Raw genomic sequence first — 57671 nt, forward strand, 5'->3', positions numbered from 1 at the left:
GCAACCCTGGCGTGCCGACTAATGGCACATAAGTTAAGTTTCCCCCTCATATTGGCGATCGCATGGCATTCATGGCTCAAGATAATGCAGAGATTGAAGTTGAAGGTTTAGGGATCGAGAACGACTAAGGCGACAGTTATTGAAGCATCTTTGCTGCGGGTGGATGGTCAGCCACTTGATTTGTTGAGCGAACGACCAAAAAAACCTATTTAATCATGCTTTCAACGTCATTTTTTGGTCATCTTTAATTGAAACACTAATAGTGTAAAAATTATGGCAAAGATCAAATGACTTCTACCCAGTTAAAATACGGTGTTGGTATTCTTCCCGATCGCCAAAAGCTGATAAAAGCCTGTCAAGAATTGCGTCAATATAATTTTTCTTTTAAAAATGTGGCTGCCATATCTGCAACAGAAGGTGCGCTCAAAGGTGCAGCAGCGGGTGGAACTACAGGAGGCTTGTTAGCATTTATTATCGGTTTGGGTGCGATCTTAATTCCTGGGATTGGCTTACCTCTGGCAGCCGAATCTTTATTCACAGTGTTGTTGGGAACTGGAGCTAGTTCTACTGTAGGCGGTTTTGTTGGCGGGATGCGAGGCTGGTTTTTGCCCGAAGAAGCTGCACGCATATATCGCGATCGCCTATTACAAGGTGATTATTTAGTTATTGTCAAAGGTAATGAAGCCGAACTAGCTCACGCTCGATTGCTACTTACTCATTGGGGAATTAAAGAGTGGCGCGTCTACGATGAATCTGAGCGTATGCTTAAAGCTTGATTTTCTGTTTCCAATTTAAGCAAAAGATTGCTATTTTCGGTAAAATTTATCATTTTTTGGTCATGTTTATTGCCGATACTAAACCAGAGACATAGCAATTTTTATATTTAGGCAAGAACCATGAATCTAGGTCGATATATTGGCTTGTTGGCTTTAATTTTTTCCCTATATATTCTTTGGCAAATTCGACAATTATTGCTCTTAGTTTTTACTGCTATAGTGTTGGCGACTGCTTTAAATCAATTAGTCAAACTATTACACAGATGGAAGCTAAAGCGTTCTTTAGCTATTTGGTTGAGCATCGGTACTTTACTCATAGTTTTGTCAGTTTTTTTGGTATTAATCGTACCGCCATTTATTCAACAGTTTGAAAGGCTACTAGAATTATTGCCGAGCAGCATAGTAGAAATTGAAGAACTTTTATTAAGAATCAGCGGATTCTTACCAGAACAGCCTTGGTTAGATTTTACAGAAATTGATAACTTATTTCAACAAATTCAACCTTTAATCGATCGCTTTTTAGGCGAATCTTTAAAAATATTTTTTACTTCGATTAATACTATTTTGCAAGTAATCTTAGTATTAGTTTTAACTTTAATGTTGTTAAGCAATCCTGCTCCTTATAAATACTTATTTGTCCGCTTATTTCCCTCATTTTATCGTCAGCGAGTCAGCGAAATTCTGGTACGTTGTGAAACAGCTTTAAGCAGTTGGACGACAGGAATTTTAATTGAAATGCTATTTATTACCGCTTTGAGTGGAATTGGTCTGTGGATCTTGCAAGTTCCTTTGGCATTGGCTCATGCGATTATTGCTGGATTACTTAATTTTATTCCCAATGTTGGACCAACACTAAGCGTATTTTTACCTATGGCGATCGCTCTAATCGATGCTCCGTGGAAAGCAGGAGCAGTTCTTATTTTATATGTAATTATCCAGCAAATTGAGAGCTACTGGTTAACGCCGACAATTATGGCCAAACAAGTATCGCTGTTGCCAGCAATCACCCTAACCACTCAATTAATTTTTGCCAGTTTATTTGGCGCATTAGGGCTGTTAATCGCGTTACCTCTGACGATTGTAGTTGGGACTTGGATCGAAGAAGTATTGTTTAAAGATATTTTAGATAAATGGAAAAAAAGTCTCCAAACCAGAATTTAACCTCAATTCATCCCTGTCACATTTTAATCACATTAAAATTTTAAACTCAAAAGCATTAATGACTAGCAGTAAAATACTTCTGGGTTAACAATGGCGATCGGTAAATCTCAGCAAAACGTAAGCAAAATAACAGCAGCTAAATATCAAGTCTATTCAATCGCTTTTAAGTTTTTAATAATTACGCCGTCGACAATTTGACAATTTTAGGATGAATATCTTTGGAGATTAGTTAAATGATAGCAAGGGAAACAATAGAGTCTGAACAATGGCATAGTCACTCCGTGCAGGAGCTTAGCCGCTATTTAAAAACTAATTTAGCAACTGGCTTAACTTCAACCGAAGTCAGACAAAGACAAGAGCAATATGGTGCTAACAAACTTAAAAGCAAACCAAAAAAAAGTCCGATAATTAAATTTCTTCAACAATTTAATCAGCCGTTGCTTTATATATTGCTGATTGCGGGTACAGTAAAAGCTTTTTTGGGGGAATGGGTCAATGCTTGGGTAATTTGGGCTGTAACTTTAATTAATGCCATTATTGGTTTTGTGCAAGAAGCCAAAGCCGAAAATGCGATCGCTGCTTTAGCTTCTGCCGTTCAAACCGAAACGACAATCCGTCGTAATGATAAAAAGGTGCGGGTTGATTCAACCGAATTAGTTCCAGGAGATCTAGTGTTACTGGTTTCTGGGGATAAAGTCCCTGCCGATCTACGCTTGATTGAGGCTAAAAGTTTACAGATCAACGAGTCTGCATTGACTGGAGAATCGGTTGCCGTTGAGAAAAATATCCAGTCCCTTGAATCAAATACACCGTTAGCAGAACGCAACAATATGGCGTATGCAGGTAGCTTTGTTACCTTTGGACAGGGAACGGGAGTTGTGGTTGGGATTGGCGAAGCTACAGAAACGGGGCGAATTTCCCAGCTAATGCAACAACAAACCAATCTTACTACCCCCTTAACCCGCAAGTTTGACAAATTCAGTCGCACTTTACTTTACGTAATTTTGACAGTGGCTGCCTTTACCTTCGCTGTCGGTTTAGGCTATGGCAATTCCTGGGTTTCCATGTTCGAGGCAGCAGTTGCTCTCACCGTCAGCGCGATTCCGGAAGGTTTGCCTGCTGTGGTTACGGTAACATTAGCTATTGGTGTTTCGCGAATGGCGCGCCGTCATGCCATTATTCGCAAACTACCTGCTGTAGAAACTTTGGGCAGTGCGACAGTTATTTGTTCCGACAAAACTGGCACGCTGACTGAAAACCAAATGACAGTCCAGGCTATCTATGCAGGAGGGGAGAGATATACCGTTAGTGGCACGGGTTATGCTCCTGAAGGCGAAATTGTAGTTGCAAAAACAGCAGAATCTTCAACTAAAGGTTCTGGTTTGAGTAACAAACATCTCAAACACAAGGTTGTTCTCTTGGAATGTCTCAGGGCGGGACTACTGTGTAGTGACTCTCATATAGAAGTGAAACAAGGAGAATGGGTTGTGTTGGGCGATCCGACTGAAGGAGCATTGATTGCTGCTGCTAATAAAGTGGGATTTACTCAAGCCGATTTAGCAGAAGCAATGCCCAGACTAGATGTAATTCCTTTTGAGTCCGAGTATCAATATATGGCAACTTTGCACGAGGCAGAAAATGACAGAGACTCTTCATCAAGAATAATTTACGTCAAAGGTTCGGTTGAGGCAATTCTTTCTCGCTCCAAGCAAATATTAGACCTTGAAGGTAATCTCGAACCTATACAGTCACAAATAATCTCTAATGAAGCCGATCGCATGGCCGCCAAAGGATTGCGAGTCTTAGCCTTCGCCCAAAAATCCGTACCAGAAACACATGGTTCACTCCAGCACCAAGATATTGAAACAGAACTGGTATTTTTAGGATTACAGGGAGCGATTGACCCTCCCCGAAAAGAAGCGATTGAAGCGATAAGAGCCTGTCAATCGGCAGGAATTGAGGTCAAGATGATCACGGGCGATCATGCCGTTACTGCTAGTGCGATCGCTTCGAGCATGGGATTGCAGCATCAAGGCGGAGTTTTGGCATTTACAGGGCGAGAACTCACTCAGATGAACGAACTTGAACTAACTAATGCCGTAACCGACGGAGTTGTGTTTGCTCGGGTTGCTCCCGAACAGAAGCTGCGCCTAGTCGAAACTCTGCAAGCTACAGGAAAAGTAGTAGCCATGACGGGGGATGGAGTTAATGATGCTCCCGCTCTCAAACAGGCAGACATTGGTATTGCTATGGGTCAAGCGGGAACGGAAGTAGCTAAAGAGGCAGCCGACATGATTCTCACCAATGATAATTTTGCCTCAATTGAAGCCGCAGTCGAAGAAGGGCGTACAGTCTATCGCAATTTACTCAAGGCGATCGCTTTTATCTTACCCGTCAACGGTGGCGAATCGATGACCATTGTAATTAGTGTCTTGCTAGCAAGGGCTTTACCAATTTTATCCTTACAGGTCCTTTGGCTTAATATGATTAATTCCCTGGCTATGACCGTTCCTTTAGCCTTTGAGCCCAGATCGGCAAAAACAATGGATCGACCCCCCCTCCCTGCCAACGAACCACTACTCGATCGCAAATTGTTGATGCGTATCTTGGTTATTTCTTTATTTAATTGGCTATTAATTTTTGGCGTATTTGAATGGATTAATAGTACTACAGGTAATATCGACTTAGCTCGGACAATGGCAATTCAAGCTTTAGTAGCAGGAAGAATTTTTTATCTTTTAAGTATTAGTCAATTAGGAGCGGCTCTAGTTTCAATCATTCGAGGCAGGGTAGCAAAAATCACCGATACTCCTGCTATTGTTATCGGTATCGTCGGCACGATAGTTTTGCAGGTCATCTTCAGTCAATGGAGTTTGATGAATAGTTGGTTCTTGACTGCGCCACTTGAGGTAAATCAATGGCTAATTTGTTTTTTGCTTGGTTTGCCCATAATTCCGATAGCAATATTGGTCAATCGTTTCGATCCTCTTGATTAATTTTTAGTAAGACAGTAAGACAGTCAATAGCCCAAAAATTGCTAAGTACCAAATTAATTTCAGTGATTCCTTCAATAGCGATCGCCACTTAAAGAGAATACGATGAAAAATAAAACTATAGCTATCTCACCATAAATGTTGCTCAATAAAAAGCCATCAGAGAAGATGAATAAATATTTAACAACCGCCATTTCTCTCGTTGGCATGACCACTGGAATCTGGTTAACTTCAGAAAACGTGGCAAGAGCAGATCACTCATTAGCAAGTGCCATGTCCGATTCTGAAACGATCGCGCAAGTAGTAACTCAGATTCAGTCCTCTAACGGTGTTGTTTGTGACACGGATAACTCGAATCAAATCTATTACTATCCGTCTGAGCAAGGGGAATCAGGAAGTGCCTGGAAACAGATTGCCCTGTGCTTTCAAAACCAAGATTCTCTGGTGAAAGCACGAGAGTATTTCGTGAATGGCGGTTCTTTAGGTTTCTACGGTGCATCTGGTATTGTAGGCGTGCTGGTCGTTTCTTATACTTGGGATGATTATCGAGCGGGAAACCTAATTTCTATTGAATATAAATGATGCGGGTAAAGTAGTACCACGTCTAGGCTAAAATGCTGGGCTGATTCCCCCAAGGCGAGCGACCCACAGAGCCTATCAGCCCCGTTCGCCGAAAGGCGTTTATCCTCATTGCGGTGGGTGCAAGGGCAAGAGTGCGGCTTGAGCGTGAATGCGCGAGAAAGGGGTTAGGGGCTGAAAATAATTTTAATACTTAATAATATTAGCCTAGACGCGCTCTTTTGGTTGGGTTTCACTATCGTTCTAACGCCACTTGCAGAAGACGGAGGATACCTCCACGACGCGAAGCTAGTCCTAAAGGATAAGCTTCGCAAATGCTAAAGCATACCGCTTCGAGACCGAAGGGAATCCTTTAGGGCAAATCATGCACGGGCAACCCAGTGGCTCCCCAACCTACCAAGTCTCTTATTACTTTTGAGAGATGGTATAATTTTAGACTGATATTTTATCTAAGTGCTGTAATTCCTCTAATACTCCCGACACAGATGCTCTTAACGCCTGATGCACTGCTTCCATTTTGGCTAAGTCTGGCTGGTGAGTCCATTCATTCATGAAAAACTTTTTGACTTCAATAGCTAATACGCAGGCAGAACGAGGAAAATTCGTGTGAATCCACTTACTAAAATGTCCTCCTTTAAACTTAACGTTTTCTCGAATATCTAACTGTCTACCTAGAAAATCAAAGCGTCTCATATCGTGGATAAATCGCTCGAGCACAGGTTGCCAATATTCTCGGTCAAGAGTTCCCGTTCCTAAATTGATCTCTGGATTGTGTAATTCCTCAGCAGGAGAAGCGTGCATTCCCTGACGATAGTGGTTGTAGGTATGCAAATCGTAAACAACAAAGCGTCCGTAGCGTTGTTCCAATGTCCGACAAATTTGACCAACTTTAGTATAGAAAGCATCATACTCCGCTAAAGTTCGTTCGATTAAATCCTGGGGCGGTTGTTCGTGCCAAACTTTGAAGCCCCAAGAATCTTCGGGGTTGAGATAAATAGCTCGATCGCGGGGACGATTGAGATCGAGTTCAAAACGCGATCGCAAAACCACCAGCCTCGTTTGGGCAATGTTTGTCCAGGCAGCCGTAAAAGGATCTTCTTCCCGCTTGCGCTCGTCTGAGCTAATAGCCATCAGCTGTTTTACTTCCGAGCGTACATAATGACCGTCGTGAAGAGCTACGGCAACCATTGGTTGGTGTCCCTCTGTTGATATCCAAAGCTGTGACATATCTTTCTCAATCTTTTTGTTGGTATGAATTTGTAGACAAACTAGTACTTTGTTATTAAATTACCCAGATAGTTAAAAAACATCTGTTAAATATAAACATTGACAGACTAAAAAATTTGTTAGACAGCAGACACAAAGCCATATTTAATTAACGTGATTGTTCAACGAGAAGTATTGACTCTTGAGACTCAATACTCGGTGCAACTGGGTTAGACTACGACAAGCAGATATAACAGATATTTCTCGCTCTCCCGAAGGGAGAGGGAACAGGTAATAGGTAATAGGCAAAAGTTTGGTTGTTGCCTCTTGTCTTGAATTACTTATGGCTAATTTGGGCAACAGTAGTTTTTAGTGCGTTGAACAGTATTGAGATCATAAGCGATCGCTCTGTGGTCATACCAGCGCAAACAAGCAGTTTAATCGAAAACCCTATATTACCAAATAGATAACCATGCAAATTACTACAGCCGAGAGAACTAAACAAATCCCAGAAATTCTCAGTCAACGTCTGCCTCTGAGAGCAAAAATTGCTACTGCTGAATCAAATTTGCGCTCGCTGGCTCATTCATTAGAAAATTTAGCTGCAAATCGCGATCGCTTAATTATTCAACAGCGGAGTGGAACATGGTCGGGTTTCCCGACCGTTTCCTCCGCTCAAGTTAGTGAACCAGAAGCCCAAAATCTACAGCAACTAAATTTCCACCGCCTGCAAACTCAAATTCAATCTCAGTTAACAGGATTAAATTTGCTCAAAAGTCGCTTTAATCGCGACACGATCAATTATTGGGGTTATTGGTCGTGCGGGACAGGGAAAAAGCCGTTTATTACAGAGTTTGACAGGACTATCTAATAACGAAATACCTACAGGCGATCGCGGACACTGTACGGGAGTTCGCAGTACAATTCAACATCAACCTGGAATAGATACCTACGGCGAGATTACTTTTCATTCCGAGCATTCTTTTCTACAAGAAGTCATCGCTCTCTACTACCAAGATTTAGATTTGGGTCAAGTACCCTACAGTTTAGCTGAGTTTGCTAATAATCCTTTGCCGTCTTGTCCCACTCATCTAGCTAATACGGCAGTAGCGGCAGGGAAATACGAGTATCTTGAAAGATATCACCAGCATCTCCCTCAATATCGTCATCTATTGTCAAAATCAACCCCAATTAAGCTTATTAAACAGCAAATTAGAGAATATGTGGCTCAAGATAACCTTGCAGGGGAACGAGTCTATTACAACTATCTTGCAGTCAAAGCAGCCAAAATATTTTGTCCTTTTCCCCATCCCGATATCGGACAAATTGCTTTGATTGATATGCCAGGATTGGGAGATACAGGAGTAGGAGACGAAAGTAGACTAATTGAAATTTTGGCGCAGGATGTCGATCTAGTATTGTTTGTTAGAATGCCTCGACCAATGAGAGATTTTTGGGCAGATGTAGATGTCAAGCTTTACGATGCAGCCAATTCTGCTTTAACCGCTTTACCTTTTAAACAATGGTCATTTCTAGTTCTCAATCAAACTAGAAAAGATTCTCCCATCGGCGATAATTCTATTCTCTGTCAAGATTTAGCAAGCGATCGCGAAAATAAAGGACTGTATTTTGCTGACTGTATTACGGCTAATTGTGCAGATGTATCTGCAACTAATCAAGATCTTCTTGACCCTGTATTGAATTATTTAGTTGACAATATTACCAAACTCGATCGCCAGTACACATCTTCTTGTCAGGATGGATTGCTCCAGCTGCAACAGCAGGTAGCAGTAGAATTAGAGCGAGCAACTAAGGTATTAAAGGGTTTTGCATCAAATAATTATTTTCCCAAATTTGTCGAACTGTTTGAGGAGCTTTGGGTAGAATTAGCTAGTGGTTTGGAAGGATTGCTGCAAGATTTACAAGCCGAGAGAGATTTAGAAAACTGGAAATTCAAGCAGCAGGTAGAAGCTGCTGTGGCTGCTTGTCGTGAGGACAATGGTATTCCCACAGAGGATGAGATTGAAAAGCTGCGCCATAGCAAGGGAGGATATCCTAATGCTTATTACGAGTATCTCAACGAAATTCGCGCTCATCTATCCCAACATTTTCTACTTCTAGATGATGTTCTCAAACAGGAAATAAATAAAGTCAAAGCTCAAGTTGCTCAGATACTAATAGAACAAGGTAAATTAGGCAATATAACCGCAGCTAGGGAGTCAGAATTTATTGATGCGATCGCCGAAATAATTCCTGACCATTTAAACCGCCTCAAGTTAGGTTTTCAAACCTTAGCTCAATTCGATCTTTCCTATCGAGGTTTAATTCAGCACCGTATTCGCCAACATCTTGACGATCTCATTCCTGATGAAACCTCCTTGCAACTTTCTCCTTCTCCTTCTGCTGCTGAAGTATTAAGCTGTTTAAATTCCCTCCACGCTGAAGCTATCTATAAATGCGAAACCGCTTTAGACGATCTGTTAGCCGAACCCAATCAAGCTGCATTTGCAATTGTCGAAGAGTTTTTAGACCGTATTTTAAGAGCCAAAAAAGTTAGACAAGAATGGTTGAAATTCTTACAAGAAATCTACGATCGATTTTGGCTAGAGGAATTTGCCGAGTTTGCTCATAATAATAAAATAAGCCAGCAGTGGATTGTAGGAGTCGAAAGCGCGATCGCAGCCAATCAAAAAGACAATTTTCAGCCATTTGGGTATTGATCCCGCTTTTGGGACAAGCAACTTTGAAGCTTAATCTTAGGAAATTTTAATGCAAGAATTAAAAATCACTATGCTGGGTGCAAGTGGAGTAGGTAAGACTACTCTCTTGACAGCAATGTACGAACAATTTGAAAGCAACATTGGTAACACCAATCTGCAACTGACTCCCGATGATGAAAGTGCTGCCATCCTTCAAGATCGTTTAATCGAGTTGAAAAGTTTACTCGATGTCTTTGAAGCTAGAGGCAGAGTAGGAATCGAAGGCACAGAGGCAATGGCTGGGCCTGAGTCTTTACGCTCCTTTACTTTTGGCTTAGGTAAAAAAGGCGAAACGCCATCTCTTAATTTACGCTTTTATGATTACCCAGGAGGATATCATGCAACTCAAGCTACCAAAGAAGAAAAAGAATTTGTCACCAAAATCTTACGCGAATCAACAGCCGTTTTGATTCCTATTGATGCTCCTTCTTTAATGGAAAAAGACGGTAAATTTCACGAAAAAATTAATCGCCCTCAGCAAATTAAAGCTTTATTCAATGCAGCATATCAAAATTTAGACTCTCCTCGCTTAGTAATCTTTGCTCCTATAAAATGCGAGAAATACTTAAAAAATAACCAAACTGCTAAAGAGTTATTAGAGAAAGTTAAACAAGGATATGCACCATTGCTAGATCACTTTAATTCTGCAAGCTTAAATCCTTGGATTGCTAATGTAATTACTCCCGTACAAACAGTTGGTAGCGTTATTTTTTCCCGCCTGGAAGTAGACAGCGAGAATAATCCTCGTTTTTATTTCCGCAAAACCCGACATGATGCTCAATATTCTCCAAGCGATAGCGAACAGCCTTTACGTTATCTGTTACGTTTTCTATTGAAACTTCATCTTGATTCGAGACAATGGAAATTTTTTAATTTTCTCCGCAGTTGGTTGGAGTTAGATAATTATCTCAAAAAAGCAGTTAACGAATTTGCTCGTGGTTGTAAAACTAACGGCAGTTTTGCTGTAGTCAAAGGCGAAAAATGGCTAAATATTTAAAAGACAACAAAAAATGGCAATTTATCTTCAAAGTCGTGGCAAAAACCAAGACCAAGATTATCGTTGGTTAAGAATAAAATCAAATGAATCTTATCCCGAAAATCCTGATTTTTTAAGTCAGAGATTACTCCGCCGTACAACGACGGAGCCTGCTCTGACCGTTGATCAATCAATCGACAATTTGACATTAAAACCAGTAGATTTAATTGAAAGTCAAAAGTTTTCAGTTATTTTAGTTGCTCGTAGAAATGATTATTGCTTATTGATTACTGGCTTAAAAGCAAGAGAAGAACGAACCGATTTTACAGGTCGAGCAGTCCGCAATTCCCTTCTGTGGATTGGTCAAAAAGATCCTGAGAACATAATAATCCGTTCTTTATTAATTCGGGCTTTACGCGGTGAATTAGAGCGAGAAATAGATCGAACTATTAATATTGCTGGACAATATGGTTTTGAAGTAGATTACCAACTTCTCAAAGATTTATTAAATTCAACCTTGGCAATAGCCAATAATCAAAATACAGATTTAAACGGCAAAATTGGCAAAAATTCTGAATTATTAAGGCAAGAGTTAGCTTTAGAATTAGAAACTAATATTCTTCCACCTCAAGAAGGGTTGCTAGTTTTAATTACGAGTATTAAATCAGCTTCTGCTCTAAAAGCAACTAACGTATGGCGTGGCTTATCTAACAGAGTTGAGTTTGAATTTCAAAAATATTCTTGTTTAACAAATCAAAATCAACAGAGTCAAAAAAAAACCATATTCCTGGGTATAGCGATCGCGCTAATCTTGATAATCGCGATCGCGCTTTTGATGCTCAAATTCACAACCCCACAGAAACCGCAGCCCGAAATTATCCCGACCCCTTCGACAATCCCGAAGAATTCGCCGACTACATCAAAAGCAGAATTGAATCCCTCAGTCAATCTAATCAAAACCAGATCGAGATCTTTACCTATATTCAACGAAGATTATGGGATATAAATAAGATTCAAAATTTCAATCTTTGGGAATTTCCCAACATCAAACAAGTAATTTTGAATGAGATAGATTGTTTGTTTCAAGAACTTGATGAAATGAAATAGCTATGGTTTAAGTCTGTTCAATAATTGACAATTAAATTACTTTGCGTTTAGCGATTAGCTAAAGATAGAAACCACGAAGCTAGTAAGATTAACCAAGTTGATTAATTGAATAACAAAAGCGATCGCCGCGAGAAATTGATTCTCCATGCACTACGGGACGATTATCTGTATAGGCAGTATGGCGATAAACTAACAAAGGATGACCCAAAGGTACATCTAAATATCTACTAAGTTCTAAACTGGCGTTAGTACATTCAATAATTGCTTCGACCCGCTTAATTTTCCAGTTATTATGTTCTAAAGTCGGAAAGGTCATGTTTTGCTTTAACTGTGATTCGAGCTTCTGTCCTATCTCTGGAAGAATATAGGTAATATCTACACATCCTGGTTCTCGATCTGCTAACAAAAGTTTTTTTTGCAGATAAGCAGTCGGATTATCTGATGATAATTGCAGAATTTTTTGGATTTCTGTTGGTGCTGTAACACGTTCAAAAGTGAGATTTTGCAAGGATAGTTTGATTCCTTGATTTGCTAAATCATCTTCTAGAAACGTTAGAGGATTGGAAAGCGTATAAACTACCTTACGCTTGCGGGTAACAAACGCTCCTTTCCCCTGATGGGTCATCACTAAACCTTGCTGAACTAAATTGGCGATCGCTCTTCTGATCGTAATTCGGCTGACTTGCCATTCTTCAATTAGTTTTCTTTCACTAGGTAATTTATCCCCTGGTAAATAATGTCCATCGAGCATTCGCTGATGTATCTGTTCGGAAATATCGATATGAAGTGGTATTTGTTTTCGTCTTGTCAAATTTATTTAATTGGTAATTAATGTGACCAAATTATTATAACAAGTTGCTATAATCAGCCTAAAGCAAACTTATTATAACAAGTACTCCGATAGAGTCAGGTCATGAATACTCAAGTTACAACCAAAGCAGCATCTTGTTATCAGCCGAAAATTTTAAATGCCCCATTGAAAATCCTAAATAAACGTTCCAATTGGCGAGGATTAATCCAGTTAGCTGGACATATCTGTGTAATGGCAAGTAGTGGCTATTTATGGACAACGGCCGATCATTGGCTCATCAAAATACCAGCATTGATTATCTATGGCTTCAGTTTTGCTGTCATGTTTGCACCCTTACATGAATGTTCTCATCGAACCGCTTTTGCCAACAATCGTCTCAACGATTTTGTTGCTTGGGTAGCTGGACTTTTATCTTTTTACAACAGTGATTTTTTCCGTCGCTATCACAAATGGCATCATCGCTATGCTCAAATCAATGGCAAAGATCCTGAACTAGACGATCCTCAACCCAGTAACTTTAGGGAATATTTATTAGCATTAAGCGGTTTCAACTGGTGGGTTGGGAAATTCACAAGTCATTATCGTCTAGCTACAGGTAAGCCAGGAGATTATTTTTATATCGCTGAGGATGCACGAGATGAAGTAATTAGATCGACTCGCCTGCAACTAGCAGTTTATGGTATTGCGATCGCTATTTCTCTAATCTTCAAGCAGCCTTGGTTTTTCACACTTTGGTTGCTACCTTTAGCTGTAGGACAGCCAATTTTACGATTTATTTTGTTAGCCGAACATACAGGATGCACTAACAATGATAATCCTCTAACTAACACCCGCACTACTCTAACCTGGTTTTCTTCGATGATGTGGAATATTCCCTTTCATGCCGAACATCACCTTTACCCTTCTATTCCCTTTCATGCTTTACCCCAAGCACATCAGCAGTTAAAGGAGCATTTTGAAGTAGTCGAGGACGGTTATTTAAAAGTGCATCGAGGTATTGTGGCATCCCTTCGCCCAAACCAGAATTAGTATCGAATTAATGTAAATTATGGTTGAAACAGCAGATATTGTTGTTTTAGACAGTGGCTGTATTAGTACTGCGATCGCTTAACCATAATAGCCAAATTTTTTTTAGTCTAGATTAGATTTTCTTAAGCTTAGATAAGCACTTATCTTAGTTTGATTCTACAAATCCAGCTTGATTTATAACTTTTGATAGAAGCAAACTATACAATCAAACACCAAATTAAAAACTTAATTTTATTTACAGATCGACTGCAATTATTTATTAATTAAGTCTTAATTTTTTCGGCTTCATTATTAATAGATCATTGTCTAAATTTGAAACATAACGTTATTGTTTAGCAGAAAATTATGGTTTCTACCCCAAAGAATTCTCAACAAACATCCCAAAACTTAACGTCTGAAGAACTGAGAAAAATAAACGCATATTGGCGTGCTTGTAATTACCTTGCTGTTGGTATGATCTATCTACGAGATAATCCGCTGTTAAAACAACCTTTAAAAGCAGAACATATCAAACATCGTTTATTAGGGCATTGGGGTTCGTCTCCAGCACTCAGCTTTACCTATATCCATCTCAATCGATTAATCAAAAAATACGACCTCAATTCAATCTTTATTGCAGGGCCAGGACACGGTGCGCCAGGAGTATTAGGGCCTGTATATTTAGAAGGAACATATTCGGAAATTTATCCTGATAAAAGTGAAGACGAATCGGGAATGCAGAAGTTTTTTCGTGAATTCTCTTTTCCTGGTTACATCGGTAGTCATTGCACCCCCGAAACTCCAGGCTCGATTCATGAAGGGGGAGAACTAGGCTACAGCATATCTCATGCCTATGGTGCAGTATACGATTATCCCGATCTAATTGCTGCTTGCGTTGTAGGCGATGGCGAAGCCGAGACAGGGGCATTGGCAACCGCGTGGCATTCCAATAAGTGGCTCAATCCCATTCGTGATGGGGCAGTATTGCCGATTTTAAACTTAAATGGCTATAAAATCGCTAATCCGACCATGCTGGCTCGTATTAGCCGCGAAGAACTGGAAAATTTATTTAAAGGTTATGGTTATACTCCATATATAGTAGAAGGGTCAGACCCAGAAACCATGCACTCTCGGATGGCAACAGTTATGGAAGAGTGTATCGTTAAAATTCGGGAGATACAACAAGAAGCCCGTAGCCAAAACAAAGCCTTTCGACCCCGTTGGCCGATGATTATTTTGCGGAGTCCTAAAGGCTGGACAGGGCCTAAAGAAGTAGATGGACGTAAAGTCGAAGGATTTTGGCGATCGCATCAAGTTCCCATGGGAGGAATGCACTCTAACCCAGAACACGTCAAGCTCCTAGAAGAATGGATGAAGGGCTATAAGCCAGAGGAATTATTCGATCAAAATGGTACTTTAATCCCTGAGTTAAAAGAATTAGCTCCTGTGGGGATTAAGCGCATGAGTGCTAACCCAGTAGCTAACGGTGGTTTACTCCGTAAGGATTTAATGTTGCCAGACTTCCGTGACTATGCCGTGGCAATAGACAAGCCAGGAACAGTGGAAGTAGAAAATACCAGAGTATTAGGTAAGTTTCTCCGAGATGTCATGAAAAACAACATGACCAATTTCCGTGTCTTTGGCCCTGATGAAACCGCTTCTAATCGTCTGCAAGATATTTATGAAGTAACTAAAAAAACCTGGATGGCGGATTATCTCCCAGAAGATGAAGGTGGAAGTCAATTATCTCCTGACGGTAGAGTCATGGAAATGTTGAGCGAACATACCCTAGAAGGTTGGTTAGAAGGATATCTGCTCACTGGCAGACATGGCTTTTTCCACAGCTATGAAGCTTTTATTCATGTAATTAGCTCGATGTTCAATCAGCACGCCAAATGGTTGGATATTTCTAAAAAACACGTTCCTTGGCGCTCTCCTGTTTCCTCTCTCAATATCTTGCTCTCTTCCGTAGTCTGGCGACAAGACCACAATGGTTTTTCCCATCAAGATCCAGGCTTTATTGATGTGGTAACTAATAAAAGTGCCGATGTTACCCGCATTTATTTCCCACCCGATGCTAACTGCTTGCTTTCGGTTGCCAACCACTGTTTGAAAAGCAAAGATTACATCAACGTGATTGTGTCTGACAAACAGATGCACCTGCAATATTTAACAATGGATCAAGCAATTAAGCACTGTACTAAAGGCATTAGCATTTGGTCGTGGGCGAGCAACGACGACTATGGTAAAGAGCCTGATGAGCCTGATGTAATTATGGCGTGCTGTGGCGATATTCCGACGATGGAATCATTGGCAGCTACGGCAATTTTGCGCGAAGAATTTCCCCAACTAAAAGTTAGATTTATTAATGTCGTCGATCTTTATAAGCTACAGTCAGAAGGTGAACATCCCCACGGTTTATCTAATAAAGAATTTGATACTCTGTTTACTGCCAATAAACCCGTGCTGTTTAACTTTCATGGCTATCCTTGGTTGATTCACAAGCTGGCATACCGCCGTACTAATCAAGAGCGCATCCACGTTAGGGGCTACAAAGAACTGGGTAATATTAACACCCCACTACAGCTAGCAATTATTAATCAAATTGATCGCTTTGACCTGGTAATTGATGTGATCGATTACGTTCCTCAGTTGGGTTCTCGTGCTGCTCACGTTAGAGAAAGGATGAGGGACGAAATCATCGATAATCTCGCTTATGCCAAAGAACACGGCATGGATAAGCCAGAAATTACTAACTGGAAATGGATGGTTTAGAAGTTAGAAGTTAGAAGTCAGCCCTAAAGCACTAGCCCTAAAGGATTAGCGCCTGGAGGCGCATCCTTCGCGTCGTCCTTTAGGACTGCTTCAAGAAGCTACGAGACCGAAGGGCGGAGTGCGGTTTATCCGTGAATCCGCGATTGCCCTAAAGGACTCTATCACGGATACCGCTTCGCGACACGAAGTTAGTCCTTTAGGGCATATAGCTTCGCGTCGCAAATCATGCACGGGCATAAAGTTAGAAGTAGGTGCGAATCGCCCGTACAGAAGTTAGAAGGTAGTCTATTGACCATAAGTAAGAGGAAATATTTGATTACTGCTCATTGTTTAGCTTCTAACCTTTTTTTGTCAACATCTTATTCTCTTCACGATTACTTTTTCCAGTAGATAAACAAAAACTTTTTAGGAGTAAGCAATGCAATGACAATATCTCAGGACAGATCTAAGAATCAGGTTGTAATTGAAGACGATCGCACTGGCTTAGATACCGCTACGATTAAAAGAGCGATCGCTGTTGCCGAATTGATGCGCTTATTAGTTGACGAGCATAGTTTGGATTGGGATCGAGCTTGGAAAATTACTCAAAGTACTTTGGGATACACTTAATATGAAATTTGCCTTGAACGGTGGGTTAACTATTGGTACTCTTGATGGGGCAAATGTCGAAATTAGTTCCGAAGTAGGTGAGTCAAATTGCTTTTTGTTTGGCTTAAAAAGTGGCGAAGTAGACAAATTAAAAGCTGAGGGTTACAACCCTGAGAAATATTACGCCGAAAATAGCGAACTTAAATTAGTTATCGATTGCCTGGCTGCGGGTGATTTTTCTGAGGGAGACAAAGAATTTCAACCTCTGGTTGATAAACTGCTCAATCAAGATCCCTTTTGTTATTAGCCGACTATCAATCGTATATCGAATGTCAGGAGCGAGTCGATCGAGCCTATAAAGAGCGAGAAAATTGGACGCGGATGTCTATTTTTAATGTAGCGCGGATGGGTAAGTTTTCTAGCGATCGCTCTATTAGAGAATACTGTCAAGATATTTGGCATACTCAAGCCGTACCAATTGAACTACAAGAATATAAGCAAGCTGATGCAGCATTGCCAGTCACCGATTAGCAATAAACTATTATTTCTTGCTTACAGTAGTTTTTATGCTTGATAGACTACGCTGTTGATTAGTTAGCTCTTAGCTTTTTGACTTGTATGTTCCACTCAACCGAAAAGCGCAGTAAGATTCTTCGCCAGTGCCTTAACCAAATTCATTTAAAATAAAAAGTAATAAACAGTAAATAAGCGTCACATCACTTTTCATGAATACTTGGCAAGCTGATTTTTACTATCTTCCATCACTTTCAGTCAGCCAAGATAGACAATGGGAATTGGTAATTTGTCAGGCTGACGGGGTTTTGTCTAATCAGACAAAACCAAAAGTTTACTTGGCACAATGTTCTTCTAGAGAGGCTAATGCTTCTTGGTTAGAGCAGCAAATATTGTTAGCAGCAAAAGAGTTACCCGACAAAATTCAAGTTTTTCGCCCTCAAGCGCTCGGTTTATTAGGTGTTGCAGCAAACAAGCTAGGTATTGAAGTTGAAGCGACTAGAAATACAGAGGCTTTAAAACAAATATTAAGCCAAAGACATAAAAACAATCTTCACTATAATCCTCTGGAATTAGAAAAGCCCCCGCCACAAGCATTACCAGAAAATCTTTGGGGCGAACAATGGCAAATAGCCAATATAGCTGCGGGGCAAATTATCGATTTGTTTAGCGATCGCCCCATACCAATATGTAGTTTACCAGAGAAATTTTATCCAATTAATTTAGGACTTGGTTCTGATATTTTTCTTCCTGGTATTGTCGTCTACGGTGGCAAAAAATCAATGCAGCTGGCTCGTTGGATCGAGCAGCAGATACCAGCCTTGATTAACTATATTCCTACGGAGGTGGGCAAGTCTGGAGGCTTTATTTTAGAGACAGGTTTAGTCGATCGCTGGGTGTTTAATACTTTTGAATCCGAACAGGCTGCCGAGATCGCCAAAAGCTATGAAGAGAAGAAACAAATTAGTCAAGGACTGCATTTTTTGTTAATTCAACCAGATGATTCAGGAATGACAACTACGGCTTTTTGGTTACTAAGACAGAGTATTGATTTGCCATAAATTTTTCAGACAACCTCTAAATTTCCTAATAGAGTTTTTGCTTCTGGCTGAAAGATAATTTTCATATTTGACTCCTGTTTATTGCTTTAAATAAACTGTAACTATTTAACTTTCAATCTACAAAAAAAAAAGCATGATAAGTATGAGTAAAATTAATAGTTAAACATCGCATCTCAAAATAGCCTGTAAAATAATTTGTTGAGGGAGCAAACTAAATTAATCTAAGTTAGACATTCGACCCAAATATTCCGCAGAGATTGATAATTAGATTTATGAGTGCGATCGATCCATATAAACTGAAAATTTCACAGCTACAAATTTTAGTGAGGCTGCTTTACATCTAGAAATTTCCCAGTCAGCCGTTAATCATGCGATCGCAGCGCAGCAACTCATATCTTACCTGCATTAATTGCTCAGTTTGATAGTCAGTTTCCTTTAATTACCGTAAGCGTTACCGAGGCTGACGAACATATCGAGATTGAAAATATTTTGCGTTCAGGTAAAGCTGATATTAGTTTAATTGATTTACCCTGTTCCCAAAAGTTGGAAACTTGGGAAATTTATCGAGACGAATATGTGGTATTGCTATCCCACAGCTTAGATTTGAGCCAAACTAAACTTACTTGGAAAAAGTTGGCGACATATCCTTTAATTCTCTCAGGTATTGAAAGTTGTTCGACAACGATTCGTAGATATTTAGAGCGTTCAGAAGCATCAGTAAATATCGCTTATCAGATGCGCGAAGATTCAACCATTACCAGTATGGCAATGCAAGGATTAGGTGTTGCAATTATGCCTCGACTGGCTGCTCAACTTATCCCTGCTGAGCTTAAAGTGTATTCTTAATTCCTTTAGAAAGAGTTATTAAAGCAGCAGTTGTCAAAAATGCTCTCCACAGCCCAGCAGTTTTTGCTTATCTAGATACGCTGAGAAAACAGTAAGATTAATCGAGTTAAAAGAAGTAGCATCTTTCAGGTGATTAACATGGTTTCAATTCAAGAGCGGATTGTCGTAATTACGGGAGCGAGTAGTGGTATCGGCGCATCTTGTGCCAAAATGTTTGCTAAAGAAGGTGCATCGTTAATTTTAGCTGCTCGTCGTTTAGAAAAACTTAAAGTAGTTGCAGCAGAACTAAAAGAGGCTTATCAGAGCAAAATTCATTTATTAGCAATGGATGTTAGCGATCGCAACTTGGTAGCAAGTTCGTTTGCATCCTTGCCCGAATCTTGGCACAATGTCGATATTTTAGTCAATAATGCGGGATTAAGTCGAGGTCTAGATAAATTTCAGTCGGGGGATATTCAGAATTGGGAAGAAATGATCGATACTAATATCAAAGGTTTACTGTATGTAACGCGATCGCTTTTACCAGGAATGGTCGAACGTCAACGTGGACATATTATTAATATTGGCTCAATTGCAGGACATCAAACCTATCCTGGGGGAAATATCTATTGTGCTACTAAAGCAGCAGTACGAGCCTTGTCAGAAGGGTTGAAACTAGATTTATTTGGTACTCCAATTCGTGTAACTTCCGTCGATCCTGGTACAGTAGAAACTGATTTTAGTAATGTGCGATTTCGTGGGGATACGGAAAAAGCTAAAAAGGTTTATCAAGGAATGAATCCCCTAACTCCTGATGACATTGCCGAGATTGTGGTTTTCTGTGCTACACGCCCTGCCAACGTCAATATGAGCGAAGTATTGGTGTTAGCCACAGATCAATCAAGCGCAACTATGATTAATCGACACTAGCTCAATCTATACCTGCAAACCTTTAAAGTGCGATCGCTCTAAGGATAGCAACAAAGATAACCGCACTTTTGCCAGCCAAAATAAAAATGTCAAAAATGTTGAAAAGATAAATCAGAAAAATTAGCAACCTTCATGCTCAATAAGAAAGCAAAAATCGAGAATTGGTCGATAAACAGATAAACCATCTGTGTTCTTGATGCAGTCGCTCTTTGTACGGCGCGTTTTGGGTAAGAATCTTCTTACAAGGCGCGTTTTGAGTGGGAAGCTTCCCACTCAAAAGCCGCCGCCCAAAAGCCGCCTTTGGAAACCAACAAGATCGCGGACGCGAAGCTTATACTAAAGCCCTAAAGGATTCACGGATAAACCGCACTCCGCCCTTCGGTCACATTTGCGAAGCTTATCCTAAAGGACTCGCTTCGCGACGCGAAGCTAGTCCTTTAGGGCATCGTCCGAAGGTGTCCCTGAACGGATACACCTGCGGATATACCATGCACGGGAATCCTTTAGGGCTGCATCGCTTTATCTGCGTTCATCTGTGGACAACATTTTTTGAATAATCTCTAAAACGTACTGGATTCGATAACTAAGTCTCCAATTACTTTTGATAAACGCTATAAAAGCTAAGAGCTAGAAACTAATTAGAAAACAATAAATCCTAATTGAGTTTTAGATGATTCACTTGTAAGCTTAGATTGATTACTTTAGTAATCCAGACTATTCTTATGTACGGGTTTTATTACTAAGTAGTATTAATGTAGTATTTTTAATAGCCACACTTTTTTCGGCTGTACGACAAACATAGCGGACTGCACAAGCACCCCAAAATTAATCTAAGGCAATCTCGATCTTGATTTAAAATGACACATACAATTTTATTCCAAAAGTTTCGACGCACTTTACACAAAGCCTATGGTCAAGATCTTGACAGTATGGGAGTTGCTGAATCTCAAGCTTCCAAAACAGCTAAATATAAACGCAGAAAATTTCTGAAAATGGGTACTTTGGCTGGGGGTGCAGCGATCGCAACAACCGCAATTCCTTTCGCCAAAGCAGCCCAAAGCCGATCGACCACGCCAAAAATCGCGATCGTGGGTGGCGGCATAGCAGGTTTAAATGCTGCTTACCAGTTGAAAAAAGCAGGATTAGAAGCCACTGTCTATGAAGCTAGATCCCGCGTTGGTGGACGCATTCATTCTGTTACGGGAGTAGCAGGAGAAGAATTAGTGACAGATTTAGGTGGCGCGTTTATCAATACCAATCATGAAGATATGTTGGCATTGGTAAAAGAATTTAACTTAAGCTTGTTTAATCGCGTTGCAACTGCCGAAAAATTACCCTTCCCCACCGAAGGATATTTCTTTAATGGCAGATTGTATCCAGAAGCGGAAGTAGCTGAGAAATTGCGCCCTATTGCCCGACAGATTGTCGCTGATGCTACTTTATTAGAGCAAGATTCTGAACAATATGCACCTATTTTTGATCGCCTTTCCGTAGCCCAATACTTAGAACAACACGCCGATCAGATCACCGAACCCTTTATTAAAGTTTTACTGGAAAATACAATTCGCACTGAATATGGTGTCGAACCAGAATCATCTTCAACCTTGCATTTACTCTATAATCTTACTACTGTTGAAAACAATAAGGTTACAGTTTTAGGCGGAAGTGACGAAACCTACGTGGTGCAAGGCGGTATTGGTAAAATCACTGAATCTTTAGCCGCAGCATTGCCTCAACAGATTCAAACTAGAAAGCGTTTACAAGCAATCAGATCGGATGGAGATGGTTATCGCTTGACATTTAGCGATCGCTCAACTGTTAATGCAGATTATGTAATTATTGCTATTCCTCTGGCTGTGCTGCGTAATCTCGATCTCCAAGTTAAATTAAAACCTAAATTCAGAAAATTTATTCGAGAAGTAAACTTGGGTCAAAACGAAAAAGTATTTGCTGGTTTTAAAGAACGGGTTTGGCTACAAAAACAGGGATTTTCGGGAAGTATTTGGACTGATCTTGGTTTTTCAACCATCTATGATGAAACCCAACGTCAACCAGATGCAGCAACTAGTGCTTTGACTTTTTTCCTAGGAAGCAAAGAAGTGACCGCAATCAGTTCAGAATCTTTATCTTCTGTCCAACAATCCTTTCTAGAACGCTTTGAGCAAATTATTCCCCAGGCAAAATCTGCGGCAACAGGCAAATTTTTCCGTACTAACTGGTGTCAAGATCCTTTAACCACGGGAGGTTATACTAATTTTGAACCTGGACAATATACAGAATTTAGTGAGTTTCTCTACGTCGAATCAGAAGTTCCCGAAGAACGTCAAAACGTTGTTTTTGGCAATCTTATTTTTGCAGGAGAACATTTTAGTGATGAATTTTATGGCTATATGAATGGTGGGGCTCAAACAGGAAGACTCGCAGCAGCAGCTATCACTACAAAAGTTGGTGTGGTAAAAACTTAGAGAATATAGTATTCGGCTGCGATCGCCAATGCCATCAATCGCGCATCATGGGTTCTTTTCGGTTTAATTTGCTCTCTGACAAAGCAGCAATTGACTAACTCAATGATTAAAGGTCAAAATTACTGTCACTGAAATCGTCAAACTGCAAACGAGCTGCCCCTAAATATATTCCTTGAGATTTTTCGCCCGCTGGAAAAGCAGTAACACCAAACAGATAAGTACCGCCAAAATCAGGATTGCGTTTGGGTTTCAAACCAACCGTAAAGGTAGTTCCAGGAGATATAGGTTTTGCTAGAGTTATCGTTACGGTTTCTGTTTCTGGATCGAATAGGGTTTCAGCGATCGCAATTTCCTCAGTTCTGTTTCTCGCTGTTCCCACTGCTGCGATCGTTTCATCGAGTCGATAGTCAATTTCATCTGTTCCCTGACGCAGATTGATAGTTATCTTTTGCAGTGGTTCGTCGGCTGTTTGAGGCAGAAGTAAAGTGAAATAGTATTTAGCTCCTCTGGCTCTAACAGCCCTAAAAGTAGTTATGGCATCGATTAACGTGGGCGGCTTGGCAAAAGCAACTGTCCCATCAGCTAGCTGAACTGCTTGAGTAGCTGAAACAGCTAATCCCCATAGACTTGTTCCCAATGCCAAAGTAATTCCTAATCGTCGAAATTTTAACATTATCCTATTCATTGGCTTATTTATTGTCTTGTTTAGTTAAAAATCAGCTATAGTAAATCATTAACTGCTAGCGCTAACAACCTGTCCACACGATTTATTAGCTGGAATTGCTTCCATCATCTTTTTCGGATCGGGAAGATTGAGATTACTCATCAACTGAATAAAATTGCTGCGATCTCTACCCACAAAGCGCGGATTCCAGCTTTTTTCTTCACCGATAGTTGAAACTGTCTGTCCCCGATAATCATGGGCGGGATAAACTAAAGTTGCATCGGGCAAAGTAAATAGTTTTTTGGTTACCGAATCGTACAACCTGCCTGCATCACCATTTTGAAAGTCAGTACGGCCACAACCACGAATAAACAAAACATCTCCAGTTAACACTCGTTCTCCATTGACCAAATAAGCCATGTGGCTGTCGGTATGTCCAGGAGTAGCGATCGCTTCAATCACAATTGAACCCAATTCTAAATCTTCTTCATCTTGGATATGGCGATCGGCACAATCAGCCTGAGCATTTTCAGGTACAATGCCAGAACAGCCAGTTAGCTCTCGCAGTTTACCCGTACCCGTAATATGATCGGCATGGATATGAGTTTCTAAGCAGTGACGCAGACTTAAATCCAATTCTTTGAGTAGTTGCCAATCTCTTTCCACCTGCTCTAAAACAGGATCGACTAGAATCGCCTCTTTTAATGCCAAATCCGCTAATAAATAAGTATAAGTACTAGATTCACTGTCATATAGCTGGCGAAATAACATCTTATCGCTTCCATCTTATAAGGTAGATTACTCCTCACTCTAAGATTAATCCAACAAATTGAGAAATCCGTGAGGTTATTTATTAGTTTATAACTATGCTAGGAGTAAGTGTCTTCGATCGCATTAGCGCTTTGACTATCTTGGAATTATGTGACTTTAGTAGGCGATCGCCTTGTAGAACAAATGCAGTAAGATTCGGAACGGTTCAAACAATTTCCCGCGTTTAAGCTAGATTAGATTAGGCATTGTTTTCTTAATTAAACATTATATATTCAACATAGATTAAGTATTTTAGATGTAAAAAAATAATTAACTTTTTTAAACTATTTCGCTACCGATTATATTTATTAGCTACTATTAGAAAAAGAGAAATGTTAGTTTCACAAATTGCAAGTAATATTCTGGCATTGTCGGGATAAAAGTAAATATTGTAAATATCGAATCACAAAAAGCTTAATCTAAAATACAGCTTTTTACTTCGGTTTTTATCGCTCTGCATCTCTTTTGCTAGAAATTAGTTTAAAAACACTTACTAGCTTTATTTTGCTATTTATAGTTTGAGGCTTATTGTTTGAGTAAATATACAATTCACAATAACCAGAAAAATATTTAAGGCTTAAAACTTATTTAATCAGCTAGACATTTTGCCAAGAATGTTGTTGATTTAAAGCTGTAAGAAAGTTGTTTGATTCGCTAAAAAGTTAGCAATAACTTTTTTTTAATAAGAACTACGATCGATATTGGTAAAAATTAATCAGCTCAAAATGGTGAATAGTTACGAATCAAAAGCCATTTACATAGTTTACTTGAGATTTTTTTAGGTGGCTTATTACTTAACTTGCAAGGAATAAATGTGATTTAGGTTAACTTCGTCATTTTGGTTGCATAAATGAATTAATCAGGAGAAATGACATGAGTAATTTATTGCATGAAGAAAGCCAATCCCATTCCTCTTCGGTAGATTCTGGAGAAATGAATCATGAAGAGATGAATCATGAAGAGATGCACGATTCAGCAACATCCATACTGAGCGTTCCCGACTTCAATGGAGACGGTAGTGTAGACAATGCTGACGTTCAAGATATCATCTCTCGTTACGAAGCAGTTGATGGAGACGATCTGTAGCATCCTTTATATGATTCAAATGCCAATGGAGCAATAGACAATGATGACCTAGAAAGCGTTATTCATGCTTTAGGCGAAGATGTGCCTCTGGTAGACCAGCAGATTGCCCAAGCGACTCAAGCCACAATGAAATATTATGGTTCAGGTGGACTAGAAGAGGCGATCGCTGATGGCTACATTCCTTTTACCCAAGAAGTTGCGGGACACGGTATCCACTATTACAATCTAGCTTTGTCTAATGAAATTGGGAACTTAGAAGAGTTGAATATCGAAACTCCTTTAGGTTTGAACTATGACAACGAAGGAAATCTGTTGGCTGTATTCTACACCCGCATTCCTGAAATTCAGAATGTAACACCAGAAAATCCTCTAGGCGATCTTGTGGTAAATCCAGCAGACGATTTTCCGCCCTCTTAGTTTGATAGTTTGACGGCTGATGATTGGCATATTTATCAAAATTTTTGGTTTGCAGGTCTTGGCAGCTCAAATTCAGAATTAGTTTATGGATTTGAAGAAGGTATACCCTTAGACGCTGCTGTTTCGCGCTTACAAAACATTGATTTTCAAATATTCCCAGCAACAGATGAAGGGTTTAGTCCCAAGTTTTGGATGTTACATGGATGGTTTCATTCGTTTAATTCAGCAGGTAATTTTGCTAATTTAGATTCGGATGTAGCTATTTATGCCCCAGAAGAATTAGGAGTACATGCTGGACATCATTCAGGCAATAGCGATCCTGTAATTGCAGGAACAGATGCAGGAGAAGGATTGCTCGGTACAAATAACAGCGATCGCATGAATGGCTTGAACGGTGACGATTGGATACAGAGCGGTCTGGGTGACGATTTTGTCTGGGGTGGTCAAGGCAATGACTGGATTAGAGGAGATGATAATTATGCCTCTGAAGGTGGCGATGATATGCTCTATGGTGGTCCTGGAGATGATTTGATTTTTGGACATGGTGGCAGCGATCGCTTATTTGGTGGTACTGAAGAAGATCGCCTAGTCGGTGGAGAGGGAGACGATTTATTAAGAGGAAGTTTAGGTTACGACATTCTGACAGGGGACGAAGGCAGCGATAGTTTTGTAATTGCTGTTGGTGAAGGTACAGACATCATTACTGATTTTCAAATCGAGTCTGATACTTTAGTGTTTTACACTGGCATTAATTCAGACACTGTTTCAATCACTCAGCTTGATAGTAACACTGCGCTTTCTTTTGGTAATCAAACTTTAGCTATTCTCAATGGAGTCAAAGCTGACGATTTAATCGCTGCGGGAGGTGATGTTTTTTTAGATGCTTAAGTCATCCGCGGTTAGTAGGGGCGAATAGCCGTTCGCCCCTACTTTAATTTCTGTTGTTCAAAAGCGGCGATCGCCGTATGGAGTGTAGGATAAATATGTTCGGCTCGAATATTTTTGAGAAACCCGGCTTTTTTTAGTTCAAGATATAAATCCTGTTTAACTCGCGTCATCGCAAAAACAATATTTTTAGCGGTTAATTCAGCTCTTAATTCTTCCAGCATATCAATAGCGGTGATGTCTATTTCTACGTTGGCTTCCATATTTAAAACCAACCATTCAACAGGAGTTCTTTCGGCTTGAATGGCTTCGAGCGATCGCTGTTTAAAATTTTCCGCATTGGCAAAACACAAAGGCGCATCATAACGATAGATTAACAATCCTGGGATGGTTGTTGCTCCTTCCCAGTCATCGATATCATGGAGTCCAGGTAGATCGGGAACTGTACCTAATACGGCATCGTGGGGGCGGGCAACCCTGTAAAATAGCTCAATTACCGATAAGCTAACGGCAATTCCCACTCCGACTAAAATATCGGTTGCTAGTACGGCAATGGTAGTGGCGATCGCTAAAATAAATTCACTACGGCGAAATCGATACAGCCGAACAAATTCTGAGACTTCAATTAATTTAGTGGCAGCATAGATGACAATCGCACCTAAAGCTGCATTGGGAAACAGTGCCAACACAGGACGTAGAAACAGCAGGACAATAATTACCGCTACCATTGCTACTAAAGAAAACAGCTGACTTTTACTACCCAAAGAATCGCCAATTACGGCACGACTACCGCTACTGCTGATCGGAAACCCCTGCATCAATCCATTACCTAGGTTAGCCACTCCCAATGCCAACAGCTCTTGATTAGCATCAATTTTATAGTTATTACGATTAGCAAAAGCTCTACCTGTCAATACGTTATCAGAATAACCGACAATCGAGATTCCTACTGCCGAAGCAACCAAAGAGCTTAAATCTTTAACCGATACTTGGGGAATGGCAAAATGGGGTAACCCAGCAGGTATTTCTCCTACGAGCGTTACACCAAAATTATCTAGATTGAATATTGCCACCGCAGCGGTGGATAGTAAAACAGCAATCAAGGGGATGGGTGCATTCGGAAAGCGATGCTGGAGAGCAAACAAAAAAACCAAAACGGCAATGCCTAAAATCAGCGTAGGAATATGAGCTAACTGTAGCTTACTGACAAATTCGCTAATTTGACCAAAAAAAGCATTGGCTTCAATATCGAGCTTGCCAATCTTGCCTAGTTGTCCGCCGATCATAATCAGGGCAATACCAGCCAGATAACCAATCAAAACTGGTTTGGAAAGTAAGTCAGCTAAAAAACCTAGTCGGGCAATATAGGCAATGATACACACTAGCCCCATGATAATTGCCAGTAAAGCAGCCAGACTAACATAAGTATCGCTTCTCGCTGCTGCCAAAGGGGCGATCGCCACTGCCGTCATCACGGCGGTACTAGATTCTGGACCAATGGAAAGCTGGGGTGATGAACCAAAGATTGCGTAAATAATCATCGGCGGGAGAATTCCCCACAAACCCGCTACAGGCTCAACTCCTGCCAACTCTCCATAAGCCATACATTGTGGAATCAAATAAGCGGCCACCGTCAAACCCGCCAGTACATCTCCTCGTAACCATGACCGACGATAGGACAGTAATTTTTTCAACCCAGGCATTTGAATTGAAAACGAGTTACGGGTTTTGGCTTTGAACATGTGATGCGATCGCTTTCTTGAAACTAAGTATAGTGAAGAGCTAATTAGCAAAAAATTAAGCAAAAAAAATAATGTCGCCTCATTCCCAAATTACGCTGAAAAACAGTGTAACCATAGAAGCAAAGCGACATAGTAGGTACTCTATTAAATAAATGTTGGTTAATACCACAATTTACTATTAGATTTTGTCTTAATAAGCAAGACCCATACTTCGAGTAGTTTCTGCACCTAAATAGACGCGGATACTCAAAAAGTCGGTAGGACAAGCGGTTTCACAACGTTTGCAAGCTACACAGTCTTCCGTACGAGGAGATGAGGCAATTTGACCAGCTTTACAGCCATCCCAAGGTACCATCTCCAAAACGTCAGTAGGGCAAGCCCTTACACACTGAGTACACCCAATGCAAGTATCATAAATTTTGACGCTATGAGACATTAGTATATAAGCTCCAACTGCGAATGTTCTTTAAATCGTATTCTAAATAGAATCAAGAGTTAGTTTACCCTATGCCCCTATTCTGACTCGGCAAAAGACGAGATAACTTTAAATTCTGTTACAAGCGGTTCGGGTTATATAGGGATTTGTTGATTAAGTTTAATATTTCTTAAGCAAGTTAGCTGTATTGGCTTGCGTCAATAGTCAAAGTTCGCTAAATAATTAAGAAAGACGCAGTTGTCCTCGAATGGGGATAAATAGTAAAGCATGGTCAACCCTAATTCCAATCGACAAAAATCAACAATCCTACCATTCCCAGTCCAGCTAAGCGACACCTACTATGGTTTGATGGGTTTGCATCCCTCTGTTTCTAATATCGCGATCCGTCGTACCTATCGCCAACTGAGCAAAAAATATCATCCCGATACCACCGAGTTACCACCAAGTGTAGCCACTGCTAAATTTCAGCGATTGAATGAGGCTTATGCTGTATTGAGTAGTCCCGAACAGCGATCGCTCTACGATCTAAAAATCGGCTATTCTCGTATCAACGTAATTCAAGCACCTAATTGGTCTGAACCAAATTCTCAGCAATATTCGAGAACAGCTTATTTAGACCCTACAGATCGTCCTCTCTCTTCTGGTGAAATTTTTGTTTTGCTGCTGTTAGGAATGACTTTTGTCGGCTGTTTGCTTTTAGTTCTGGTTGTGGCTTATTTGCGGGGATGAATTACTTATTGAACATGATTATGCTCGCGCATTTTACAATATTCATTGAGATATTCAATCTCTACAGTGATGTGTTCGAGATGCAAACTCTCACCTAGATGCTGAATTGTACTTTTTATTCCCTGTATTTCCTCCCTAGTAGTTTCATTTTTAATGACAACGTGGGTAGTTAAAACATGATGTTCCCCATCCAAAGACCAAACATGAGTATGATGCAGTGAATCAACTTTGTCTAGAGCCACAATACTTTTTTCTAGCTGCTGAATATTAATATTTTCTGGTACAGCCTGAAGAAATAATAAAAGAGTTTGGCGTAAATTGGCGATCGCATTATACAAAATGTAGACAGCAATCAAAATTGACAGAATCGGATCGAGAATATAGATATCGGTAAACACAAGAGCAATACTAACTATCAATACGGCTATCCAACCCAGCGCATCCTCTAATAAATGCCAGGCTACGACACGAGCATTAAGTGAGCTTTGTTTAGACAAACGCAACATAGCTAATCCGTTGACTGCTACACCTAAAATGGCAAACAAAATCATTCCCTTAGCATCTGTCGGTTCAGGATTTAATAGCCTGGGTATAGCCTGGGAAATAACATACAGCGAACCAACAAACAAAATTAAAGTATTAATTAAAGCTGCCAAGGAAGAGAGACGACGATAACCATAAGAAAAAGCCGCATCACTTTTTTTATTTGAGTATTTTTCTAAGTACCAAGCCAATCCTAAAGACACGCTATCACCAAGATCGTGAACCGCATCGGAAACTATGGCTAAACTATTAGTCCAAAGTCCACCAAATATTTCTAAAATAGCAAAACCCAAGTTAAGCCAAAAAGCTAGTTTTATATCTTTAGTAACTTGATGAGAATGAGAGTGATTATGGTTATGATTATGAGCCATTTTTTTTAGTCATTAGGTTTTTAAATTATATAATCTTAAAATTGTCTAAATATAAAAAGCATGATTTTAGAAGTGGCTATTTTAAAGATAAAACCCCAATTGAGTCAGGAATTTGAGATTGCTTTTGTTGAAGCATCGAGTATTATTACTTCTATACCTGGATATATCTCCCACGATCTGCAAAAGTGTCTGGAGGTAAAAAATCAATATTTATTATTAGTTAATTGGCAAACACTTGAAGATCATACTATCGGCTTTAGACAATCAAAAGAATATCAAACTTGGAAAAAACTATTACATCACTTTTACGATCCTTTTCCGACGGTAGAACACTATCAGACTGTGATTTGTCCTGTTGAGCCCAATTAAGCGGATTGATAGTAGCGATCGCCATAAAATTCAGTCTAAAGATGACTAGATATTTAACGCTAGATAAATTACAGCTATTAGCTATTAGCCCTTCGGGTTCGACAGTTTGCTCAACGGGGGGAACCCCCGCAACGCAACTGTCTCACTGTTAGCTTTTTAGTAAACAGCGGGGAATTATCTATACTAATTTATATTGATTAGTAAAAGTATTATTAATGGTTGTACTTTCTACCGTAAATGAGCGATTTATTGCCAGTTTAAAACAAAGAAGAGATAAGTTGGCACAATTAATTGAGCAGCCAGTTATTTTATGGTCTGGTAATCTAATTGGGCGCAATTTTCAAGCTAACAAGTTACCCTTCCGTGCTAGTAGTCATTTTCTCTATTTTGCGGGAATACCTCTAACCAATGCGGTTATTCGTTTGGAAGCTGGTAAACTAGAGTTGTTTATGGACGATCCGCCACCAGCAGCAACTTTATGGCATGGCGCAACGCCTCAAAGAGAAGAAATTGGTGCAGCAATTGGTGCAGATTGGGTTTATCCTCTGGCTGAATTATCAGCAAAAACAGCAGGGGCAGCCACTATAGCAGTACAAGACTTATCTACCTATCAGCAGCAATGCCACTTATTAAATCGCACGGTAGCTTTATCTAATCAGGCAGAAAGTATCGATCTAAAACTAGCTCAAGCTTTGGTAGAATTGCGATCGCGTCACGATGATCTCGCCTTAGAGGAATTACGCTACGCTGCTGCGGTATCAGTTAAAGCTCACAAAGCAGGAATGCTCGCTACCAAACACTCTACAACCGAAGCAGAAATACGCGGAGCAATGGAAGGGGTAATTATCGCCCACAATATGTCTTGTGCCTACAACAGCATTGTTACGGTACAGGGAGAAGTACTGCATAACGAGTCTTACGATCATCAGCTACACTCGCAGGATCTATTGCTGGCAGATGTCGGGGCAGAAACTCCCAACGGTTGGGCAGCAGACATTACTCGTACCTGGGCAGTTTCGGGTAAGTTTTCTAGTACCCAAAAAGATATTTATCAGGTTGTCTTACAAGCCCACGATGAATGTATTGCCAAGCTACGCCCTGATGTAGAGTATCAGGATATTCATTTACTGGCAGCCGAAATAATTGCCGCAGGTTTAGTAGATTTAGGCATTCTTCAAGGCAACCCAGAAGATTTAGTGGCAATGGATGCTCATGCCCTGTTTTTTCCTCACGGTGTCGGACATTTATTAGGTTTAGATGTTCACGACATGGAAGACTTAGGCGACGTGGCAGGATATGAACCAGGAAGAAGTAGAAGCGATCGCTTTGGCTTAGGATATCTGAGATTAAACCGCCCCCTACAGTCAGGAATGTTAGTTACGATCGAACCAGGCTTTTATCAAGTACCCGCTATTTTAAACGATCCTGATTTTCGCGTTAAGTATCAGAATGTAGTTAACTGGGAACGTTTGGCACAGTTTGCTGATGTTAGAGGTATCCGCATTGAAGACGATGTTTTAGTTACTGAATCTGGTTCAGAAGTTTTAACAGCAGAGTTACCAACTAAGATAAATGAGATTGAAGACTTAATATTATAAACATTCAATTACCAAGAATAAACCTGACTATTAATGTTAAATAAATATAAATGCCTAATCTTTTGGATAATCGACATGACAAAGAGGCTTTAAAAGAACTTAAGTCAAGACCAAAAAGATGGCATTGTTTCCCTGGTTTTAATATCTAATAAGAGTTAGGGGTCGAGCCAGAGATCGCTCTCTGACACTCCCATTCAAAACCGTGCTTGCGACTTTCACCGCACACGGCTCCTCCTGGCTTTTCGGTACTTTATATTTCGTTCCTTTTAATCTCACGCTAAACCGCCTTGGAAGGGTCAGTTTTAAATCCTTCTGTACGCATTTGCGTATTAAGCATATTAAGAACTACTTATTTTCCTATTCAGCTCAGGGCTGTACGTCAGCGTATCTCAGATATTACATCCATCCCTGTCGGGCATTACCTGTTAATTCAGGTTAAGCATTGGCTTTTTACAGCATCCTACTCCCATATTTCATACGCTTCACATCTGGTTTATCAAGATAAGGTCTTGATAGAAATATGGGGTTATCTCGTTCCCTAAACTCATTTCGCGTTGTTGTTAGTCCCTAATCTCTACTCCGAGAGGTATATTGATGAGATAATATTATTAATAAATAGAATTAATATCTTTTAATCTCTTTCTTATAAAAGAGATTCAACCTCTATTGCCTTTTGGCTGTAGTGTATTAAGCCGTTCCACTACTTTATATTTACGAAGCTTAAAATTAGTTAGACTTTGTTGAACTTAAACAACTTCCCTTGCGGAGTTACCGAATTCGGCTATCAGCTATCCGCTTTTATCCTAGCTTTGCACCACGGGCGATGTTACCTAGCAGCACATAGGATATGGATTCAAAATGTCTCATTCATTGGTAGGAATTTAACCTACATGAGTTTAGAGTTATTGTATTTTCTAGGTACTAGATTATACCCTCAGCGTTCCTACAAATTGTAGTTAGGCTGAAACGAGTCGCACATAAGAATATATAATATAGCAATTCTTACCTTTATAAGGTACACCTCAATTAGCCCGTGCATGATTAGCGTCTGGAGACGCGTCCCATGAACCATTAGCCCGTGCATGATTAGCTCCTTACGTCCTAAAGGACGACGCGAAGCTAGTGCTTTAGCATACACCTTCGGATATCGCGTCCCATTGACTATTAGCAAAAACCAAGGTGTCAGACTGTACCTTACGTAAATGAGAACCGCTATATATGTGGAATCCAGAAGATTATGCCAAAAACTCTGATGCTCAATTAAAATGGGCGCGATCGCTAACCAAGAATTTAAACTTAGAAGACTATCAGTCGATTCTTGATGTTGGGTGTGGAGATGGCAAAATTACCGCTGACTTTGCAACTACTTCACCTCAAAGCCGAATAGTCGGGGTAGATAGTTCACCTGAGATGATTACTTATGCCGAGCGCAAATATCCTCTAAGTCAATATTCCAATCTAGCTTTTAATTGCATAGACGCGCGATTAATTAATTTCCAGCAAGAGTTTGATTTAATTTTTTCCAATGCCACTCTTCATTGGGTAAACGATCATCAGGCATTTCTCAAAGGTGCAAATAAAGCGTTAACACATCGGGGAAGACTAATTATTTCCTGTGGCGGGAAGGGTAATGCTGCTGAGATTTTAGAGACTTTTGATGAGTTAACAACTTCTGATGATTGGCAAGCTTACTTTAATGATTTTCATAATCCTTATTTCTTTTATGGACTTGAAGATTATCGGATTTGGTTAGAAAAATCTGGTTTTGCGATCGCGCGTTTGGAGTTAGTGCCAAAGGATATGACTCACCAGGGAAGAGAGGGATTAGCAGGTTGGATACGCACTACCTGGATGCCCTTTACTAAGTATGTTCCAGAAGAACACAGAGATGAATTTATTGCTCAGTTTGTCGAGTTGTATTTGGCTAACAATCCTTTGGATGAGAATGGATTAACTCACGTTTCCATGGTTAGATTAGAAGTCGATGCTAATAAAGTTTAAATTGGTATAAGATTCAATGCTTCACCATCCAATTCTTAACAAAGCTGCTTTTCAAATTCATTTAAAACTTGAGAACAACTTTCCCAATCAATATTCTCAACCTTGCTATATCGCTCGTCAAACGGATGTTTAGGTCTGATATTATCGATTATCTTGGCTTCTTCTGCCTCAGCGATCGCTACATTAACCCAAGCATCTTGCAGAACATCGGGGATCTGTCCAAACAAGCCATGTATTTCTTCCAACCTTAATGAAAGTAGTTCGTGAACTCTGTCTTCTACTGAGTCGCGATACCGTAGATTGAGAATCCATACTTCATCTTGTATTTGTCCAATACGTTGAATACGCCCCTTACGCTATTCTAGTCTGGTTGGATTCCAAGGCAAGTCAAGATTAATTAAGAGTTCCCAGTTTTTGTAGATTAAGCCCTTCGCTAGCTGCATCCGTACCGATAATGAGGCGCAACTCGCCTCGGCGAACCATTTGCTTGATCTCTTCTCTTGCCAGACGTTGAAACAAACTCTGGTGCATGATACCCGATCGCGATTCTCCTGAATAGATGCCTATTCTTTCTTCGGGTAAATCTTCTGATGATAGTTGAGAAGCAAGCCACATAACCGAATCATAGTATTGCGAAAAGATGATGCAGCCTCTTTCTAGCCAGCCTCGATCGATTAAATACTTTTTCACCTCTTTGTACTTGGGATCTTTTTCTTGATTATCTTCGAGTAATTGCCAACACTGGCGTAAAAGCTTGATTTCATCAGCAGCTAAATCGCGATTTTCAGAAGGATCGGTATCATTTTCTAGTTCCTCGTCTTCCTCACTCCACCCTTCTATAGTATTGTCAGTTTCTGATTCGTTTTTGTTTAGCAGGTTTTCAATTGTCTTCTGCCCTGCCAACATAGTACTGCCGATTCTTCTGAGTAAGAGAGTCTTATAAAGTCCTGCCGATCTAATTCTTCTGCCTAGAAGTTCACAAAATTCTTCTGCGTGTTGATAGGCTTCTCGACAGTAAAAAGGTAGTTCTAACGATTCATGGTTATCTTCTCCAAATAACCTGACGTTTACAGGTTTAAGATATGGTTCGCCAGTAGTTTCATCGATAGTATTTTCTAGATATGCATGAGTTCTTCTAACAATATGCCGAATAAAGGGATTATATTGCCGTCCATAATCGTTAAGGACTTTTTGTAGTTTGGTAAGCTCGGGACGCTTTAGTTTGTCTATATCGCCACCCTGAATCACAAAATCGCTATCTTTCATTCCTAAACTTTTGCGGATAGCACGAAAGCTACGGTGTTCGGATTCAGGTGGAAAGGGATTTCGCAGCCAATTCCAAGCATCGTGGACATTCTCGAAAATATGTTCTTCACCCATGACTATAGGAATAACCTCAGAAGCTCTGCGCCAGTTGCTCCAAGCATTACCTAAAACTTGTTCGTTACCTTTACTAAGTATATTGAGCGTATCCCAAGCTTCTATTGGGTGAAGCTAAACGGGTGTTGCCGTAGCTAAAATCATGCTTTTAGTGCGATCGCTTATCTCTCGCAAAAAACGCATTAAGTTATTGGGATTAACGTCTTCATTAGGGCTATTGTCGTTAATTTTCTTTCTTCTCGCCCGATGTGCTTCATCGACGATGACACATTCATAATTCATTACCTTAAGAAAATCAATAATCTCTGAACCAGAAGTAATTAAACCCTGAGAGATGATGCCGATACGACGGGGGCAGTTTTTAATCGATTCTGCGCCTTTTGACGGGTATTCCAATCCATTTTCGTCGATCCACTGACGACCATTCCAAATTGCAGAGGGGATACCGACTAAATCTTTTAATTCTCCTTGCCATTGCAATACTAAAGGTTTGGGAGCAATAACCAATACTGGTTTATTTCCATGTAAAGCCATTAACAATCCTGAGATAGCAAGCTGCACTGTTTTGCCCAAACCAACCTGATCGGCAAGGATATAACGCGCACCACCTTTAAGGTGATCTTCAAAAGCTTTCTTGATGAAGAACTTTTGATGCGCCCATAAACCTAGTTCTTGGCGATAAATAGGTGTTTCAACAATTGCCGAGGCGGGATCTGGTTTTGGTGATTCTCGCCATTTCTGGTGATTGATTTTTGATCGCTTCTATTGTGTTCTATCTACTAACTCTTTGATTATTCGTTCTTGTTCTCCAGCAATATAAGCTTAACTCGTGAAAGTTGACAATAAGTTCTCAATATGCAAACATTATAGATAAGTTTTCGTTTTGAAAACATAGTTTGTCATAGATTCAAATGCACCTCATTTCGGCTGGAAAGCTAAAAAAAGCTGCATCCAAGTATCCCGATGTTGTCATTGCAATTAAGGCATTCTGTAAAACAATTGAGCAGGCGCAATGGCAAAGTTTAGTTGATGCACAGCACATTTATAAAGATGCAGAAGCAGTGGGAAACTTGACCGTTTTTAATATTAAAGGCAATAAATACCGCTTGATTCTTGATATAGACTACGAAGAACAGGTTGCTTATTTTAAGTATTTTTTAACTCATGCTGAGTATGACAAGGGGAAGTGGAAGAATGACTCTTACTATTGATCGAGAAAATTATCTTAAGCTTTTGGATGAAGTAAAGTTGATTCCCAAAGTTATTGAAACAGAAACAGAATACGAACAAAATCTTGCTGTAGCGGAGAAATTAATTGCTAAAAAAAAGCATCGTTCTCCTGAAGAAACCGCTTTACTTCGTTTGCTAGTTAGATTAATTGAAGATTACGAAGAAACTAACTATCATCTGAAAGAGTGGCAAGATCTTCCTCCTCACGAAGTTTTGCAGCATCTTCTAGAAGTTAGTCATACCAAACAAGCCGACTTGGTAGGAATTATTAGCCCTTCAAAAGGATTAATTTCAGCGATCGTTAATGGTAAACGAGCAATTAGTAAAGAACAAGCCAAGAAGCTAGGACAATACTTCAAAATTTCTCCAAGTTTATTTATTTGACTTTTGACCCTTCGACAAACTCAGGGCAATGCTTTTGACTTTTAACTTTACTCACCCATGATCGTTCTCCACAGCGCCAGCCAAAACTCTCGCGACTTCAGCATCTTTTTTCCAATGTGGCAGGTGGGGTATATGTTCTAATCGGCTTACATAGCGAAGAATTTCCAGCCCACGTTTGCGATCGCTCCAATAATTGGCAACTTCAACTTTAAGGTAATTCAAACCTTCCTGAACGGTTTCTTTACTTACTGTTTCGTGAATCGCAAATAACAGATGTCCTACTAAAGTTAGATCGAAGCCATCGCCTTTTAAGTTAGTTCGCTTAAACTCGGAAGCTATTTTAAATCTTGCTTCATTGGATTTTTTTGTAGCATACATGAAATTATAGTCCCGCACACCAAATCCTTTGGCTAGTTCTTGATAAGCACCATTTCTAAATTCACCGTGTTTTTCTAGTTCCACACCTTTGAGGTAAAGACGTTCATCGGCGGTGAGACTCTTCCAATGAAACTCGGCAAAATATTCGCGAACGAGGTGATTACAGGCAATTTCTACGGCGCGATCAATTACCTTTTCAAACTCCGATTTCTCTCCTTTTCCTCTTTCGCGAAAAAGTTCGTGTTTGATATCCATTCCTTCAATTTCGCTATACTGAGCCAGCACTCGCAGGGCAGCAGCATAGGCAGCAAGCTGGTAGTCGGTGTCGCCAAAGTTAGGAGCATCTTCATCGTCAATAACCCAAGCGCAATCATACTATGGGTTTTACCACCACCCATTGCCTGAGCTAATAGAAACGTACCTGCTTGACTACTTGTATTTTCTAATCGCCCAAAAGCTTTATCAATGAGCGTCCCCATCCCCGCAGTTATATAATTTTCCTCAAAGAAGCGATCGCAATTAATTCGGTCTTCAAGTAAATCTGAAATATTCAGAACCACATCTGTTCGAGAGCGATCAAATACTGATTGACGTGGTTTGCAGGCTTGGCTCAAATACATATAAAAACCTTTCTGAAAATCATTAAGTCATGAGACATAATCGCTCTTGGATAAACTTATGATTCCCATCGGTACTAAAAAACAATCATCTACTTTTTTAGATTATTAAAAAAATATAAAGTAGTAGCTTTTAGTTTTTAGACTAAATCCGAGCCGTTTATTTAGCCCAGGTAAAGCAAAACTTGCACCCTCTAGGGGAATTTTCTTCAAGCCAAAGTTTGCCGCCTTCTTCCTGAATAATCTTTTTGACCAGTGCCAAGCCAATGCCTGTATTAGTAGTTGAGGAACTATTTTCTATGGTTTGGAAAATTTCCAAAATACGTTCTCGATCTGTCTGAAGAATTCCTGGGCCATCATCAGCGATCGCCAATTGATAATGTGTATTGCAATCTTGGGCTGTAACTTCAATCTGCCCCATATCGCGATCGTGATGTTTGATGGCATTACTAATCAAGTTAGACAATACCTGGCTTAACAATAGACGTTTAGTAGCCAAAACTGGCAGTGCAACGCTAGTAATCTTGAAGCCAGCAGGAGGAGATAGAGAATCTATTACCTCTTGTAGTAACTCACTCACGTCCACAGTTTCTACAGGTAACTCTTGTCGTCCTACCCGCGATAGTTTCAGCAAGCCGTTAATCAAAGCATCCATTCTTCTTACCCGCTGACCGAGAAGATCTAGATATTCTTGGGTTTCATCGGGTACTCGATCGCCAAGATCTTCAGTAATCCACTCCGATAAATTAGCAATTCCCCGTAGCGGTGCTTTAAGGTCGTGAGAAACAATATAAGTAAAGCGATTTAATTCTTGATTACGCTTTTTCAACGCTTGTTCGGCTATTTTTCTGGCTGTAATATCCCGCGAAACAGAGAGAATTTCCTCCACCCGATTGTTTTCATCGAGTATTGGTGTGACAATCACCTCCCACCATTTGGGTCTTCCCTTTGCCGTAGCACAGTAGCCATCAAACCTAGCGATCTTACCTGCTTTGGCTGTGGCAAAAGCTTTCTCGGCTGACTGGCGATCGCAACCTTGCCAAAAATCAAGCCCGGGTAAGTATTGTACTTGAGTAAAATTATCAATCTCCATAATGACTTGTCCCCCATCATTCATATAAAGGAGGCGACCTTGAAGATCCAATACTTTAATACAGTCTGGACTACTTTCGAGGATGCGACGAACAGATTCTATATTACGCTGTAGCTTGATTTCTTTGTGTTTATAATTGCTCAGGTCAGGTTCAACAAGAGTTGATCCAGTTGATTTGGCGCTCGCATCTGGGATAATAGATGCAGTACCAATCCAAAGCAATGTGTTGTAGTTTGGACTTAATAGTTCCAACTCTATGTCAAACAAACTGTAGTTACCCTGAGCATCTTTTAGCTGTAGCTGGTCTTGCCAAATCTCAGAAGAAGAATTATGCCATCGTGCCTGGATTTGCGACTCTGGTGCAATCAAATCCCAGAGAAAACTTGGTTCGGAGGTTAGTAGCGATCGCCCTGTGTAGTTTTCCCAAGCAGTATTGACTAAATGTATTGCACCTGAACGTTCCATCAGCCAAGCTGGGTCACAAATGCGGTTGAGTAGTCTTTGATAGCCAACGTAATTTGAATCCAACAACACCGTCAAAAATTGAAGTAACAATTGCACAGATTAAAAAGTTAATCGAGGCAAGAACCTATATATATAAGCTTTTTACATCAGATTAACCTTAATTATTATAAGACGTACTTTCTATTAAACGTATACAAAAGCAGGAAAATATTCTCTATGCCGATCGGCAGAAGTTTTGTCTGGGTATAGCTGACATTTGGTGAGGTAAAACCCGATAAAACCATAGTATTCAGCGGACGACTAAAAGTTAAAAAAAGTCTGGAGGTAGGCATCGATCATTGCATCCCCAAAAAATAGGCTCAACGCAGCACCCAGAGCTAAAAATGGTCCAAAAGGCATCGGTTGTTTTTTGTTAATCATTCCCAAGGCGATCGCGCCACCGCCAATAATTGAGCCAACCCCACAGGCAATAAAGCTAGACAGCAAAACATATTTCCAGCCAATCCAAGCGCCGATAGTTGCCATCAGCTTACCATCGGCATCTCCCATTGCCTGTTGTCCGAGCATGATTAAACCCAGCAAGGCAATAATCTCTAGCAACCAAATCCCCGATACTGCACCACCAATACCAAACATCAACTGATTGGCTATTCCTTCTCCCCGAGCGATTTGCCAACCAATAACTCCCTGAAATACTAATCCTAATATTAATCCTGACTTGGTTAAGCAAGAAGGTAAGGTCATCGTGTCTAAATCAATTACAGATAGAGACAACAGCCAAGACAAAAAAGCACAGTAGCCGACAGTTTTAATACTATAGCCAAAATGCCAGAAAACTAGCATAAAGACCAATCCCGTCACAGCTTCAACAATTGGGTAACGGCTCGAAATTTTGGCTTTGCACCACCGACAAGATCCTCTAAGCCATAGCCAGCCAAATACAGGAACATTTTCGGTAATACCTAAAGAGTGCTTACAGTGGGGACAACGAGATGCAGGATGAACTAAAGATATCCCTGTGGGAATACGATATATAACTACGTTGAGGAAACTACCAATACAAGCACCAAAGGTAAAAGCAGTAGTAAATCCAAGCGCTGAAACCAGCGTTTCCATAATTTAGTTTTAAGTTTAAATAATATAGTTAAAAATGAAAAATATTAATTTTAATATGCTTCAGTTTCTATCTGCTTCAGAGGAATAAAACACTCTCTAGGCAAAAGTATTGGCTTAGGATTAAAGGTTAATTGTCCGCGATGACTATCTCGATTAATTACTATTCCCATCGGTTGATTATCGGCTGGAATATTAAGATTGCAGTAGTTACGATAGATATTTCTCGCTGCTTTAACCAAACTTGGATCGAAAAATACCATGTTAGGCTCTTTGGTTTTAGCCGAATTATTAGTGCGCGTAGACGGTTTAGAATTCATAGAGCGATCTTAAAAAGACAACTTCAAATTTAACCTAATTTTTGGCAGAAAGAAGGTAGGAACAATAAATTTATATTACAAAAGTTGTTTTATTGCGAGGTAAAGGTTATGTAACCAGTGATTTTCCAAGATATAAATCTGAAACTAGGAAATGGGCAATATAAGATTGAACTTCAATCAAAATTGTTATGAGATTATTTGCTAGATTACTGGGGTTAGAACTACTGCTGTTAGGAGTTTATTTTTTAGGGAAAAACATCTACTTTACCAACGAGATTTTTCCTTATTGGTGGCGAGGAGTTGCTGCGGACGTATCTATTTTATTTCTCACCGCAGGAGTATTAATGCTTTTTATCTTGCCACGATATCATAAAAATCTGGCTGGTGTTGCGATCGCCATTGGCATTGCAGCAGTTTTTGTCAGCAGTAGAGCAATCTTACAGCCTACTAGTCTTTGGCAGTTTGTTCTTTCTCTGGTTAGTTTCACGGGAGGATATCAGCTATTGGCCACAGGAAGACTAAATCTTTGATTAGTTAACATTCAAGATAATATGTTTGTAGACTCAAAAGCTAAAAAAACACCTTTGAAACCAAAACAAACCAACCTCAAACATCAATGAATGATTGGGATTTTCAGCCACCTCCTCAATCTGAATCAGGCGATTACGCATCCGCCTACCCTACGGATCGCCAAGTCGCACTAGAATCAAACCATCTGCAAAATAAACGTATTGCTTTACTAATTACGGGAAGCATTGCAGCGATAAAAGCTCCTTTAATTGCCCGTACTTTACGCCGTCAGGGTGCAGAAGTGGTAGCTTTCGTTTCTTCAGAAGCTTTGAGATATACCACTGTTGATGCTCTAGAATGGAGTACGATCAATCCTGTTATTACCAAGTTAACGGCGAATGCCGAACACCTTAGCGACGAAAATCCCTTTGCTGCTTATCTCGTTGCTCCTGCAACCTATAACACGATTAATAAAATGGCTTTGGGTATAGCAGATGGGGTGATTACTTCGGCTTTAGGTTCGGCTATTGGCAGAATGGAGCAAGGTAAAACCCAGATTATAATTGCCCCGACGATGCACGGCAGTTTACACAATTCGATCTTGACTGAATCTTTGCATAAGTTAGCTCGTATGGGTGTAAAAATTATCCCGCCTAAAGTTGCTAACGGTAAAAATAATTTGCCTGAAGAAAAAGCGATCGCCTATTATGTATGTCGCGCAGTTAGCCGATCCTCTCTTAAAAATATCCCTATTTTAGTTACAGGAGGTCCTACACCCGTACTCCTGGACAATATCCGTCGTCTAACTAATCGCTTTACAGGAAGATTGGGAACTTGTATTGCTGAAGAATTATATCTACGGGGGGCAAAGGTAAAATTAATTCATGGACAAGGCAGTTATTCTCCACCTAGCTATCTGACTCACAAGATTGTTACTACCTACGATGAATATCTAACCGAAGTAATGAGCGAATTACAGCAACGATATCACTTTGGCATTTTTTCGGCTGCGGTTGCCGATTATCAACCTGCTCGAGTCTTTCCTGGTAAGATACCTAGCGGTGGCGCATTGTCTAAAATCGATTTAGTACCTACCCAAAAAGTCATTAGCGAGGTAAGAGCTAAGTTTCCCAGCTTAAAGATGATTACTTTTAAATATCAGGAAAATGTCTCTCATGAAGAATTAATCGATATTGCCCAAACTAGACTAAAGCAGGGTTATCAAATGGTGGTAGCCAACCGAGGCGAAGAACATCAAGCAAGCGCGCAGGTAGCTTATTTGGTAACCGCAGAGCAACCACCCCAAAAAGCAGTAGGCAAACAAGAAATTGCCAAGGCGATCGCCGATTATTTAGAATTAATGAATGATAAATACTAGAGGAAATCATCAAGTTATTTGAATTGGCTTTTTGGTGCTGGTGCGCCAGGTAATAATCCTTTGCTTAAGTCCTCGTCTATATTTGATTATATGAATCAAAAACTAGTTGTCATAGGTGGTGGACATTCTCATGCGATCGCGCTGAAGCAGTGGGGACTCAAACCCATGCCAAACGTCGATTTAACTTTAATTAGTGATGTCGAGCAAACGCCTTATTCGGGGATGCTTCCTGGTTATGTAGCGGGTTTTTATAGCTACGAGCAAACTCATATAGACTTGCGGAGTTTGGCAAAATTTGCTGGTGCGGAATTAATTATTGATCGCGCAGTTGGCATAGATACGGATAACCACAAAATTACTTGTGAGAATCACCTGCTTGAGTTTGATTATTTATCTTTAGATATTGGTAGCACTCCTCAAACTATTACCGTCCCTGGTGCTAAAAAATATGCTATTCCCGCTAAACCTGTCCCTGTGTTTCTTGAGGCTTGGTATAAGTTAAAGCGATTGGCAGCATCTAATTCTCAACTATCAATTGTCATTGTTGGCGGTGGTGCGGGGGGAGTGGAGTTGGCTTTGAATATGCAGACTTGTTTAAAAGCAATTTTAAGTCAAGGAAAAAATACTCTCGAAATTCATTTAATCCATCGCGATAAACAATTACTGTCTAATCATAATAATTGGGTGAGTCATCAGCTAGAAAAAATTATGCGACAACGAAACATTAAGCTGCACTTACAACAAAGCGTTGCGGAAGTTTTACCAGATCGAGTTATTTGCGAATCAGGACTGAAAATTAAAAGCAGCCACACTTTTTGGGTGACTCAAGCTACTGCACCAAGCTGGATTAAAGAGTCTAACCTAGCTACCGACGATCGCGGCTTTATCTTAGTTTCTGATACACTTCAGTCAATATCCCATCCTCAAGTGTTTGCAGCAGGAGATATTGCTACTATGACTAACTATAACCGTCCCAAAGCTGGAGTTTTTGCCGTACGCCAAGGACAACCATTATTTAACAATTGGCAGTATCTACTTTCAGGCCAACCAGTACAACCCTATATCCCCCAGGACAAATATTTGGCTTTAATCGGCACAGGAGATCGTAAAGCGATCGCCTCTTGGAGTTCTTTTGGCTGGCGATCTGCGCTTTTGTGGTGGATTAAAGACTATATCGATCGTAAATTTATGAATCAGTTTATTGATTTGAATTAAATCTAATCCAGTTAATCAAGCAAATTGTGTTCCGTATTTTGCTCGCCAGAATCATAGAAGTTAAATGAAAATATTAGCACGATTAAAGCAATACTTAATCCGATCGCCGTCCCGGAAATGAGGATAATCTCGGAATTTTTAATCGCGATCGCAATTAACGCCCAAACAAAAACGCCAGCATAGGCTAAATCGAACCGCGGAATCGTCACAAAATGAGTGATGAAGCCAGCGACTAACAACATAATTACCGTCCATCCTGCGGCACTTATTCCCCAGCCACCCCACTGCCAAGATGATAAAACGACTGCACCATTAACTATAGTCGCCACACTAATCCAAGCTAAATAAATACTAATGGGAGTGCGAATCAACCACCTTTGCCATCTGGAAATACGCGATTTAAAAGGCAAACTCCAATAGGCAGCAATTAAAGGCAGCAGTATACATAACATCGCCAAAAACGAAACAGCATATTGCCGATAGAGAAAACAAATCACCCAGATAGTTTGCGCTATGGATGCGATCGCTAATTTGTAGCCAATTTGTCGTAATAAAGCATCATTTCTTTGACCAGGCAAAGCTTGATAAATAGCTAAACTAATCAAACCTAGATAGATTAAGCCCCAGATAGCAAAAGCATAGCTAGCAGGAGTAATCAAGACATTCGGGAAAATTTGTTGGGAAATCTCGCCGATAGTTAATCCATTGGGAGGACTAATATTAGCTAATATATTTACCCCAAAAGCCGTAAGTATGCTCAATAAGGTCACTATTTGTCTAATGATGGTTGACCTACTATTTACTATGTAGCGATCGCGCATGAATTAACTTTAAATTTTTTTACTAATAGCTTTGCTATTTTATTGTAGATATTTTCAATCGTAATCAATCAAATAGAGGATGATAAACTCCTTTGAAAAATCGCTGATGTTTAGGAGCTAGTCGATCAATAACCTCTGGAGGAGTACTAGGCTTGTGATGGCGCACATTTATATGATTATAAGCACAAAAAATTGCTACACGAGGATTACGAGGATTTTGCCAAAAGTCAGCCGAATGCCTAACTGCTTCGGAAAAGATAACCAGTGAGCCAGGAGGACAGCTATAGCTTTCCCAAAGTCCCGAATCTCTGGCATCAATACTAGCAACAGGATTAGTTCGTATATTATAGTTAGCTTTGTGACTACCTGGAATAAAGCAAGTTCCACCTTGATCTTCAATTACTTCAGCCAATTCCCAAACCACGCGCGTCATACCTGCATAAATCCGTCCATCATGGAAATTGTAGGCATAGTTGGGGTTAGTAGTACGTCCTCCTGCATGAGGTTTCCATTCTCCCTCCCCTTGCTCCCGATAGCTCAAAAAGACATTTTCCAAGCGAATTTTCTCAATATCAGGATCGATTACATCTAACAGCACGTTCATTACCGCAGAATGATCGATTAGCGGAGCAAAAGGACCTCCAGGCAAACAACGCTCATGGGGCGGTAATGATTCTGGATTATCTTTCTGGCGCAGTACGAATTCTTTGAGAATTTTAACTTCACTTTCTGTTAGCACCGCTGGTTTAACGATATAACCTTTGAGGTCGAATACAACACGGTCATGCTGAGTCATGTTTCCTTCTAGCAGAGCAAAACGATTTTGAATTAGGTTAGTTGCTTTTTTAGCAGCTTGCCAAGTTTTGGCGGTAATTTTGGTTTGAAGTCGGGATAAATGGCTCATTTATTAAAGGCGACACCTTAAATACACCATAATTCAATCTGATGAGCTTAGGTCGCTTTGGCTCATAATACATATCTTTTTAGCTTAATCGATTTTATAATTTAATTGGCACAACAGTTTTTTCAAAAACAGGCGTTGATGATTTAACGTATGACTTACAACAGCCAAACTTGCCCTTGTCGAGGTTTCCTCGACGGGCTTTTTTGCTAAAAATGTTTCGGTTCGTAGTGAAGCACTTTCGTCCTAAAGGATACCGCTCCGCGACGCGATTGCGTAGGACGCGAAGCTTATCCGAAGGTGTACCCTTTAGGGAATCCTTTAGGGCAAGTTGAAGACTCAGCTAGTCCTTTAGGGCTTGACCGTGAACCCCCGTTAGAGAAACTGTTTCAAGAAGTGCTGAACCCGAAGGGCTAATAGCTATTAGCTTCTTAAATTCAATTAAGATTTGAAAATCTTAAGAATCATACCTGGATTCACCAACGCCCAAAAATAATCATCAAAATTTTGTTTTAAATGCTGTCGGCAAGCAGTACAAAAATATTAAAATATTATTTAGGTTGTCTTGAATTTAATTTGGTCGGGTTTAATTAAACTAGATTGAGCAGCAATATTAATTTGTCGATCGCCTTGAGAATGTTCTCTTTTGATTGCTTTTAAATTTATGGGTGGCATTTTTTGCCAACATCGACGACAGAACCAGTAGTCGTGATGATTACCGATGTGATGAATTAGTTTATTAGAGCAGCAAGGACAAACAGCATAGCTTTTCATGATGGAGCAACCTTATTATAGTGATTTGAACAGGATAAAATTAGCTGTACGTTTAGCTGAAGCTTTGACAAAGCTCAATAATTAAATTGTTATGACGGACTAAAGAACTACTTGCAAAAAATTAGCACGGTCGTATTATTGCTAAAAATCCGAGCTAAATTAGAAATGCAACATTAGATCGCTTTTAAACACTTAAAAAGTTTTAAATCTGGAGCGACTCAAATATTAAGCTTAAGTTAATAACTTAAAGACAGTGCAAAGTTCTACCTGTTTTCATTATAGGAGCTGATTTTTTTTCGCTGGTAAAGTATTATTAATTTTAAGTTTTTAAATCCCCATAAATGCTGGTATTTAAAAAAAGGGATCGCCTCAATTGCAAATACGCCGAATAATCGGGAAACGTAGCGAATCATGAGTCATAAAAGACGTACAACCCTGTCATAATAGTCATAATAAATAATCGTGTTTTGAGCAGCAGTAATACCGTTTATAAAAACTGTCCCCTAAAGGATATGCCAATCACGGATTCACGGATAAACCGCACTCCGCCCTTCGGTCTCGGAGCGGTATGCTTTAGCATTTGCGAAGCTAGTCCTAAAGGACTGCATCAAGAACACGGATGATTTATCTGTTTAGCGACTAATTCTTGGTTTTGCTTTGGGCTTAGTTTAACAAACTAAATTAATAACTAAATTTTAAATTTACATTTTAAATTACAATGACGACTAATTTAGACCCCAACACTTTTGAATATGAACCCCAAACAGTTCAAAGAGCCAAAAAAGCTTTGTCTTGTTCGCCGTTTCGTCTTAAATTATTCCAGGAGATGCGGAATCAGAGTGTCCCGATTCAACAAATTGCGCAGGAGACAGGAATTAGATCTGGCTATGCAAAGTTTGCTTTGAGCGAATCGAGGACAGAAGATAAATTAGTTTGGTTAATCAATGTGGGCTTATTGCGTCGAGAAGTGGATGGACAGGGTTTGACTGATAGTTTTCGTCTGACTCCTTTGGGTAGACAAATCGTAGACCAGTGGGAACAGTTAGAAAATAAAATTCCTGCTGCCTCATTAGGCGATCGAGTTTCCCATTGGCTAAATCGTTGGTTAAAATTGTCACTTTAAAGTACTGAACTGCTGTTATAACAGTGTATATATTCCAGCACAGGAGCGATTGATGAAAGCGATTATGGTTGTCGGGACAACATCTCATGCAGGAAAATCCTTTCTGACTGCTGCATTATGTCGTATTCTAGCTAGGCAAGGTTGGCGCGTCACTCCCTTCAAAGGGCAAAACATGGCATTAAATGCTTACGTCACTTCAACAGGCGGAGAAATAGGTCACGCTCAGGCAGTTCAAGCCTGGGCAGCGGGGGTTGCTCCACGAGTAGAAATGAATCCTATTCTACTTAAGCCCCAAGGAAATATGACCTCACAGATAATCATTAAAGGTAAGTCGGTTGGCACGGTAAAAGCCACAGAATATTACGAACAATACTTTGAGCAGGGCTGGGAAGTGGTTCAAGAATCTCTGTATCGACTTTCTTTAGAATTCGACATGGTTGTTTGCGAGGGTGCAGGCAGCCCAGCGGAAATAAATCTTAAGCATCGCGACCTAACTAATATGCGGGTGGCAAAACATCTCAATGCTCCAACTATTCTAATTGTAGACATAGAACGAGGTGGGGCATTTGCTCATGTCGTAGGGACTTTAGAACTGCTAGATGCTCAAGAGCGATCGCTGGTAAAGGGAGTCGTAATTAATAAATTTAGAGGACAAAAAGAACTGCTAGATTCGGGTATTGAGTGGCTAGAAGCAAAAACAGGAGTACCTGTGCTGGGAGTAATTCCCTGGAGTCATCAGCAATTTCCCGCCGAAGATTCACTCGATTTGTTAGAAAGAAATCGTCGCCGTAGTAGTCAAGACATCAATATTAGCGTTATTAGATTACCGAGAATTGCCAATTTTACCGATTTCGATCCTTTAGAAGCAGAATCAAGCGTCGGAGTAAACTATATCGATATTCAAGACTCTTTGGGACATCCCGATGCGGTAATTATTCCTGGAACAAAAACTACTATTCCCGACTTGTTGGCAATGGAAAGAAGCGGTATGACAGAACAAATTAGAAACTATGCTGCTGCGGGAGGAACTGTATTAGGCATTTGTGGCGGATTCCAAATCTTGGGTCAACGCATCATCGATCCTGAAGGATTTGAAGGAGAACCAGGAGAATTTACTGCTCTTGATTTATTACCAATTACGACTATCCTTTCGCCCAATAAAGTAGCACGTCAAAGACAGGTAGTTTCGCAATTTCCTCAAGCTGGTTTACCCGTAGACGGCTATGAAATACATCAAGGTCGTAGTCGTATCAGTCGTCGTTTGAAAGAAGGTGCTGATGAATATCAACCTATATTCGACGATCCTGGGTTGGGGTTAGTTGATAAAAGTCAGTCAATTTGGGGTTGCTACATTCATGGTCTGTTTGATAATGGTGCTTGGCGACGTTCCTGGATTAACCAATTACGCAAACAAAGAGGAATGTCATCCTTAGCTACTGGTATTTCTAATTATCGTGACCAAAGAGAGTCTACTTTAAATACTTTGGCAGACATTGTCGAAACAAACTTAGATTTGAAAACATTTTTGTCTAGTTATTATTGAGATATTGATGATTTGAGGTGGGCAATTATTGCTGCTAAAAACTAATCCGACCACTAACTAAATATCGAGCGTGAAAATGATATGAGTATTAAGGTTTGTTTTCTGCCAGACAATATCACCGTGGAAGCAGAACCAGGAGAACCAATGTTACAGGTAGCAGAAAGAGCAGGAGTGTTTATCGCCACAGGATGTTTGATGGGGTCTTGTCATGCTTGTGAAGTAGAACTAGAGGATGGAGAGGCTGTTTGTGCTTGTATTAGTTCTATTTCTGGTGAGCAACCAGAATTGACGGTGAATATTTACGAAGATCCTACTTGGTAGATTTGATTACCGATTGTTGACTGCTAATTACCGAATTAATAAATTGTTTCAACCTGAGTGTATATTGCTGAGCTCCAAATTCAGGTAAATTGTCGTGGTTTGCTTGGTCAATAATTGCTAGTTGCTTGGGTTCTGGTGCAGCAGCATACAGCCGATTTGCCATGGATACAGGAATAGTCCGATCGCTCCTACCATGCAAGATTAAAACAGGAGTCTTTACCACCTTAATTTTGGTAATGGAGTCGAAACGCTGAGTTATTAGCCAGTCCAAGGGAAAAATTGCTAAAAATGGGATTGAGTCTGCCATATCTTTCATCGAGGTAAAAGTTCCTTCGACAATTAACCCAGCCATGTCAGGATGTTTGCTCGCTAGGTCAATGGCGATCGCGCCTCCTAAAGAATGACCATAGACAAATGTACGTTGCGGTTCAAACAAAAGCTCTGTAGTTAAATATCGCCAGGCTGCTTCTGCATCTTGATATACTCTGGTTTCGTTAGGGAAGATCGGACTACTTTTACCATAACCTCGATAGTCGATTAGCAGTACCGCAAGTCCTAAGGAATGAAAAATTGCGGCAATTTCAGTTAGATCGCCATTGTTACTACCGTTGCCATGAAAATACAGCAAAGCTGGTGCTGTAGGTCGTGCAGCAGGAATCCACCAACCATGAATTTTGTCCTGTTCGACATCAAACCAAACATCTTGATAATCTAAGTTGTATTCTTGGGGAGTCGATTTTAGATTGCTATCTGGAAGAAAGATTAGTTTATCTTGTCGCCAGCGCAACAGTATAATAATTGCCAGATAAAGCGTTACTGAGATTCCCAGAAAAATCAAACTAAGTTTCTTGAACATCAATCAATTTTGGAAATTTGGTAGTTATAGCACTCGAAGCAAAGGTTAAGATACGTCGCTCAAAAGCTAATAGCTAATAGCTAAAAACCAGTTGACTTTAAAAGCGTAGTCCCTTAACTTGTCACGATTGGCTAATTAATCAAACTAAAAGCTATTTTTGAGTCGAGCTTATTGTTCTGGTTATTTTAATAGCAACACTATACAAGCAATTAAAATTATTAGGGTATATTGCTGTCGAAATCAAGTCTATAACTATAATGGAGATTTTAATAGTTGAAAATGAGCGTGAAATAGCAGAAATCATTCAAGAATGCTTAAAGGCTGAGGGGTTTTCCTGTCGTGTCTGTCATGATGGTCATTCTGCCTTAAGACTAGTTGTCCAACAACAACCAGACTTAATTATTCTCGATCTCAGGCTACCTGATATTGATGGTTTAGAAGTGTGTACCCAAATTCGCCATAAGCCAGTAGCTAATGATCCTTATATCTTAATGTTGACTTCTAAAGGAAAAGAAACAGACCGCATTACTGGTCTATCTACAGGGGCGGATGATTATTATATTAAACTTTTTAGCCCTAGAGAATTAATTGCTAGGGTACGGGCTTTGTTACGCCGTCGTCTACGAGATCTTGGCGATCGCTCCAGAGCGATCCGAACTCAATCCTTTAATATTGACCTCGAACAACATTGTATAATTTCTCATGCCAATTCTGATTCACGCCGACAGTTAGATCTATCTGCTGTTGAATTTAAGTTGATGACTTTGTTGGTTAAACATCCGGGCAGGGTATGGCAAAGAGGACAACTGATGGAAAAGCTTTGGGGAGATAACTTTTTTGACAAAGAACGAGTTATTGATACTCACATCGCCCGACTGCGGAAAAAAATTGAATTTAATCCCAGTCAACCTCAGTTTATTAAAACAGTATTTGGCGTTGGCTACAAATTTGAGGACGCATAAGCAACCTTGGCGTTGCTAAATCTCAAATCTCAATTTGATTAACAACAACTTTAGTTGATTAAGCCGATTTCTAAGCCCCAGGCGAGAATTGAACTCGCGACCTCGTCCTTACCAAGGACGCGCTCTACCACTGAGCCACTAGGGCATGAATAATTATCTTATCATGAGTCGATTAGCTTTGGCGTAACATCAGTTAATCAGTAATTTTTTTAATTCGCGATCGCGCCATTTCTTCTGACTAGATTTTGCTAGATCTTTAATTATTTCTGACAGTCATTAATAACAAAGCGATCGCACTTAGAGTAAAGACGCTGCCACAAATAAAAGTTGCTTTAGGGCTAATTATTTGCCACAGACTGCCTGCGATTAAGTTAGCTGGTAACAAGGCAATCCCCATAGCTAAATTAAAATAGTGAGTCAATAGCTCATACTATAAATAATTACCTTCTTGTAATCCTAGAGGACAACTATGGCGATCGCAACAGCACCTCAAAATAATCTAGAAATAGTAACCAATGGCTTACCCAATATCTGTGGTTGGGAGTCAGACATCGCGACCGTCGTTAATTACAATCAGCCAGTCTTTTTACCCCACAGCAAGATTAATCTCGAACAGGTTAACGCTGGTTTTGCCTGCGCCCTTCATATGCACCAGCCCACCATCCCCGCAGGAGCAAACGGTGAATTAATCGGTAATCTGCAAAATATGTTTGAACATCCTGATAATGGCGACAATCATAACGCAGGAGTTTTTGCCTGGTGCTATTCTCGCATGGGTGATTGGATACCGGAACTAGTAGCTAACGGCTGCAACCCCAGGATTATGCTGGATTATTCTGGCAATCTTCTTTGGAGCTTTCAGCAGATGGGGCGTAACGATATTATCGATAACCTCAAAAAAATTACCTGCGACGCAAATTATCAGCCCTATGTGGAATGGCTGGGTACGATGTGGAGTCATGCAGTGATTCCTTCAACTCCTATTCCCGATCTCAAGCTACATATTCAGGCTTGGCAACATTACTTTGCTGCTATTTTCGGCTTTGATGCCCTACAACGGATCAAAGGGTTTTCTCCTCCAGAAATGCACCTACCTAACAACCCCGATACTCTTTATGAATATATCAAAGCTCTTAAGGAATGTGGTTATCGTTGGCTGTTGGTACAGGAACATTCCGTAGAAAGATTAGACGGTTCAGGCTTGCACCACGATGATAAGTATATCCCCAATCGCTTAGTTGCTCGTAATACTCACGGAGAAACGATCGCTATTACGGCCTTAATTAAAACCCAAGGTTCAGATACCAAACTAGTAGCTCAGATGCAGCCCTATCATGAAGCTAAAGGTAGAGGCAGACAACAAATTGGCAGCGTTTCTATACCTAGTTGTGTAAGTCAAATTGCCGACGGTGAAAATGGTGGGGTGATGATGAACGAGTTCGCCCGTGACTTTCAGCCTGTATGGTACGAACTAAAAGACAATCAAAATATCGTCGGGTTGAACGGTACAGAATATTTGGAATTAATTGAAGCGGCGGGAGTAAAGCCTGAAGACTATCCTACTTGCCAAGCCGTCGGACAGCATAAAATTTGGCAACAGGTAGATCCTGAAACTGCTACGCCTAACAAAGTACAAAGTGCGATCGCTCATTTAGAGGCAACAGATCATCAGTTTCACATGGATGGAGCATCTTGGACAGACGATCTTAGTTGGGTTAAAGGTTATGAAAATGTCCTCGAACCAATGAACCAATTGAGCGCTATGTTTCACCTGAAATATGATGCTCTAGTCGCTCAAGATCCTGCGGTAACTAAAACTAAAGAGTATCAAGAAGCATTGCTTTATGTGTTGCTACTAGAAACAAGCTGCTTCCGTTATTGGGGGCAGGGTACTTGGACAGATTATGCCAGAGAATTATTCCGCCGAGGAGAAGCCTTATTGAAATAATTTTCCTAAGGTGAGCATAAATGGAAACATCATAAATGAGCGATTAATTTGTAATGCCCACCAAAATCAATTTGCCGACGAAAATTGACGCATAGATTCAATTAACCGCTCAAAATAGGGTTCGATCTCATTCTGCTGTGCTGGTTCAAAATGCTTCAGACTAAAAACTTTTAATTGTTCCAAGCCCAAAATCATGGCATCCAAAGGAACTTGCAGTTCTTGATATAGCTGCTCCATATACTCTAAACCGCGATCGCTCGTATAGTCTACTCTTTGACCGCTGATACCATAGCTAATACAGCGCATAAAGTGCCAAAAGTCACGCCAGCAGGCTTCGGCTCGCATAGTCGGATATAAACCGCCTCCAGGCTCGGTAATCCCTGGACAAGCATTCAAAACCACTCCTCGAGCCTGGGAAACTATTTCTACCACATTGTCTCTTAATAGTTTTCCTTGAGCTAATCCTGTCGATAAGCTGGACACAATCGCCTCAATTTTGGCAATATCTTTATCTGTCAAATATCTTCCCTCATTATCTGCCTGCTGGAAAATATCAATTACTTCGGTAGGATAATTCTGCCAATCCAAACTAACAATACGAGACTTTTTGATTAATTCTTGTACTTTATCACTGAGCATTTTGTGTCTCCAAGATCTGGGCTTATTTACTATATATCCTTCGTCAGACAGCTATCTAGCAACAGCAATGTAAAGTAAAGTAAACTCATAATTCAATTTTAAGCTCATAGATATGGATATAGAACAAATTAAAATCGCTATAGATAACTCCGATCCTCAGCAAAGAATGAAAGGGATTCGACAACTCAGAAATTACGAAGCGGATATTGCTGTACCTTTACTGTTGAATCATGTTGATGATCGCGAGTTTTTAGTCCGTTCTTTTGTCGCGATGGGATTAGGCAGAAAGCAAAGTGATGCAGCTTTTGCGGCACTATTAGGCATGATCAAAGATGATCGCGATCCTAACGTCAGGGCAGAAGCAGCAAATTCCTTATCTTTTTATGGCGATGTAGCAGTGCCTCATCTGAGACAAATGTATGAACAGGACGATCATTGGTTAGTTCGACGTAGCGTAATTGCAGCTATGGCAGATCTTAATAGTGCTCAAGAGTTATTAGAAATTTGCGCTATTGGATTATCAGGCGAAGATCAGCCAGTTATGGAGTCATGTATCAGCGCTTTAGGACTTCTGGCAAATACAGAACAGCAAGCAGAAGCTTTGAAATTACTTTTACCCTTAGCAGCGGATGAATGTTGGCGCATGAGGTTACAGGTGGCTAAATCTTTGGGCAAATATAATCATCAAGGGGCGATCGCTGCCTTAGAGCAGCTTAAAACAGATGAGGACCATCGCGTAGTTGGTGCAGTCTTAGAAAGTCTACTCTAAACTCCAAATAATTAATCTTTCTAGAATCTCGATCAATAAAATAAATGACTCTTTGATAAAATCATTAGAGAAACATTAACAAATATTACAAAATTCCTTAAATGAAATTATTGGTAGTTGGCGCGACTGGCACTTTAGGCAGACAGGTGGTTCGTCAAGCTTTAGATGAAGATCACGAAGTACGCTGCTTGGTACGCAACCCTAACAAAGCAATTTTTCTTAAAGAGTGGGGTGCAGAAATAGTCAAGGGCGATTTGTGCGATCGATCAACTCTTGCTCCTGCATTAAAAGGTGTTGATGCCGTTATTGATGCTGCTACTGCTAGAGTTACCGATAATCTCAGTGCCAAGGAAGTCGATTGGATAGGCAAAGTTAATTTGATCCAGGCTACTAAAGCCGCTGGAATAGAGCGATATATCTTTTTCTCAATTCTTAATGCCGACAAGTATCCAGAAGTTCCTTTAATGAACATCAAGCGATGCACAGAATTATTTCTGGCTGAATCTGGCTTAAATTACACTGTTTTACAGCTTGCTGGTTTTATGCAAGGATTGATTAGTCAATATGCGATACCGATCTTGGAAGAACAGGTTGTGTGGGTAACGGGAGAAAGCACACCTATTGCCTACATGAATACCCAAGATATTGCTAAGTTTGCGATTCGGGCTTTGTCAGTATCGGCTACGGAGAAGAAAACTTTTCCTGTAGTGGGAACAAAAGCCTGGGGTGCCTATGAAATTATGAATCTGTGCGAAAATCTTACTGGAAAAAATTCTCGCATCTCTCGCGTATCTTTAGGTGTACTTGGCTTGATGCGCCGCATAACTCGCTTTTGTGAATGGGGACAAAACACCGCAGATCGCCTCACTTTTGCCGAAGTATTAACCAGTGGTAAACCATTAGATGCACCAATGGAAGATGTTTACGCAACCTTTGGTTTAGATCCTCAAAAGACTACTACTTTAGAAGAATATATGCAGGAATATTTCGGCCGCATTATGAAAAAACTCAAAGAAATTGATTACGAGAAAAATAAAGGCAAGAAAAAGAAAAGTAAAATACCTTACCGTAACCAGTTTTAAGCTCTAATTTGAGTATGATATTGTTCAATTAAGTTGCGTAACCCAAAATTGTAAATAATAAGTATTAAGGATCGAAGACTAGATATAAATTTAGTTTTTAGTCCTTATTTTTTGCGTTTTGAATTTTATGTTTTACGCTTAATCTACGTAAGTTTGTTAACTATGTAAGTCAAGAGATAGTATTTAATATTTATTGTTTATTCTGTAACAAACATCAAGAAATCGATCGTCGATAGTTATAATCAAATGGTTCTTCTACCCTTTTTTAAAAATAACTTTTATTTTTTAGTAATTAGCTGCCAAATATACAAATATTTTATTTTGACTTGAAAATGACTTATAAAGCAAAATGTTATTTTTTATAGTTTGATTGGGAATTATGAATATGTAGAAAAAATAATGTTATGAACTGCTGCTATGTCTGGTAAAATTGTTTATTTTAATACAAAAAACTTTATAAAAAGAGGAATGTTTGACCAATCTGGCACAAAATGCACCATAGACGGGTTGGTTTTAAAAAAAGGCGACAGATCGGGACATGATGATATTCAAAAAATAATGAGTTCCTGCCGTCAATACAATCTTCTTGGCATCAATACCATAGTCGTCAAAGGAGATAATGATTTAACTATTTGGATTGAGGAGAAATCTCAAACTATTCAAGAAGCTGGAGTTACAAAAGATGATGAAGTAACCAGGCAACCACTGGCAAATAATCAGTCACTTCCCACTAAAACAGTGACTAAGCAATATCGAGGTCAAGTATATGAAGAAGTCGTTGTAGATTGGGCAGCAATGCAGCAAACAAACCAGCAAAACAAGCCTCGTCGTAAGTATCGAGGACAATATATTGATTAACTAAATAATAAATAATAATTTAGAGTTAAATATTAAGTTTTATGAAATAAGTTACTAGTCTATTGCCATCTCTTAGCTATTTAAACCGCTAGATATTAGCTTTCTTCGGTGATTTTCTTTGGCTTAGTTAGATCGACTGCCACTTTTTCGTCCTGAGTATCGATCGCAACTAAGGATGTTTCTTCTAGCTTAACAATTTGGGGTTGAAAGTTGGCTGCTATCTTATCTCGCTGATTGATTAGGTAGATACTAGCTATTGTTAGGCATACTCCTGCTGATTGAAGAGTGCTTAATACTTCCGCAAGAATAATTGTGCTAAACAACAGAGCAAAGATCGGAGTCAAAAAAGTTAAGGCACTCAAACTAGTCAAATTACCCTTAGATGCCAAATAAAAGAAGATTCCATAGGCGATCGCGCTACCGAAAACCGTGGCGTATCCCAGTGCCAGCCAACCTTCTAAGGTAATATTACTCCACTGTTGTGATTCTTGTAGCCAAGACAAACCAAACAAAGGCAATCCACCTAAAATCATATGCCAACCTGTAGCCACTACAGGATCGCTATAACGACTAATGTAGGGAATCATAACCGTACCTACAGCCATGGATAAAGAAGCTAGCAGCATTAACCACTCACCGTTATCAAATAATCCCAGCCAGTTCAAATTTATTGCCCCAAAATCTCCAGCAAACAGACTATAGATCCAGCGATCGGGTAAACCAATTAAGCTGATACCTAAAATGCCAATACCTAATCCTAACCAACCCCACAGACCAATAATTTCACCAAACAACCAGCTAGACAAA

At 40.0% G+C, this 57671-nt stretch carries 59 protein-coding genes, 1 tRNA gene and 1 pseudogene (2 of these 61 running past the window's edge); 37 read left to right on the forward strand and 24 right to left on the reverse strand.

All coding sequences use genetic code 11. The annotated features are described in order from the left end of the window. The 4 genes from V6C71_01825 to V6C71_01840 all read left to right on the forward strand — a co-directional run. Positions 1–32: the 3' end of a hypothetical protein gene (locus tag V6C71_01825; GenBank protein HEY9767229.1), read on the forward strand. It extends 175 nt beyond the left edge of the window; the window shows 32 of its 207 coding nt (coding positions 176–207); its start codon lies off the left edge, out of view; its stop codon occupies positions 30–32. A 255-nt stretch (positions 33–287) separates the two neighbouring features. Beyond that, complete coding sequence (locus tag V6C71_01830) at positions 288–776, forward strand: hypothetical protein (protein ID HEY9767230.1); 489 nt, start codon at positions 288–290, stop codon at positions 774–776. Between the two features lie 120 nt (positions 777–896). Beyond that, positions 897–1937, forward strand: a complete 1041-nt coding sequence (locus V6C71_01835; protein ID HEY9767231.1) for an AI-2E family transporter — start codon at positions 897–899, stop codon at positions 1935–1937. 233 nt (positions 1938–2170) lie between these two features. Next, a complete protein-coding gene (locus tag V6C71_01840; GenBank protein ID HEY9767232.1) occupies positions 2171–4933 on the forward strand; it encodes an HAD-IC family P-type ATPase in 2763 nt (920 codons plus the stop codon). Positions 4934–5004: 71 nt separating this feature from the next. Here the strand turns inward: V6C71_01840 and V6C71_01845 are convergent, their stop codons facing one another. Beyond that, positions 5005–5139 carry a hypothetical protein gene (locus V6C71_01845; GenBank protein HEY9767233.1) on the reverse strand — a complete coding sequence of 45 codons (135 nt, stop codon included), beginning with the start codon at positions 5137–5139 and terminating at the stop codon, positions 5005–5007. Between V6C71_01845 and V6C71_01850 the strand changes: the two genes are divergently transcribed. After that, the gene (locus V6C71_01850; GenBank protein HEY9767234.1) at positions 5138–5512 is read left to right on the forward strand and encodes a hypothetical protein; all 375 of its coding nucleotides are present in this window, start codon (positions 5138–5140) and stop codon (positions 5510–5512) included. The two genes, V6C71_01845 and V6C71_01850, sit on opposite strands and share 2 nt — an antisense overlap. A 429-nt stretch (positions 5513–5941) precedes the next feature. Here V6C71_01850 and V6C71_01855 read toward each other — a convergent pair whose 3' ends face one another. Then, complete coding sequence (locus V6C71_01855; protein ID HEY9767235.1) at positions 5942–6736, reverse strand: N-formylglutamate amidohydrolase; 795 nt, start codon at positions 6734–6736, stop codon at positions 5942–5944. A gap of 451 nt (positions 6737–7187) precedes the next feature. Between V6C71_01855 and V6C71_01860 the strand changes: the two genes are divergently transcribed. The 4 genes from V6C71_01860 to V6C71_01875 are packed head-to-tail and all read left to right on the forward strand — an operon-like array spanning position 7188 to position 11456. Further along, the gene (locus V6C71_01860) at positions 7188–7586 is read left to right on the forward strand and encodes a hypothetical protein (protein HEY9767236.1); all 399 of its coding nucleotides are present in this window, start codon (positions 7188–7190) and stop codon (positions 7584–7586) included. Next, positions 7570–9435 carry a GTPase domain-containing protein gene (locus tag V6C71_01865; GenBank protein HEY9767237.1) on the forward strand — a complete coding sequence of 622 codons (1866 nt, stop codon included), beginning with the start codon at positions 7570–7572 and terminating at the stop codon, positions 9433–9435. Before V6C71_01860 ends, V6C71_01865 begins: the two co-directional genes overlap by 17 nt. Before the next feature lie 49 nt (positions 9436–9484). Then, entirely contained in the window at positions 9485–10471 is a 987-nt protein-coding gene (locus V6C71_01870; protein HEY9767238.1) for a hypothetical protein, read from the forward strand. Positions 10472–10484: 13 nt separating this feature from the next. Further along, complete coding sequence (locus V6C71_01875) at positions 10485–11456, forward strand: hypothetical protein (protein ID HEY9767239.1); 972 nt, start codon at positions 10485–10487, stop codon at positions 11454–11456. A 189-nt stretch (positions 11457–11645) separates the two neighbouring features. On the opposite strand, the gene V6C71_01880 is transcribed toward V6C71_01875, so the two are convergent. Beyond that, positions 11646–12368, reverse strand: a complete 723-nt coding sequence (locus V6C71_01880; protein HEY9767240.1) for a GntR family transcriptional regulator — start codon at positions 12366–12368, stop codon at positions 11646–11648. Positions 12369–12470: 102 nt separating this feature from the next. Between V6C71_01880 and V6C71_01885 the strand changes: the two genes are divergently transcribed. The 8 genes and pseudogenes from V6C71_01885 to V6C71_01920 all read left to right on the forward strand — a co-directional run bounded on the left by V6C71_01885 (position 12471) and on the right by V6C71_01920 (position 22533). Further along, entirely contained in the window at positions 12471–13397 is a 927-nt protein-coding gene (locus V6C71_01885; GenBank protein ID HEY9767241.1) for a fatty acid desaturase family protein, read from the forward strand. 345 nt (positions 13398–13742) lie between these two features. Next, positions 13743–16151 carry a phosphoketolase family protein gene (locus V6C71_01890; protein HEY9767242.1) on the forward strand — a complete coding sequence of 803 codons (2409 nt, stop codon included), beginning with the start codon at positions 13743–13745 and terminating at the stop codon, positions 16149–16151. Positions 16152–16574: 423 nt separating this feature from the next. Continuing rightward, complete coding sequence (locus V6C71_01895; protein HEY9767243.1) at positions 16575–16760, forward strand: glycogen/starch/alpha-glucan phosphorylase; 186 nt, start codon at positions 16575–16577, stop codon at positions 16758–16760. A 1-nt stretch (position 16761) separates the two neighbouring features. Beyond that, positions 16762–17270: pseudogene (locus tag V6C71_01900) on the forward strand (glycogen/starch/alpha-glucan phosphorylase). Between the two features lie 194 nt (positions 17271–17464). Continuing rightward, on the forward strand, positions 17465–18313 hold the full coding sequence (locus V6C71_01905; GenBank protein HEY9767244.1) for a Tab2/Atab2 family RNA-binding protein: 849 nt from the start codon (positions 17465–17467) through the stop codon (positions 18311–18313). Positions 18314–18721: 408 nt separating this feature from the next. After that, entirely contained in the window at positions 18722–19159 is a 438-nt protein-coding gene (locus tag V6C71_01910) for a LysR family transcriptional regulator substrate-binding protein (protein HEY9767245.1), read from the forward strand. 138 nt (positions 19160–19297) lie between these two features. Further along, a complete protein-coding gene (locus V6C71_01915; GenBank protein ID HEY9767246.1) occupies positions 19298–20068 on the forward strand; it encodes an SDR family oxidoreductase in 771 nt (256 codons plus the stop codon). Positions 20069–20925: 857 nt separating this feature from the next. Continuing rightward, on the forward strand, positions 20926–22533 hold the full coding sequence (locus tag V6C71_01920; protein ID HEY9767247.1) for an NAD(P)/FAD-dependent oxidoreductase: 1608 nt from the start codon (positions 20926–20928) through the stop codon (positions 22531–22533). 106 nt (positions 22534–22639) lie between these two features. Here V6C71_01920 and V6C71_01925 read toward each other — a convergent pair whose 3' ends face one another. Both V6C71_01925 and V6C71_01930 read right to left on the reverse strand, forming a co-directional pair. After that, on the reverse strand, positions 22640–23218 hold the full coding sequence (locus V6C71_01925) for a DUF2808 domain-containing protein (GenBank protein HEY9767248.1): 579 nt from the start codon (positions 23216–23218) through the stop codon (positions 22640–22642). A 48-nt stretch (positions 23219–23266) separates the two neighbouring features. Next, positions 23267–23968, reverse strand: coding sequence for an MBL fold metallo-hydrolase (locus tag V6C71_01930; GenBank protein HEY9767249.1), 702 nt, complete (start codon positions 23966–23968; stop codon positions 23267–23269). Positions 23969–24880: 912 nt separating this feature from the next. On the opposite strand from V6C71_01930, the gene V6C71_01935 reads away from it, so the two are divergent. The 3 genes from V6C71_01935 to V6C71_01945 all read left to right on the forward strand — a co-directional run bounded on the left by V6C71_01935 (position 24881) and on the right by V6C71_01945 (position 26398). Beyond that, positions 24881–25093 (forward strand): hypothetical protein, encoded by a 213-nt coding sequence (locus tag V6C71_01935; protein ID HEY9767250.1) that lies wholly within the window; start codon positions 24881–24883, stop codon positions 25091–25093. A gap of 81 nt (positions 25094–25174) precedes the next feature. Next, positions 25175–25510: a hypothetical protein gene (locus V6C71_01940; protein ID HEY9767251.1), complete on the forward strand. Its 336-nt coding sequence runs from the start codon at positions 25175–25177 to the stop codon at positions 25508–25510. A gap of 9 nt (positions 25511–25519) precedes the next feature. After that, the gene (locus V6C71_01945) at positions 25520–26398 is read left to right on the forward strand and encodes a calcium-binding protein (GenBank protein ID HEY9767252.1); all 879 of its coding nucleotides are present in this window, start codon (positions 25520–25522) and stop codon (positions 26396–26398) included. 38 nt (positions 26399–26436) lie between these two features. Here the strand turns inward: V6C71_01945 and V6C71_01950 are convergent, their stop codons facing one another. Further along, the gene (locus V6C71_01950) at positions 26437–28137 is read right to left on the reverse strand and encodes a solute carrier family 26 protein (GenBank protein HEY9767253.1); all 1701 of its coding nucleotides are present in this window, start codon (positions 28135–28137) and stop codon (positions 26437–26439) included. A gap of 190 nt (positions 28138–28327) precedes the next feature. Beyond that, positions 28328–28573 (reverse strand): photosystem I iron-sulfur center protein PsaC, encoded by a 246-nt coding sequence (psaC, locus tag V6C71_01955; GenBank protein HEY9767254.1) that lies wholly within the window; start codon positions 28571–28573, stop codon positions 28328–28330. Positions 28574–28840: 267 nt separating this feature from the next. Between psaC and V6C71_01960 the strand changes: the two genes are divergently transcribed. Then, complete coding sequence (locus tag V6C71_01960) at positions 28841–29302, forward strand: J domain-containing protein (GenBank protein ID HEY9767255.1); 462 nt, start codon at positions 28841–28843, stop codon at positions 29300–29302. A 5-nt stretch (positions 29303–29307) separates the two neighbouring features. On the opposite strand, the gene V6C71_01965 is transcribed toward V6C71_01960, so the two are convergent. Continuing rightward, positions 29308–30216: a cation diffusion facilitator family transporter gene (locus tag V6C71_01965; protein HEY9767256.1), complete on the reverse strand. Its 909-nt coding sequence runs from the start codon at positions 30214–30216 to the stop codon at positions 29308–29310. Between the two features lie 60 nt (positions 30217–30276). On the opposite strand from V6C71_01965, the gene V6C71_01970 reads away from it, so the two are divergent. From V6C71_01970 to V6C71_01980, 3 genes are all read left to right on the forward strand, one after another. Beyond that, on the forward strand, positions 30277–30585 hold the full coding sequence (locus tag V6C71_01970) for an antibiotic biosynthesis monooxygenase (GenBank protein HEY9767257.1): 309 nt from the start codon (positions 30277–30279) through the stop codon (positions 30583–30585). Between the two features lie 215 nt (positions 30586–30800). Continuing rightward, entirely contained in the window at positions 30801–32183 is a 1383-nt protein-coding gene (locus V6C71_01975; protein ID HEY9767258.1) for an aminopeptidase P family protein, read from the forward strand. Positions 32184–33401: 1218 nt separating this feature from the next. Further along, complete coding sequence (locus V6C71_01980; protein HEY9767259.1) at positions 33402–34184, forward strand: methyltransferase domain-containing protein; 783 nt, start codon at positions 33402–33404, stop codon at positions 34182–34184. Between the two features lie 35 nt (positions 34185–34219). Here the strand turns inward: V6C71_01980 and V6C71_01985 are convergent, their stop codons facing one another. The 3 genes from V6C71_01985 to V6C71_01995 form a co-directional block, all read right to left on the reverse strand. Beyond that, on the reverse strand, positions 34220–34429 hold the full coding sequence (locus V6C71_01985) for a hypothetical protein (protein ID HEY9767260.1): 210 nt from the start codon (positions 34427–34429) through the stop codon (positions 34220–34222). 148 nt (positions 34430–34577) lie between these two features. After that, the gene (locus tag V6C71_01990; GenBank protein ID HEY9767261.1) at positions 34578–35564 is read right to left on the reverse strand and encodes a hypothetical protein; all 987 of its coding nucleotides are present in this window, start codon (positions 35562–35564) and stop codon (positions 34578–34580) included. Between the two features lie 114 nt (positions 35565–35678). After that, positions 35679–36314: an SNF2-related protein gene (locus V6C71_01995; GenBank protein ID HEY9767262.1), complete on the reverse strand. Its 636-nt coding sequence runs from the start codon at positions 36312–36314 to the stop codon at positions 35679–35681. Positions 36315–36475: 161 nt separating this feature from the next. Between V6C71_01995 and V6C71_02000 the strand changes: the two genes are divergently transcribed. Together V6C71_02000 and V6C71_02005 are read left to right on the forward strand one after the other, a co-directional pair. Beyond that, on the forward strand, positions 36476–36775 hold the full coding sequence (locus V6C71_02000; protein HEY9767263.1) for a type II toxin-antitoxin system HigB family toxin: 300 nt from the start codon (positions 36476–36478) through the stop codon (positions 36773–36775). Then, complete coding sequence (locus V6C71_02005) at positions 36759–37178, forward strand: transcriptional regulator (GenBank protein HEY9767264.1); 420 nt, start codon at positions 36759–36761, stop codon at positions 37176–37178. The genes V6C71_02000 and V6C71_02005 overlap by 17 nt, the downstream gene beginning before the upstream one ends. 51 nt (positions 37179–37229) lie before the next feature. On the opposite strand, the gene V6C71_02010 is transcribed toward V6C71_02005, so the two are convergent. From V6C71_02010 to V6C71_02030, 5 genes are all read right to left on the reverse strand, one after another. Beyond that, a complete protein-coding gene (locus V6C71_02010; GenBank protein ID HEY9767265.1) occupies positions 37230–37811 on the reverse strand; it encodes a hypothetical protein in 582 nt (193 codons plus the stop codon). Then, positions 37745–38176: a hypothetical protein gene (locus V6C71_02015; protein ID HEY9767266.1), complete on the reverse strand. Its 432-nt coding sequence runs from the start codon at positions 38174–38176 to the stop codon at positions 37745–37747. Before V6C71_02015 ends, V6C71_02010 begins: the two co-directional genes overlap by 67 nt. A gap of 157 nt (positions 38177–38333) precedes the next feature. Beyond that, positions 38334–39827: an ATP-binding protein gene (locus V6C71_02020; protein ID HEY9767267.1), complete on the reverse strand. Its 1494-nt coding sequence runs from the start codon at positions 39825–39827 to the stop codon at positions 38334–38336. A 204-nt stretch (positions 39828–40031) separates the two neighbouring features. After that, a complete protein-coding gene (locus V6C71_02025; GenBank protein ID HEY9767268.1) occupies positions 40032–40847 on the reverse strand; it encodes a prepilin peptidase in 816 nt (271 codons plus the stop codon). Positions 40848–40897: 50 nt separating this feature from the next. After that, positions 40898–41164, reverse strand: a complete 267-nt coding sequence (locus V6C71_02030) for a hypothetical protein (GenBank protein ID HEY9767269.1) — start codon at positions 41162–41164, stop codon at positions 40898–40900. Positions 41165–41352: 188 nt separating this feature from the next. On the opposite strand from V6C71_02030, the gene V6C71_02035 reads away from it, so the two are divergent. From V6C71_02035 to V6C71_02045, 3 genes are all read left to right on the forward strand, one after another. After that, positions 41353–41694 (forward strand): hypothetical protein, encoded by a 342-nt coding sequence (locus V6C71_02035; GenBank protein ID HEY9767270.1) that lies wholly within the window; start codon positions 41353–41355, stop codon positions 41692–41694. An 86-nt stretch (positions 41695–41780) separates the two neighbouring features. Next, positions 41781–43052, forward strand: a complete 1272-nt coding sequence (coaBC, locus tag V6C71_02040; protein HEY9767271.1) for a bifunctional phosphopantothenoylcysteine decarboxylase/phosphopantothenate--cysteine ligase CoaBC — start codon at positions 41781–41783, stop codon at positions 43050–43052. Positions 43053–43142: 90 nt separating this feature from the next. Then, entirely contained in the window at positions 43143–44267 is a 1125-nt protein-coding gene (locus V6C71_02045; GenBank protein HEY9767272.1) for an FAD-dependent oxidoreductase, read from the forward strand. 11 nt (positions 44268–44278) lie between these two features. Here V6C71_02045 and V6C71_02050 read toward each other — a convergent pair whose 3' ends face one another. From V6C71_02050 to V6C71_02060, 3 genes are all read right to left on the reverse strand, one after another. Continuing rightward, positions 44279–45037, reverse strand: a complete 759-nt coding sequence (locus V6C71_02050) for a tryptophan-rich sensory protein (GenBank protein ID HEY9767273.1) — start codon at positions 45035–45037, stop codon at positions 44279–44281. A gap of 115 nt (positions 45038–45152) precedes the next feature. Continuing rightward, the gene (locus tag V6C71_02055; protein ID HEY9767274.1) at positions 45153–45992 is read right to left on the reverse strand and encodes a phytanoyl-CoA dioxygenase family protein; all 840 of its coding nucleotides are present in this window, start codon (positions 45990–45992) and stop codon (positions 45153–45155) included. A 552-nt stretch (positions 45993–46544) separates the two neighbouring features. After that, the gene (locus V6C71_02060) at positions 46545–46763 is read right to left on the reverse strand and encodes a hypothetical protein (protein HEY9767275.1); all 219 of its coding nucleotides are present in this window, start codon (positions 46761–46763) and stop codon (positions 46545–46547) included. A 718-nt stretch (positions 46764–47481) separates the two neighbouring features. On the opposite strand from V6C71_02060, the gene V6C71_02065 reads away from it, so the two are divergent. The 3 genes from V6C71_02065 (at position 47482) to V6C71_02075 (ending at position 49750) form a co-directional block, all read left to right on the forward strand. Next, positions 47482–47886 carry an Npun_F0494 family protein gene (locus V6C71_02065; GenBank protein ID HEY9767276.1) on the forward strand — a complete coding sequence of 135 codons (405 nt, stop codon included), beginning with the start codon at positions 47482–47484 and terminating at the stop codon, positions 47884–47886. 52 nt (positions 47887–47938) lie between these two features. Then, a complete protein-coding gene (cobQ, locus tag V6C71_02070; protein HEY9767277.1) occupies positions 47939–49429 on the forward strand; it encodes a cobyric acid synthase CobQ in 1491 nt (496 codons plus the stop codon). Between the two features lie 81 nt (positions 49430–49510). Beyond that, entirely contained in the window at positions 49511–49750 is a 240-nt protein-coding gene (locus tag V6C71_02075) for a 2Fe-2S iron-sulfur cluster binding domain-containing protein (GenBank protein HEY9767278.1), read from the forward strand. Here V6C71_02075 and V6C71_02080 read toward each other — a convergent pair. Next, on the reverse strand, positions 49740–50606 hold the full coding sequence (locus V6C71_02080) for an alpha/beta fold hydrolase (GenBank protein HEY9767279.1): 867 nt from the start codon (positions 50604–50606) through the stop codon (positions 49740–49742). The two genes, V6C71_02075 and V6C71_02080, sit on opposite strands and share 11 nt — an antisense overlap. Before the next feature lie 257 nt (positions 50607–50863). On the opposite strand from V6C71_02080, the gene V6C71_02085 reads away from it, so the two are divergent. Then, entirely contained in the window at positions 50864–51568 is a 705-nt protein-coding gene (locus tag V6C71_02085; GenBank protein HEY9767280.1) for a response regulator transcription factor, read from the forward strand. Between the two features lie 73 nt (positions 51569–51641). Here the strand turns inward: V6C71_02085 and V6C71_02090 are convergent. Then, a tRNA-Thr gene (locus tag V6C71_02090) sits at positions 51642–51713 on the reverse strand. Positions 51714–51824: 111 nt separating this feature from the next. After that, entirely contained in the window at positions 51825–51965 is a 141-nt protein-coding gene (locus V6C71_02095) for a hypothetical protein (GenBank protein HEY9767281.1), read from the reverse strand. Positions 51966–52037: 72 nt separating this feature from the next. On the opposite strand from V6C71_02095, the gene V6C71_02100 reads away from it, so the two are divergent. Beyond that, positions 52038–53516, forward strand: coding sequence for a glycosyl hydrolase family 57 (locus V6C71_02100; protein ID HEY9767282.1), 1479 nt, complete (start codon positions 52038–52040; stop codon positions 53514–53516). 66 nt (positions 53517–53582) lie between these two features. On the opposite strand, the gene V6C71_02105 is transcribed toward V6C71_02100, so the two are convergent. Beyond that, complete coding sequence (locus V6C71_02105) at positions 53583–54155, reverse strand: phycobilisome protein (GenBank protein HEY9767283.1); 573 nt, start codon at positions 54153–54155, stop codon at positions 53583–53585. A gap of 112 nt (positions 54156–54267) precedes the next feature. Between V6C71_02105 and V6C71_02110 the strand changes: the two genes are divergently transcribed. The 3 genes from V6C71_02110 to V6C71_02120 all read left to right on the forward strand — a co-directional run bounded on the left by V6C71_02110 (position 54268) and on the right by V6C71_02120 (position 56864). Continuing rightward, positions 54268–54924, forward strand: a complete 657-nt coding sequence (locus V6C71_02110) for a HEAT repeat domain-containing protein (protein ID HEY9767284.1) — start codon at positions 54268–54270, stop codon at positions 54922–54924. Between the two features lie 101 nt (positions 54925–55025). Beyond that, positions 55026–56006, forward strand: coding sequence for an SDR family oxidoreductase (locus V6C71_02115; protein HEY9767285.1), 981 nt, complete (start codon positions 55026–55028; stop codon positions 56004–56006). A 468-nt stretch (positions 56007–56474) separates the two neighbouring features. Next, positions 56475–56864, forward strand: coding sequence for a hypothetical protein (locus V6C71_02120; protein HEY9767286.1), 390 nt, complete (start codon positions 56475–56477; stop codon positions 56862–56864). Positions 56865–56959: 95 nt separating this feature from the next. On the opposite strand, the gene V6C71_02125 is transcribed toward V6C71_02120, so the two are convergent. Then, positions 56960–57671, reverse strand: partial view of a DMT family transporter gene (locus V6C71_02125; GenBank protein HEY9767287.1) — the 3' portion only. 347 nt of this gene lie beyond the right edge of the window; only the last 712 of its 1059 coding nucleotides appear in the window; its start codon lies beyond the right edge, outside the window; it ends in the stop codon at positions 56960–56962.

Origin of the sequence: Coleofasciculaceae cyanobacterium (genome assembly GCA_036703275.1) — a bacterium.
Taxonomy (GTDB): domain Bacteria; phylum Cyanobacteriota; class Cyanobacteriia; order Cyanobacteriales; family Xenococcaceae; genus Waterburya.

Excerpts from the sequence above, each read along its gene's own strand:
- V6C71_01830 (HEY9767230.1), top strand. The coding sequence starts at position 288 with ATGACTTCTACCCAGTTAAAATACGGTGTTGGTATTCTTCCCGATCGC.
- V6C71_01835 (HEY9767231.1), top strand. The coding sequence starts at position 897 with ATGAATCTAGGTCGATATATTGGCTTGTTGGCTTTAATTTTTTCCCTA.
- V6C71_01840 (HEY9767232.1), top strand. The coding sequence starts at position 2,171 with ATGATAGCAAGGGAAACAATAGAGTCTGAACAATGGCATAGTCACTCC.
- V6C71_01850 (HEY9767234.1), top strand. The coding sequence starts at position 5,138 with ATGACCACTGGAATCTGGTTAACTTCAGAAAACGTGGCAAGAGCAGAT.
- V6C71_01845 (HEY9767233.1), bottom strand. The coding sequence starts at position 5,139 with ATGCCAACGAGAGAAATGGCGGTTGTTAAATATTTATTCATCTTCTCT.
- V6C71_01855 (HEY9767235.1), bottom strand. The coding sequence starts at position 6,736 with ATGTCACAGCTTTGGATATCAACAGAGGGACACCAACCAATGGTTGCC.
- V6C71_01860 (HEY9767236.1), top strand. The coding sequence starts at position 7,188 with ATGCAAATTACTACAGCCGAGAGAACTAAACAAATCCCAGAAATTCTC.
- V6C71_01870 (HEY9767238.1), top strand. The coding sequence starts at position 9,485 with ATGCAAGAATTAAAAATCACTATGCTGGGTGCAAGTGGAGTAGGTAAG.
- V6C71_01875 (HEY9767239.1), top strand. The coding sequence starts at position 10,485 with ATGGCAATTTATCTTCAAAGTCGTGGCAAAAACCAAGACCAAGATTAT.
- V6C71_01885 (HEY9767241.1), top strand. The coding sequence starts at position 12,471 with ATGAATACTCAAGTTACAACCAAAGCAGCATCTTGTTATCAGCCGAAA.
- V6C71_01890 (HEY9767242.1), top strand. The coding sequence starts at position 13,743 with ATGGTTTCTACCCCAAAGAATTCTCAACAAACATCCCAAAACTTAACG.
- V6C71_01895 (HEY9767243.1), top strand. The coding sequence starts at position 16,575 with ATGACAATATCTCAGGACAGATCTAAGAATCAGGTTGTAATTGAAGAC.
- V6C71_01905 (HEY9767244.1), top strand. The coding sequence starts at position 17,465 with ATGAATACTTGGCAAGCTGATTTTTACTATCTTCCATCACTTTCAGTC.
- V6C71_01915 (HEY9767246.1), top strand. The coding sequence starts at position 19,298 with ATGGTTTCAATTCAAGAGCGGATTGTCGTAATTACGGGAGCGAGTAGT.
- V6C71_01920 (HEY9767247.1), top strand. The coding sequence starts at position 20,926 with ATGACACATACAATTTTATTCCAAAAGTTTCGACGCACTTTACACAAA.
- V6C71_01925 (HEY9767248.1), bottom strand. The coding sequence starts at position 23,218 with ATGAATAGGATAATGTTAAAATTTCGACGATTAGGAATTACTTTGGCA.
- V6C71_01930 (HEY9767249.1), bottom strand. The coding sequence starts at position 23,968 with ATGTTATTTCGCCAGCTATATGACAGTGAATCTAGTACTTATACTTAT.
- V6C71_01935 (HEY9767250.1), top strand. The coding sequence starts at position 24,881 with ATGAGTAATTTATTGCATGAAGAAAGCCAATCCCATTCCTCTTCGGTA.
- V6C71_01950 (HEY9767253.1), bottom strand. The coding sequence starts at position 28,137 with ATGTTCAAAGCCAAAACCCGTAACTCGTTTTCAATTCAAATGCCTGGG.
- psaC (HEY9767254.1), bottom strand. The coding sequence starts at position 28,573 with ATGTCTCATAGCGTCAAAATTTATGATACTTGCATTGGGTGTACTCAG.
- V6C71_01960 (HEY9767255.1), top strand. The coding sequence starts at position 28,841 with ATGGTCAACCCTAATTCCAATCGACAAAAATCAACAATCCTACCATTC.
- V6C71_01965 (HEY9767256.1), bottom strand. The coding sequence starts at position 30,216 with ATGGCTCATAATCATAACCATAATCACTCTCATTCTCATCAAGTTACT.
- V6C71_01970 (HEY9767257.1), top strand. The coding sequence starts at position 30,277 with ATGATTTTAGAAGTGGCTATTTTAAAGATAAAACCCCAATTGAGTCAG.
- V6C71_01975 (HEY9767258.1), top strand. The coding sequence starts at position 30,801 with ATGGTTGTACTTTCTACCGTAAATGAGCGATTTATTGCCAGTTTAAAA.
- V6C71_01980 (HEY9767259.1), top strand. The coding sequence starts at position 33,402 with ATGTGGAATCCAGAAGATTATGCCAAAAACTCTGATGCTCAATTAAAA.
- V6C71_01990 (HEY9767261.1), bottom strand. The coding sequence starts at position 35,564 with ATGGGTGAAGAACATATTTTCGAGAATGTCCACGATGCTTGGAATTGG.
- V6C71_02000 (HEY9767263.1), top strand. The coding sequence starts at position 36,476 with ATGCACCTCATTTCGGCTGGAAAGCTAAAAAAAGCTGCATCCAAGTAT.
- V6C71_02005 (HEY9767264.1), top strand. The coding sequence starts at position 36,759 with ATGACTCTTACTATTGATCGAGAAAATTATCTTAAGCTTTTGGATGAA.
- V6C71_02010 (HEY9767265.1), bottom strand. The coding sequence starts at position 37,811 with ATGGATATCAAACACGAACTTTTTCGCGAAAGAGGAAAAGGAGAGAAA.
- V6C71_02015 (HEY9767266.1), bottom strand. The coding sequence starts at position 38,176 with ATGTATTTGAGCCAAGCCTGCAAACCACGTCAATCAGTATTTGATCGC.
- V6C71_02025 (HEY9767268.1), bottom strand. The coding sequence starts at position 40,847 with ATGGAAACGCTGGTTTCAGCGCTTGGATTTACTACTGCTTTTACCTTT.
- V6C71_02030 (HEY9767269.1), bottom strand. The coding sequence starts at position 41,164 with ATGAATTCTAAACCGTCTACGCGCACTAATAATTCGGCTAAAACCAAA.
- V6C71_02035 (HEY9767270.1), top strand. The coding sequence starts at position 41,353 with ATGAGATTATTTGCTAGATTACTGGGGTTAGAACTACTGCTGTTAGGA.
- coaBC (HEY9767271.1), top strand. The coding sequence starts at position 41,781 with ATGAATGATTGGGATTTTCAGCCACCTCCTCAATCTGAATCAGGCGAT.
- V6C71_02045 (HEY9767272.1), top strand. The coding sequence starts at position 43,143 with ATGAATCAAAAACTAGTTGTCATAGGTGGTGGACATTCTCATGCGATC.
- V6C71_02055 (HEY9767274.1), bottom strand. The coding sequence starts at position 45,992 with ATGAGCCATTTATCCCGACTTCAAACCAAAATTACCGCCAAAACTTGG.
- V6C71_02060 (HEY9767275.1), bottom strand. The coding sequence starts at position 46,763 with ATGAAAAGCTATGCTGTTTGTCCTTGCTGCTCTAATAAACTAATTCAT.
- V6C71_02065 (HEY9767276.1), top strand. The coding sequence starts at position 47,482 with ATGACGACTAATTTAGACCCCAACACTTTTGAATATGAACCCCAAACA.
- cobQ (HEY9767277.1), top strand. The coding sequence starts at position 47,939 with ATGAAAGCGATTATGGTTGTCGGGACAACATCTCATGCAGGAAAATCC.
- V6C71_02075 (HEY9767278.1), top strand. The coding sequence starts at position 49,511 with ATGAGTATTAAGGTTTGTTTTCTGCCAGACAATATCACCGTGGAAGCA.
- V6C71_02080 (HEY9767279.1), bottom strand. The coding sequence starts at position 50,606 with ATGTTCAAGAAACTTAGTTTGATTTTTCTGGGAATCTCAGTAACGCTT.
- V6C71_02085 (HEY9767280.1), top strand. The coding sequence starts at position 50,864 with ATGGAGATTTTAATAGTTGAAAATGAGCGTGAAATAGCAGAAATCATT.
- V6C71_02095 (HEY9767281.1), bottom strand. The coding sequence starts at position 51,965 with ATGGGGATTGCCTTGTTACCAGCTAACTTAATCGCAGGCAGTCTGTGG.
- V6C71_02100 (HEY9767282.1), top strand. The coding sequence starts at position 52,038 with ATGGCGATCGCAACAGCACCTCAAAATAATCTAGAAATAGTAACCAAT.
- V6C71_02105 (HEY9767283.1), bottom strand. The coding sequence starts at position 54,155 with ATGCTCAGTGATAAAGTACAAGAATTAATCAAAAAGTCTCGTATTGTT.
- V6C71_02110 (HEY9767284.1), top strand. The coding sequence starts at position 54,268 with ATGGATATAGAACAAATTAAAATCGCTATAGATAACTCCGATCCTCAG.
- V6C71_02115 (HEY9767285.1), top strand. The coding sequence starts at position 55,026 with ATGAAATTATTGGTAGTTGGCGCGACTGGCACTTTAGGCAGACAGGTG.
- V6C71_02120 (HEY9767286.1), top strand. The coding sequence starts at position 56,475 with ATGTTTGACCAATCTGGCACAAAATGCACCATAGACGGGTTGGTTTTA.